The 57,671-nt window shown below is 44.1% G+C and carries 52 protein-coding genes and 1 pseudogene (2 of these 53 only partly in view); 33 read left to right on the forward strand and 20 right to left on the reverse strand.

From position 1 onward, the window contains the following. The 3 genes from QWZ17_RS13310 to QWZ17_RS13320 all read left to right on the forward strand — a co-directional run. Nucleotides 1–1,825 carry the 3' portion of an efflux RND transporter permease subunit gene (locus tag QWZ17_RS13310; protein WP_290305727.1) on the forward strand. 512 nt of this gene lie to the left of the window's left edge, so only the last 1,825 of its 2,337 coding nucleotides appear in the window; its start codon lies off the left edge, out of view; the stop codon is at nucleotides 1,823–1,825. Nucleotides 1,826–1,913: 88 nt separating this feature from the next. After that, nucleotides 1,914–2,507, forward strand: a complete 594-nt coding sequence (locus tag QWZ17_RS13315; protein ID WP_290305728.1) for a hypothetical protein — start codon at nucleotides 1,914–1,916, stop codon at nucleotides 2,505–2,507. A 286-nt stretch (nucleotides 2,508–2,793) separates the two neighbouring features. After that, nucleotides 2,794–3,570: an SDR family NAD(P)-dependent oxidoreductase gene (locus QWZ17_RS13320; protein ID WP_290305729.1), complete on the forward strand. Its 777-nt coding sequence runs from the start codon at nucleotides 2,794–2,796 to the stop codon at nucleotides 3,568–3,570. A 175-nt stretch (nucleotides 3,571–3,745) separates the two neighbouring features. Here the strand turns inward: QWZ17_RS13320 and QWZ17_RS13325 are convergent, their stop codons facing one another. Continuing rightward, a complete protein-coding gene (locus tag QWZ17_RS13325; protein ID WP_290305730.1) occupies nucleotides 3,746–3,946 on the reverse strand; it encodes a hypothetical protein in 201 nt (66 codons plus the stop codon). A gap of 192 nt (nucleotides 3,947–4,138) precedes the next feature. Here QWZ17_RS13325 and QWZ17_RS13330 point away from each other — a divergent pair, with 192 nt between their 5' ends. From QWZ17_RS13330 to QWZ17_RS13345, 4 genes are all read left to right on the forward strand, one after another. Then, nucleotides 4,139–4,621: a hypothetical protein gene (locus tag QWZ17_RS13330; protein WP_290305731.1), complete on the forward strand. Its 483-nt coding sequence runs from the start codon at nucleotides 4,139–4,141 to the stop codon at nucleotides 4,619–4,621. 149 nt (nucleotides 4,622–4,770) lie between these two features. Further along, nucleotides 4,771–8,175, forward strand: coding sequence for an isoleucine--tRNA ligase (gene ileS, locus QWZ17_RS13335; protein WP_290305732.1), 3,405 nt, complete (start codon nucleotides 4,771–4,773; stop codon nucleotides 8,173–8,175). Next, nucleotides 8,176–8,559 carry a TraR/DksA family transcriptional regulator gene (locus QWZ17_RS13340; RefSeq protein WP_090651575.1) on the forward strand — a complete coding sequence of 128 codons (384 nt, stop codon included), beginning with the start codon at nucleotides 8,176–8,178 and terminating at the stop codon, nucleotides 8,557–8,559. Then, on the forward strand, nucleotides 8,560–9,165 hold the full coding sequence (locus QWZ17_RS13345) for a lipoprotein signal peptidase (RefSeq protein ID WP_290305733.1): 606 nt from the start codon (nucleotides 8,560–8,562) through the stop codon (nucleotides 9,163–9,165). It abuts the gene before it with no gap. Between the two features lie 126 nt (nucleotides 9,166–9,291). On the opposite strand, the gene QWZ17_RS13350 is transcribed toward QWZ17_RS13345, so the two are convergent. Both QWZ17_RS13350 and QWZ17_RS13355 read right to left on the reverse strand, forming a co-directional pair. Further along, a complete protein-coding gene (locus QWZ17_RS13350) occupies nucleotides 9,292–9,720 on the reverse strand; it encodes a PepSY-like domain-containing protein (protein WP_290305734.1) in 429 nt (142 codons plus the stop codon). Between the two features lie 196 nt (nucleotides 9,721–9,916). After that, a complete protein-coding gene (locus QWZ17_RS13355; RefSeq protein WP_290305735.1) occupies nucleotides 9,917–11,035 on the reverse strand; it encodes a DUF4407 domain-containing protein in 1,119 nt (372 codons plus the stop codon). 208 nt (nucleotides 11,036–11,243) lie between these two features. Between QWZ17_RS13355 and QWZ17_RS13360 the strand changes: the two genes are divergently transcribed. From QWZ17_RS13360 to QWZ17_RS13370, 3 genes are read left to right on the forward strand one after another with little or no spacing between them, the layout of a single operon-like run. Beyond that, nucleotides 11,244–11,558 (forward strand): rhodanese-like domain-containing protein, encoded by a 315-nt coding sequence (locus QWZ17_RS13360; protein ID WP_259093590.1) that lies wholly within the window; start codon nucleotides 11,244–11,246, stop codon nucleotides 11,556–11,558. Between the two features lie 2 nt (nucleotides 11,559–11,560). Then, complete coding sequence (locus tag QWZ17_RS13365; RefSeq protein WP_290305736.1) at nucleotides 11,561–11,749, forward strand: DUF6358 family protein; 189 nt, start codon at nucleotides 11,561–11,563, stop codon at nucleotides 11,747–11,749. A 9-nt stretch (nucleotides 11,750–11,758) separates the two neighbouring features. Further along, nucleotides 11,759–12,664 (forward strand): prohibitin family protein, encoded by a 906-nt coding sequence (locus QWZ17_RS13370; RefSeq protein ID WP_290305737.1) that lies wholly within the window; start codon nucleotides 11,759–11,761, stop codon nucleotides 12,662–12,664. Nucleotides 12,665–13,111: 447 nt separating this feature from the next. Here QWZ17_RS13370 and QWZ17_RS13375 read toward each other — a convergent pair whose 3' ends face one another. From QWZ17_RS13375 to rplM, 7 genes are all read right to left on the reverse strand, one after another. Beyond that, on the reverse strand, nucleotides 13,112–13,636 hold the full coding sequence (locus QWZ17_RS13375; protein WP_290305738.1) for a lipocalin family protein: 525 nt from the start codon (nucleotides 13,634–13,636) through the stop codon (nucleotides 13,112–13,114). Nucleotides 13,637–13,847: 211 nt separating this feature from the next. Continuing rightward, the gene (pyrH, locus tag QWZ17_RS13380; RefSeq protein ID WP_290305739.1) at nucleotides 13,848–14,552 is read right to left on the reverse strand and encodes a UMP kinase; all 705 of its coding nucleotides are present in this window, start codon (nucleotides 14,550–14,552) and stop codon (nucleotides 13,848–13,850) included. Between the two features lie 126 nt (nucleotides 14,553–14,678). Beyond that, nucleotides 14,679–15,800 (reverse strand): N-acetylglucosamine-6-phosphate deacetylase, encoded by a 1,122-nt coding sequence (gene nagA / locus QWZ17_RS13385; protein WP_290305740.1) that lies wholly within the window; start codon nucleotides 15,798–15,800, stop codon nucleotides 14,679–14,681. Between the two features lie 232 nt (nucleotides 15,801–16,032). Continuing rightward, the gene (gene tsf / locus QWZ17_RS13390; RefSeq protein ID WP_290305741.1) at nucleotides 16,033–16,884 is read right to left on the reverse strand and encodes a translation elongation factor Ts; all 852 of its coding nucleotides are present in this window, start codon (nucleotides 16,882–16,884) and stop codon (nucleotides 16,033–16,035) included. A 198-nt stretch (nucleotides 16,885–17,082) separates the two neighbouring features. Beyond that, nucleotides 17,083–17,940 (reverse strand): 30S ribosomal protein S2, encoded by an 858-nt coding sequence (rpsB, locus tag QWZ17_RS13395; RefSeq protein WP_290305742.1) that lies wholly within the window; start codon nucleotides 17,938–17,940, stop codon nucleotides 17,083–17,085. 18 nt (nucleotides 17,941–17,958) lie between these two features. Beyond that, nucleotides 17,959–18,345: a 30S ribosomal protein S9 gene (gene rpsI, locus QWZ17_RS13400; protein ID WP_290305743.1), complete on the reverse strand. Its 387-nt coding sequence runs from the start codon at nucleotides 18,343–18,345 to the stop codon at nucleotides 17,959–17,961. A gap of 26 nt (nucleotides 18,346–18,371) precedes the next feature. Next, nucleotides 18,372–18,809 carry a 50S ribosomal protein L13 gene (gene rplM / locus QWZ17_RS13405; protein WP_290305744.1) on the reverse strand — a complete coding sequence of 146 codons (438 nt, stop codon included), beginning with the start codon at nucleotides 18,807–18,809 and terminating at the stop codon, nucleotides 18,372–18,374. Nucleotides 18,810–19,260: 451 nt separating this feature from the next. On the opposite strand from rplM, the gene QWZ17_RS13410 reads away from it, so the two are divergent. After that, nucleotides 19,261–20,550: a BamA/TamA family outer membrane protein gene (locus tag QWZ17_RS13410; RefSeq protein ID WP_290305745.1), complete on the forward strand. Its 1,290-nt coding sequence runs from the start codon at nucleotides 19,261–19,263 to the stop codon at nucleotides 20,548–20,550. Nucleotides 20,551–20,826: 276 nt separating this feature from the next. Here the strand turns inward: QWZ17_RS13410 and QWZ17_RS13415 are convergent, their stop codons facing one another. Beyond that, nucleotides 20,827–21,471 carry a hypothetical protein gene (locus tag QWZ17_RS13415; protein ID WP_290305746.1) on the reverse strand — a complete coding sequence of 215 codons (645 nt, stop codon included), beginning with the start codon at nucleotides 21,469–21,471 and terminating at the stop codon, nucleotides 20,827–20,829. A gap of 88 nt (nucleotides 21,472–21,559) precedes the next feature. Between QWZ17_RS13415 and QWZ17_RS13420 the strand changes: the two genes are divergently transcribed. The 4 genes from QWZ17_RS13420 (at nucleotide 21,560) to thrC (ending at nucleotide 29,458) form a co-directional block, all read left to right on the forward strand. Further along, complete coding sequence (locus QWZ17_RS13420) at nucleotides 21,560–24,229, forward strand: ligase-associated DNA damage response DEXH box helicase (RefSeq protein WP_290305747.1); 2,670 nt, start codon at nucleotides 21,560–21,562, stop codon at nucleotides 24,227–24,229. A 271-nt stretch (nucleotides 24,230–24,500) separates the two neighbouring features. Next, nucleotides 24,501–26,954 (forward strand): bifunctional aspartate kinase/homoserine dehydrogenase I, encoded by a 2,454-nt coding sequence (gene thrA, locus QWZ17_RS13425; protein WP_290305748.1) that lies wholly within the window; start codon nucleotides 24,501–24,503, stop codon nucleotides 26,952–26,954. A gap of 84 nt (nucleotides 26,955–27,038) precedes the next feature. After that, nucleotides 27,039–27,971, forward strand: a complete 933-nt coding sequence (locus tag QWZ17_RS13430; RefSeq protein ID WP_290305749.1) for a homoserine kinase — start codon at nucleotides 27,039–27,041, stop codon at nucleotides 27,969–27,971. A gap of 176 nt (nucleotides 27,972–28,147) precedes the next feature. Next, nucleotides 28,148–29,458: a threonine synthase gene (gene thrC, locus QWZ17_RS13435; RefSeq protein WP_290305750.1), complete on the forward strand. Its 1,311-nt coding sequence runs from the start codon at nucleotides 28,148–28,150 to the stop codon at nucleotides 29,456–29,458. A 112-nt stretch (nucleotides 29,459–29,570) separates the two neighbouring features. On the opposite strand, the gene QWZ17_RS13440 is transcribed toward thrC, so the two are convergent. Continuing rightward, complete coding sequence (locus tag QWZ17_RS13440; protein WP_290305751.1) at nucleotides 29,571–30,902, reverse strand: FAD-dependent oxidoreductase; 1,332 nt, start codon at nucleotides 30,900–30,902, stop codon at nucleotides 29,571–29,573. Nucleotides 30,903–30,990: 88 nt separating this feature from the next. Here QWZ17_RS13440 and QWZ17_RS13445 point away from each other — a divergent pair, with 88 nt between their 5' ends. The 6 genes and pseudogenes from QWZ17_RS13445 to QWZ17_RS13470 all read left to right on the forward strand — a co-directional run. Continuing rightward, nucleotides 30,991–31,524 carry a YfiT family bacillithiol transferase gene (locus QWZ17_RS13445; RefSeq protein WP_290305752.1) on the forward strand — a complete coding sequence of 178 codons (534 nt, stop codon included), beginning with the start codon at nucleotides 30,991–30,993 and terminating at the stop codon, nucleotides 31,522–31,524. 244 nt (nucleotides 31,525–31,768) lie between these two features. Next, complete coding sequence (locus QWZ17_RS13450; RefSeq protein WP_290305753.1) at nucleotides 31,769–33,361, forward strand: M1 family metallopeptidase; 1,593 nt, start codon at nucleotides 31,769–31,771, stop codon at nucleotides 33,359–33,361. A 184-nt stretch (nucleotides 33,362–33,545) separates the two neighbouring features. Next, complete coding sequence (locus QWZ17_RS13455; RefSeq protein WP_290305754.1) at nucleotides 33,546–35,180, forward strand: carboxylesterase/lipase family protein; 1,635 nt, start codon at nucleotides 33,546–33,548, stop codon at nucleotides 35,178–35,180. A 561-nt stretch (nucleotides 35,181–35,741) separates the two neighbouring features. Next, nucleotides 35,742–36,131 (forward strand): hypothetical protein, encoded by a 390-nt coding sequence (locus QWZ17_RS13460; protein ID WP_290305755.1) that lies wholly within the window; start codon nucleotides 35,742–35,744, stop codon nucleotides 36,129–36,131. A 151-nt stretch (nucleotides 36,132–36,282) separates the two neighbouring features. Further along, the gene (locus QWZ17_RS13465) at nucleotides 36,283–36,945 is read left to right on the forward strand and encodes a hypothetical protein (protein ID WP_290305756.1); all 663 of its coding nucleotides are present in this window, start codon (nucleotides 36,283–36,285) and stop codon (nucleotides 36,943–36,945) included. Nucleotides 36,946–37,081: 136 nt separating this feature from the next. Then, nucleotides 37,082–38,188, forward strand: a pseudogene (locus QWZ17_RS13470) (YifB family Mg chelatase-like AAA ATPase); the annotation flags it as partial. On the opposite strand, the gene QWZ17_RS13475 reads toward QWZ17_RS13470, so the two are convergent. Continuing rightward, complete coding sequence (locus QWZ17_RS13475; RefSeq protein ID WP_290305757.1) at nucleotides 38,109–39,605, reverse strand: recombinase family protein; 1,497 nt, start codon at nucleotides 39,603–39,605, stop codon at nucleotides 38,109–38,111. The pseudogene QWZ17_RS13470 and the gene QWZ17_RS13475 overlap by 80 nt on opposite strands. Before the next feature lie 370 nt (nucleotides 39,606–39,975). Here QWZ17_RS13475 and QWZ17_RS13480 point away from each other — a divergent pair, with 370 nt between their 5' ends. From QWZ17_RS13480 to QWZ17_RS13495, 4 genes are all read left to right on the forward strand, one after another. Next, a complete protein-coding gene (locus QWZ17_RS13480; RefSeq protein ID WP_290305758.1) occupies nucleotides 39,976–40,224 on the forward strand; it encodes a helix-turn-helix domain-containing protein in 249 nt (82 codons plus the stop codon). A gap of 412 nt (nucleotides 40,225–40,636) precedes the next feature. Next, nucleotides 40,637–41,122, forward strand: coding sequence for a RuvC family protein (locus tag QWZ17_RS13485; RefSeq protein WP_290305759.1), 486 nt, complete (start codon nucleotides 40,637–40,639; stop codon nucleotides 41,120–41,122). A gap of 416 nt (nucleotides 41,123–41,538) precedes the next feature. Next, nucleotides 41,539–41,676, forward strand: coding sequence for a hypothetical protein (locus QWZ17_RS13490; protein ID WP_290305760.1), 138 nt, complete (start codon nucleotides 41,539–41,541; stop codon nucleotides 41,674–41,676). 275 nt (nucleotides 41,677–41,951) lie between these two features. Continuing rightward, the gene (locus QWZ17_RS13495) at nucleotides 41,952–42,176 is read left to right on the forward strand and encodes a hypothetical protein (protein ID WP_290305761.1); all 225 of its coding nucleotides are present in this window, start codon (nucleotides 41,952–41,954) and stop codon (nucleotides 42,174–42,176) included. A gap of 23 nt (nucleotides 42,177–42,199) precedes the next feature. On the opposite strand, the gene QWZ17_RS13500 is transcribed toward QWZ17_RS13495, so the two are convergent. The 3 genes from QWZ17_RS13500 to QWZ17_RS13510 all read right to left on the reverse strand — a co-directional run bounded on the left by QWZ17_RS13500 (nucleotide 42,200) and on the right by QWZ17_RS13510 (nucleotide 44,721). Beyond that, the gene (locus tag QWZ17_RS13500; protein WP_290305762.1) at nucleotides 42,200–42,682 is read right to left on the reverse strand and encodes a hypothetical protein; all 483 of its coding nucleotides are present in this window, start codon (nucleotides 42,680–42,682) and stop codon (nucleotides 42,200–42,202) included. Nucleotides 42,683–42,765: 83 nt separating this feature from the next. Continuing rightward, a complete protein-coding gene (locus QWZ17_RS13505; protein ID WP_290305763.1) occupies nucleotides 42,766–44,448 on the reverse strand; it encodes a recombinase family protein in 1,683 nt (560 codons plus the stop codon). An 84-nt stretch (nucleotides 44,449–44,532) separates the two neighbouring features. After that, the gene (locus tag QWZ17_RS13510; protein ID WP_290305764.1) at nucleotides 44,533–44,721 is read right to left on the reverse strand and encodes a hypothetical protein; all 189 of its coding nucleotides are present in this window, start codon (nucleotides 44,719–44,721) and stop codon (nucleotides 44,533–44,535) included. Between the two features lie 108 nt (nucleotides 44,722–44,829). Between QWZ17_RS13510 and QWZ17_RS13515 the strand changes: the two genes are divergently transcribed. Next, the gene (locus QWZ17_RS13515) at nucleotides 44,830–46,005 is read left to right on the forward strand and encodes a type IV secretory system conjugative DNA transfer family protein (RefSeq protein WP_290305765.1); all 1,176 of its coding nucleotides are present in this window, start codon (nucleotides 44,830–44,832) and stop codon (nucleotides 46,003–46,005) included. Nucleotides 46,006–46,165: 160 nt separating this feature from the next. Here the strand turns inward: QWZ17_RS13515 and QWZ17_RS13520 are convergent, their stop codons facing one another. Next, nucleotides 46,166–47,107 (reverse strand): hypothetical protein, encoded by a 942-nt coding sequence (locus QWZ17_RS13520; protein WP_290305766.1) that lies wholly within the window; start codon nucleotides 47,105–47,107, stop codon nucleotides 46,166–46,168. 125 nt (nucleotides 47,108–47,232) lie between these two features. On the opposite strand from QWZ17_RS13520, the gene QWZ17_RS13525 reads away from it, so the two are divergent. Both QWZ17_RS13525 and QWZ17_RS13530 read left to right on the forward strand, forming a co-directional pair. Beyond that, the gene (locus QWZ17_RS13525) at nucleotides 47,233–47,688 is read left to right on the forward strand and encodes a hypothetical protein (protein ID WP_290305767.1); all 456 of its coding nucleotides are present in this window, start codon (nucleotides 47,233–47,235) and stop codon (nucleotides 47,686–47,688) included. Then, nucleotides 47,685–50,627, forward strand: a complete 2,943-nt coding sequence (locus QWZ17_RS13530) for a type IV secretory system conjugative DNA transfer family protein (protein WP_290305768.1) — start codon at nucleotides 47,685–47,687, stop codon at nucleotides 50,625–50,627. The genes QWZ17_RS13525 and QWZ17_RS13530 overlap by 4 nt, the downstream gene beginning before the upstream one ends. Before the next feature lie 2,349 nt (nucleotides 50,628–52,976). Here QWZ17_RS13530 and QWZ17_RS13535 read toward each other — a convergent pair. Beyond that, the gene (locus QWZ17_RS13535; protein ID WP_290305769.1) at nucleotides 52,977–53,225 is read right to left on the reverse strand and encodes a helix-turn-helix domain-containing protein; all 249 of its coding nucleotides are present in this window, start codon (nucleotides 53,223–53,225) and stop codon (nucleotides 52,977–52,979) included. 144 nt (nucleotides 53,226–53,369) lie between these two features. On the opposite strand from QWZ17_RS13535, the gene QWZ17_RS13540 reads away from it, so the two are divergent. The 3 genes from QWZ17_RS13540 to QWZ17_RS13550 all read left to right on the forward strand — a co-directional run bounded on the left by QWZ17_RS13540 (nucleotide 53,370) and on the right by QWZ17_RS13550 (nucleotide 54,923). Next, a complete protein-coding gene (locus tag QWZ17_RS13540; protein ID WP_290305770.1) occupies nucleotides 53,370–53,819 on the forward strand; it encodes a hypothetical protein in 450 nt (149 codons plus the stop codon). A 206-nt stretch (nucleotides 53,820–54,025) separates the two neighbouring features. After that, a complete protein-coding gene (locus tag QWZ17_RS13545) occupies nucleotides 54,026–54,385 on the forward strand; it encodes a hypothetical protein (RefSeq protein ID WP_290305772.1) in 360 nt (119 codons plus the stop codon). 301 nt (nucleotides 54,386–54,686) lie between these two features. Further along, a complete protein-coding gene (locus tag QWZ17_RS13550; protein WP_290305773.1) occupies nucleotides 54,687–54,923 on the forward strand; it encodes a hypothetical protein in 237 nt (78 codons plus the stop codon). Between the two features lie 160 nt (nucleotides 54,924–55,083). Here QWZ17_RS13550 and QWZ17_RS13555 read toward each other — a convergent pair whose 3' ends face one another. Beyond that, entirely contained in the window at nucleotides 55,084–55,704 is a 621-nt protein-coding gene (locus QWZ17_RS13555) for a hypothetical protein (protein WP_290305774.1), read from the reverse strand. A gap of 183 nt (nucleotides 55,705–55,887) precedes the next feature. Between QWZ17_RS13555 and QWZ17_RS13560 the strand changes: the two genes are divergently transcribed. Both QWZ17_RS13560 and QWZ17_RS13565 read left to right on the forward strand, forming a co-directional pair. Continuing rightward, nucleotides 55,888–56,136, forward strand: coding sequence for a hypothetical protein (locus QWZ17_RS13560; protein ID WP_290305775.1), 249 nt, complete (start codon nucleotides 55,888–55,890; stop codon nucleotides 56,134–56,136). Between the two features lie 54 nt (nucleotides 56,137–56,190). Next, nucleotides 56,191–56,436 carry a hypothetical protein gene (locus QWZ17_RS13565; protein ID WP_290305776.1) on the forward strand — a complete coding sequence of 82 codons (246 nt, stop codon included), beginning with the start codon at nucleotides 56,191–56,193 and terminating at the stop codon, nucleotides 56,434–56,436. A gap of 6 nt (nucleotides 56,437–56,442) precedes the next feature. Here QWZ17_RS13565 and QWZ17_RS13570 read toward each other — a convergent pair whose 3' ends face one another. Next, on the reverse strand, nucleotides 56,443–57,671 hold the 3' portion of the coding sequence (locus QWZ17_RS13570; RefSeq protein WP_290305777.1) for a DUF262 domain-containing protein. Its footprint extends 841 nt past the window's final position; the window shows 1,229 of its 2,070 coding nt (coding positions 842–2,070); its start codon lies off the right edge, out of view; it ends in the stop codon at nucleotides 56,443–56,445.

Genomic DNA, 57,671 nt, shown 5'->3' on the forward strand with positions numbered 1-57,671 from the left:
GATCATCAACACGCCGTTAAGGGTGCCCATTATTAAAGAGATTCAGCAGTTGGGCAGCGATTTTGAAAAGAAGCATAACATTAAGGTGCATTACTCGGGTTTGCCGCTCATCCGCACCGTGGTGGGCGATTTGGTGGCGCATGAATTTTCCATGTTCCTGAGCCTGTCTATCCTGGTAACCGCGTTAATTTTGCTCGCGTTTTTCCGCTCGTTTTTCCCTGTGATATTTCCCATTATTATTGTGGTTTTGGGGGTAGTATTTAGCCTGGGCACGCTGGTTTTAATGCATTACGAAATGACTATCCTTACCGGGATCATTCCGCCGCTGGTGGTGGTTATTGGTATCCCTAATACTATTTTTATTCTTAATAAGTATTACCACGAGTATGATTTAAGTGGCAATAAAATGCAAGCCTTGCAACTGGCCATTGAAAGGGCGGGTATCACCACGTTCATCGCCAATGTTACCACTGCCATAGGTTTTGGTGTTTTGTGCTTTACCAATAGCGAACTGTTAACCCAGTTTGGCTTGGTGGCTTCTATCAGCATTATGGCCACCTTTGCTTTGAGCCTTATTTTAGTACCTATTATTTTTAGCTACCTGCCATCGCCAAAAAAACAAAAAAGCGGTATTAAGGATAGCAAAGCGATGGCTAAATTATTAACCGGCCTGGATAACCTGGTGCATAAAAAACGCAAGGTTGTTTATATCACCACTATTGTTTTGGTTTTAATATCGGCTGTTGGCATTACCAAAATGAACATTAATGGTTACGTGGTTGATGATTTACCACAGCACAACAATACGTTGGAAGATTTGAAGTTTTTTGAATCGAACTTTAACGGTGTGTTGCCTTTAGAAGTAAGTGTAGATACCAAACGTAAGAACGGGGTAGTAAACCTGGGCGTTATCCGCAAGGTTGAAAAACTGGAAGCACTTATATCATCTTACCCGCAGTTTAGCCGTTCCATATCATTGATCCAGGCGCTTAAATTTAGTACGCAGGCATTTTATGGCGGCGCGCCGGAGTATTACCGCTTGCCCGACGGACTGGAGCAAAACTTTATCCTCAACTATGCCGGTAACTCGGGCAGTAAAGGCAGCAACGCGCTAAATAATTTTATCGACAGCAATAAACAGGTAACCCGCGTTACATTTGAAATGGTTGACGCCGGATCGAAAAAAATGAACGTGGTATTAGCTGAATTGCAACCCCGTATAGATTCTATTTTTAACCCTAAAAAATTCCATGTAGAGCTTACCGGCAGCAGTATCATTTTTATAAAGGGTACTAACTACCTGCTCAAAAACCTGTACGAAAGCCTGGCCTGGGCCATTTTTCTGATTGCTATTGTAATGTGGATATTGTTCCGTGGCGTAAAAATGATAGCAATATCGCTGTTGCCCAACCTGGTGCCATTGATTATAACGGCAGGCATTATGGGCTTTTTCGGCATCCCCCTTAAACCCTCAACCATATTGATTTTCAGCATAGCGATGGGTATCTCAAGCGATCAAACTATTTACTTTATTACCCGCTATCGTCACGAACTGCGGCATACCAACAAAAGTATTTCGCAAATAGTATCTGACAGTATTTTTGAAACCGGCGTAAGTATGATATTTATTGCCACGGTTTTGTTTTTCGGTTTTGGTGTTTTTGTGGTATCTAAATTTGGCGGTACGCAGGCATTGGGCATTTTGCTTTCAATTACACTATTGGTAGCCATGATTAGCAACCTTACTTTATTGCCCGCGTTTTTGCTAAGTTTGGAAGGCGGCGTTGACAGGAATAAGATTAAAGGACCGGATATAGAGGAATAATAGCCCCTCTTCGGCTTTCCCCAGAGGAGAGGAAGATGAAACCGATATACAGAGAATAACGAGCATTTACACTACTATAAATTTAATCATGATGGAACAATTTGAACATGAACAGGTATGGGCCGAATTTGAAGCTATTCTTGCCCAAAAGTTGCCTGCAGCACAATCATGGAACAAGCTGATTGATTTACTCGAAAATATTAAGGCCAAACCTTATTGGGGTCAAATTAAAAATATCGACATAGCCGCTGAGCGAAAGGAAATAAAAGACTGGTTTGAGTTAACCTTTTCTACAGACGAAGTTACAGAACAAACCAAATGTTTGTGGGTTGGCATCCAGGAGTATGCAGATGAGGACGATGCCAAGCTGTATGGCATTTATTTAAGCGGCTATGAGGTTAGTAGTCCGGATGATATAGATGGTAATGAACCATCATACCTGCCGGAAGAAAGTATGATCATTGTGGATAATTTATCTGCAATTGAAAAACTTATCAATAGCGATAGTGACGATTACGATTTTCTGGATTGGTTATTGCCGGTAGCCTATTGCTCATTGATTTTAGATGACATTATCCGGAATGACCTTTATAAGCTGCTTGTTTTAAGACACAACGATGAAATGGCTATAGCTGTTGGGTACGATGGTGGTGATTATATAGCGTTGACTACTATAGAATAGAGCCTCACCCCGGCCCTCTCCAAAAGAGAGGGAGGTAAAAGAACGCGGGTTTTGACTCACCCGTTCTACGCTTCGCTGGACCGCCCTCTCTCCGGCTAAAGCCGCAAAGAGGGTTGAGGAACAAACAACTAAATCTTCTCGCCCCTCTATGCGACGCAGTCGGAGAGAGGGGCAGACGAGCGCAGCGATGTCGGGGTGAGTCGTAACCGATATACAGAGCCATCATAAAGGTTCAACCCAATAGGTCGAAAGAAATTACATATACGGAACTCAAAAACCTGCTCATATGGATCTTAAACTAAACAATAAAGTAGCGGTGGTATTAGCCGCCAGCAAAGGCTTAGGCAAGGCCATAGCCACTGCATTAAGTGCCGAAGGCGCAAAGGTGATCATTGGCTCGCGCGATGAGGCAGAGCTTACCAAAACGGCAAAAGAGATCAGCAAATTTACCGGTAATGAAGTTGTAGCTATGCCGGTTGATGTTTCAAAGGCCGATGAACTTCATGAATTTATAGCCGAGGCTGCCGCTAAGTTTGGCCGGATAGATATTTTGCTGAACAATGCCGGTGGTCCGCCGTTTGATAAGTTTGAGAATTTTGACGATGAGCATTGGCAAAAAGCTTTTGAACTTAATCTGCTCAGCGTAGCCCGTTTAAGTAAACTGGTATTGCCCCACATGCAGAAAACCGGTAGCGGGCGCATTATCAATATCATCAGTGGTTCGGTAAAGGCGGTGTTGGGTAACTCGGTATTATCAACCAGTATGCGCATGGGCGTGGTTGGTATGGCCAAATTAATGGCCGATGAGTTTGGTCCTTACAATATCACGGTAAATAACGTAGCGCCTGGTTTAATCCTTACCGACCGCATCAAACATACCATGCCTAAAGATGTCGATCCTGAGCAAGCTATAAAAGATAAAGCTAAAAGTATTCCGTTGGGCCGCATTGGTAAACCCGAAGAGTTGGCCGCATTGGTTGCCTTCCTGGCATCAGAACAAGCGGCTTACATTACTGGAACTACCATACAGGTTGATGGAGGGGCAAACAGGGCGATTTTTTAGACAGGAGACTATTTTGTCTGAACCTGGATTCGTCGGATTAAAGGATTAAAGAGGATTTCTTTTTTTCTTAGCGTAAGTCAAAATCCAAAAAATCTGTTTAATCCCGGTTCAGAAACTTTTTGTCTGAACCGCGATAAAAGGATTCTGTTCATTCTTAAATTCTGATTCAGATAATTTACGCTTTCCCTTCCCTCAAATTATCAATAATAAGCGTAATAATGCTCACTATGCCGGCCATCAATAAACCGGTTGCAGCTCCCTGCAGGTATACCTTCCACTTCGATCCTTCAAAAGCAGGTATCACCATGGTTAATGAAAACAGGATCACTGATACCAATAACAGTAAGATAGTGCGCTTTACTTTATTATTTTTCACTCTTCTAAATTAAAAAAATCATTTATAATTTTCTCGCTTTATAACTGGCTGAAAAACAAAGATGTGGTTTTTAAAAAGCTTAATGTAGTTTTAGAATACACCTGTAGTTTATTCTAAAATTATACTTTATCGCTAAATTATTTCTTTATTGTCCTCTTAAATATGATATTGGCGACATAATTTCTAAACCTTATGGTAAAAAACAAAGTTATTGTTTCGCTTTTTGTGTGTCTGTTTTTTTTCGGATGTAAAAAGAATAGTACTCCGGCACCTGCTCAGATTAACGCCTGGACATTTGATAATTTAACCTATGTTGTAACATCTTCAGCCCGTGTAGATTTTTCTACAGGAGGCAAATCGATAGCATTTTATGCAAATGCACAAGGGAGCAAGGCAAAATTATATGTAATTTTCAAATCACTTCCAATCGCATCCGGTAACTACCAGCTTGTTGATGCTATAAATGCCATCGGGGATAATCAATGTTTTGTAGAGGGGACCGATAGTTCCGGTTTTATTTTTTATCCTTATATTTATAACACTCCCGAGCCTCCGGTTTTAGCTGTAACTTTAAACGCAAACAGTAAGATTTCGATATCAATACCGGAAATTACAATCTCGTATCAACAACCAAGCTCCACATATAAATTGAAAGGCACATTGTATGAGAAATAGGCACAAATACTTTAAACATGTTACATTCTTCAGGCTAAGAATAATGTAATTTCTGCTCCTCAATTTCAGATGGTGCTGCCTTTTTAAATATAAATTTCTGTATTTTTGCAACCTCTTAAAAAAGAGGTGATAAACGGTAGAATATATAGATGTACAAGGAATATAAGCAGTTAAACTTATCGCAAACAGGCAAAGAAGTACTGGAGTTTTGGAAACAGAACAACATATTTGAAAAAAGTATCAGTAGCAGGTCGGCAAATAACCCATATACTTTTTATGAGGGGCCGCCAAGTGCTAATGGCATGCCAGGTATTCACCACGTAATGGCACGTTCCATCAAGGATATTTTTTGCCGTTATAAAACCCTTAAAGGTTACCAGGTTAAGCGTAAAGGTGGCTGGGATACCCATGGCCTGCCTATTGAGCTTGCTGTTGAAAAAGCTTTAGGTATCACCAAAGATGATATTGGTAAAAAAATAACTGTTAAGGAGTATAACGATGCCTGTCGTAAGGAAGTAATGCGCTATACCGATGTATGGAACGACCTTACCGAAAAGATGGGTTATTGGGTTGATTTGAATGATCCGTACATCACCTACAAAAACGAATATATTGAAAGCCTTTGGTGGATACTGAAGCAACTTTATGATAAGGACCTTTTGTACAAAGGTTATACCGTACAGCCATATTCGCCAAAATCCGGTACCGGCTTAAGCTCGCATGAGCTAAACCAGCCTGGTACCTACAAAATGGTGAAGGATACCACCATAGTTGCCCAGTTTAAGGTAAAACGCGATGCCGATTCGGCCTTTTTGTTTGAAGGTGTAAGCAGCGATGTGTTTATCCTGGCCTGGACAACCACCCCGTGGACCCTGCCATCAAACTGCGCTCTTGCCGTTGGCGAAAACATTAACTACGTAAAAATAAGCACTTTTAACCCTTATACTTTTGAGCCGGTTTGCGTTGTATTGGCAAAAGACCTGGTAAAAAAATACTTTAAGGCCGAAGGTGAAAACGCCTCTTTTGAAGATTACAAAGGCGGCGATAAAATTATTCCGTGGAAGTTGGAAGCCGAATTTAAAGGCAGCCAGCTTTTGGGCGTCCACTATGAGCAGCTAATGCCATACGTTACCAACGCAGATTTAGAGCAAAACGCTTTCCGCGTAATCCCGGCCGATTTTGTTACCACCGAAGATGGTACCGGCATTGTGCACACCGCATCCATATTTGGCGCGGATGACTTTAGGGCCTGTAAAGAAAACAATGTACCATCGGTATTAGTAAAAGATGAAAACGGCAAGGATGTTCCCCTGGTGAACAAACAAGGCCGCTTTGTTGATGAGGTTACCGATTTTGCTGGTTACTACGTTAAAGAAGAATATTATACCGCCGAAGAGCGTGCCGCCGAAGGCTTTAAAGCCACCGACGTGCTGATCTCGATTAAACTTAAAACCGAGAACAGGGCCTTCGACGTAAAAAAATATGAGCACAGTTACCCGCACTCCTGGCGTTCAGACGAACCAATTTTATACTACCCGTTAGATAGCTGGTTTATCCGTACAACAGCGGTTAAGGATAAAATGGTTGCGCTCAACAAAACCATCAACTGGAAACCAGAATCGACCGGTACCGGCCGTTTTGGTAACTGGCTGGAAAACCTGGTTGACTGGAATCTTTCACGCTCACGTTACTGGGGTACCCCGCTGCCTATCTGGCGCGAGGAAAATGGCGGCGAGGAAAAATGTATTGGCTCGATAGCCGAGCTGAATGCCGAAATTGAAAAATCGATTGCCGCCGGCTTTATGCCCGAAGGTTTTACGTTAGAAGATATGCACCGCCCTTATGTTGATGATGTGATCTTAACCTCATCAACCGGTAATAAAATGTTCCGCGAACCGGATTTGATTGACGTTTGGTTTGATAGCGGTGCGATGCCTTACGCGCAATGGCATTTCCCTTTTGAAAACAAAGAAGAATTTGCCAAAGCCTACCCTGCCGATTTTATTGCCGAAGGTGTTGACCAAACCCGTGGCTGGTTTTTTACCCTGCATGCCATAGCCGTAATGCTTAGCGAATGCAGCGACGAGGTGAAAGCCGTAAACGAAAAAGTAGGCAACGGCGGCGTAGCTTTCAAAAACGTAATCTCGAACGGATTGGTGCTGGATAAAAACGGCAACAAAATGTCTAAACGTTTAGGTAATGGTGTTGATCCGTTTGAAACCATTGAGCAGTTTGGTGCCGATGCGCCACGCTGGTATATGATTAGCAATGCCGCCCCATGGGATAACCTAAAATTCAATACCGATGGTATTGATGAGGTTCGTCGTAAATTCTTTGGTACGCTTTACAACACCTATTCGTTTTTTGTGCTGTATGCCAACATTGACAAGTTCACTTACAGTGAGGCTGAAATAGAGATCAGCAAACGCCCGGAGATTGACCGTTGGATTATCTCGTTATTGAACACCCTTAGCCGCGAGGTGGATGGTTTTTATGCCGATTTTGAGCCAACCAAAGCCGCCCGTGCTATCCAGGAATTTGTGGACGCGCATTTCAGCAACTGGTTTATCCGCTTAAGTCGCCGCCGTTTTTGGAGATCAGATAACTCGGATGATAAGCTTTCGGCTTACCAAACGTTATATACCTGCCTAATTACCATCAGCAAACTCATGTCGCCGATAGCGCCTTTCTTTGCCGATAGGTTATATTGCGATTTAAACGCGGTTACCGGTAAAGAGGCGTTTGAATCTGTACACCTGGCCTACTTCCCTGAGTATCATGCCGAACTGGTGGATACCGACCTGGAAGAGCGTATGCAGCTGGCCCAGGATGTATCGTCGCTGGTATTATCGTTGCGTAAAAAGATAGGAATTAACGTAAGGCAGCCACTTAGTAAAATCCTTTTACCTATATTGGATAAGGATTTTAAGGCCCATGTGGAGCAGGTAAAAGAATTGATATTATCTGAAACCAACATCAAAGATATTGAGTATATTACCGACACGGCAGGCTTCATTAAAAAGAAGATAAAACCAAACTTTAAGGCCCTTGGTCAAAAAGTGGGTAAGGATATGAAAGCGGTAGCCGAGGTAATAAATAAATTTACAAATGAAGACATTGCTTCATTAGAAGCAAATGGCAGTATTGATATAGAAGTTGCTGGACCTGAACCACTCACCACTCACTACTCACTACTCACTTCAGACGTTGATATCATTGCTGAGGACGTTCCCGGCTGGCAAGTTGCAAATTTAGGCAAACTAACCGTGGCTTTGGATGTTACGATAACCAACGAATTAAAACAGGAGGGTATCTCAAGAGAGTTAATTAACCGGATTCAAAACCTGCGTAAGGCTAAGGAATTTGAAGTAACTGATAAGATCAGCGTACGGCTTAGCAACCACCCTTATGTGAAAGAAGCGGTGGAAAGTAATTTATCCTATATTTGCGCCGAAATTTTGGCGGATAGCTTAACGCTTGACAGTCAGTTAAATGAGGGCGACAAAGTAGAGATAGACGAAAATGAAATTTTGATTGTTATTAGTAAAATATAAATGAAAGTGGAAAACGAAAAAACCAGGTACTCTGAGTCAGACCTGCAGGAATTTAAAGCGCTCATCCTGGATAAACTGCGTATTGCTAAAGAAGAATTAAACTCACTTGCAACTTCATTAAGCTCGCCAAATGCGAACGGAACTGATGATACCGCAGGAACTTATAAAACATTAGAAGACGGATCGGCCACGCTGGAGAAGGAACAGATCAACCAGTTAGCTGCCCGTCAGAAAAAATTTATCGATCAGCTGGAAGCTGCTTTGGTACGTATTGAAAACAAAACTTACGGTATTTGCCGCGAAACCGGTAAACTGATCCCTAAGGAACGTTTGCGCGCAGTGCCGCATACTACCATGACCATGGAAGCAAAAATGAGGCAATAAATGAAGGCGGCTTATACCAAACCTTTTTTAACTGCTACCCTTATTATTGTTGCCGACCAGGTTATTAAAACCTGGGTACGCATACACATGTACATGGGCGAAGAAATTCGCTTTTTTGGCAGTCACGGCATGCTGCACTATACCGAAAACAACGGGATGGCGTTTGGCATGGAGTGGGGCGGTGATGTGGGCAAACTGGCATTAACCCTGTTTCGCATTTTTGCGGTTTGTGGTATTGTTTACAGTTTGATATATCTTATCAAACATAAATATAACCGTGGCCTCATCATGAATGTAGCGTTGATATTAGCAGGCGCGGTAGGCAACATCATTGATTCAACCTTTTATGGTATTATATATCAGCATGGCCCGCTATTCCATGGCCGGGTGGTTGATATGTTTTACTTCCCGCTGTTTAGGGGTACTTTCCCTTCGTGGGTGCCCATCTGGAGTAATGAGCCGTATGAATTTTTCAGGCCCGTATTTAACCTGGCCGACGCATCTATTTGTGTTGGTGTGATTGCGATATTGCTTTTTCAAAAACACTACTTTAAGCACGAGAAGCCCGAAGTAGCCAGTCCTAACAGTGAAATGGTTGAAGAGTAAGATTTTACTATATACATTAAAAAGGCCTTTGTGATTCACAGAGGCCTTTTTAATTGTATTAACAGCCCGTTATAACAATAACGGTTGTATAGGTATTTAACGGGACATATAACCTAAACCAAGCCCTCAATCTCTTTTTACAAAGTTCCCGCTTTCGTCAAAAATCAGGTCGCCCCCTTTAATTTCGGCCTCGTAAAATGTTTTGCCGGTGGCATCGGTTACCTTGCCCGCCTCCTTAATTTTTGCGCCTTTGTAGTTCGTGGTTACATATGGAGCTACAGACTTAGGCAAATCGCTTATTTTAATCGCATTTACAATCTCCACAAAAGCACCGGCAGGAGTAAACACGGCCGAATTGTCTTCGCCCGATTTACCGCCCCAGTTGGCTTCGTAATTACCCTTTTCTTTTTCCCAGCCTACTTTTGTTGCGGCGGGATATTTTGCGGTGAAAGCGGTTTTAACTGCTGCGGGTACATCTTTTAGTTTAAGATCCTGGGCCAAAACAGCGCCCGAAGCAAGGCCAAGCGCTATTAAAAATGATAATTTCCTTTTCATGATAAATTTAATTTACACAAGTATAAATTATCAATCTGGAGAAAGGCTGGCCACTTTTTGTAGAAATATTGGATAATGAGATAGTTATCTTAAGGAAGATAGAAGTAGAACAAATATCCAACACCGAACGATTCCTTCACTATTAGATATTGGAAACTCGGTGTTCGATATTAACAGCCATCACGCTGTTCTCTTCTTAATCGTACCGGTGACGCTCCAGGTCATAATCGGATTGATTGGATATGATCTTCTTTCGCCGCTGCACGTCGGCATCCAAATTATGCTCATACGTATTATCGGTAACTGTGATGTCCCGGTCTTTTTCTTTATCGGCCATGTATAAGTTGGCTTCTACTGTTTTGGCAATAGCGGTATCATACGGCCCCTTGGGCGACATCAGCTTTACAAACACGGGCAAACATTCAAACAATATAAAAAGATAGCCTATAAACGAGATAGCCATGTAAGTATCCAAATCGCGCGTGCCGTTTTCATTGTAGGATAGCTGCCCCAAAGCCCAGTTTCGGTCGGAGAAACCAGCCACGTTGGCCAGGCTATCCAACTGGTGATCTGTAAATAACCTCAGAGAGTTGAGTCCTTCATAATCTTTGCGGTTACTCAGGTACTGGTCCATTTGCCCCTGGCTTTCGGTAACCGTTTTTAGGCGGGCCTCCTTTTCTTCCAGTACAGATTGCTTTTGCTTTGCATACGTACCATAACCGGTAATGCCCGATGTTTGGTTGGTTTTATCGCCAAAAACTTCCTGGTTTAACTGGTAGCGTGAACGGTTGATATCCTTTTCGAGTGAGTCCTTTTCTTTTTTCAGATCGTTGTTTTTACCCAGTTCCATGGCATACTTTTCATTGTATGTTTTTTCGAGGGTGTCAATTTTGCGGTGCTGACCTTTTAAGTAAGATGATTTCAGTTTCTGGCGAATTTCTTTATCAAAGATTTTAAGTTCCAGCGGGCGCGAGATTACGATACCAATCATTATGGCCAGTAAAATACGTGGCGATGCCTGTAAAATCTGTTGATTGGTGCTGCCCTCCTTGTTAATGCTGGATACAATGTACCTGTCCATATTAAAAATAGCGGTGCCCCACAGCAGTCCAAATAAAATGGCAAAAAACACAGCGAAGGTATCGCCATTAAAAACAAAGTACATGGCATAGCCGCCCGATAATGAGGCAAACAAAGCGGTAAAAAATATGGTAGCCCCAATGCCCACGTATTTATTATGCTCTACGGGGTATTTTTTTAATGTATCTATATGCGCTCCTGAACAAAACCAGAAAAAGCGGGTAACTTTTTTCATCTACGTGATCTGTTTAAATGGTGCCGTTCAATATTTATGTCAAATTATTACAACGGCATCTGTGCTTTAAGGCGGCAAATTGCTGCAAAACAGCCTTGCGTGCGGTAAATCATATAATAAACGCACTTGGGCACTGATTGTTACAAAAAACAGGCGTAATTATTTGCAATGGAAAAAAAGCTACCTTTGGATTATAATTCTATTTAACATGAACGAGATAACCGTACAGGAACTAAAAGAGAAATTAGATAAAGGCGAAGACTTTCAACTAATTGACGTTAGGGAAGATTTTGAATACGAAACATCAAACCTTGGTGGCCAGTCAATTCCATTGGGTGGTATTTTAATTGAGGCTGATAAAATCAGCAAAGACAAACCCGTAGTGGTAATGTGCCGCAGTGGCAAACGCAGCGCGGCAGCTATTATGCAGTTAGAGCAGCAGGGCTACACCAACCTATCAAACCTGCGTGGCGGTATTTTGGCCTGGGCGGCAGAAATTGACCCCGAACTTTCTGTTTACTAAACATGGGCTTTAAATTAGTGCTAAATGTACTATACACTATAGGTATGGTACTTTGCGCCTTTGTGGCGTACCAGTATTTTCAGTCTAAAAACTATGTTGTAATGGCTGTAGCTTTAGTTGCCTGTGCAGCCGTTATTATATTAAAAGTAAGACTGTTAAAAGAAGTAAAGAACACGCAGAAAAAGGTGTAACTTCATTGCATGTTTATAGCAATATTAGGAGTTATCGTACTCGTGGTGGGTATAGTACTCAAACGGTCGCCCCAACCGGCAAGCCATTTTAGCAATACAGTTAGTATTGTAGGCGTAGCAATGGTGGCCCTTGGTTTAGTATTATCCATGTTTAAAACTATTGAACCCGGTAAGGTTGGTGTGCAGGTGCTTTTTGGCAAGGTACAAAACCAGGTTTTAGAAAGCGGCCTGCACATGGTTAATCCGCTTGTGGAGATCACCATTTTTGATACCCAAACCCAAACTTATACCATGAGCGCGGTTAGCAGCGAAGGCCAGAAAGAAGGCGACGATGCTATCCGCGTTTTATCATCAGATGGTTTGGAGGTTACTATCGATTTATCAGTACTTTATAAAGTAAATGCCGATAAAGCGCCGTACATTCTTCAAAACATTGGCGAAAACTATCTTGATAAAATAGTGCGCCCCGTATCCCGCACGGTAATAAGGGACAACGCCGTAAACTACGCGGCCGTTGACCTGTACTCTACCAAACGCCAGGAGTTTCAGGATAAAATAAACCGCACCATTACCGAAAACTTTGCAAAACGGGGTCTGGAGTTGCAGCAGATCCTTGTGCGCAACATCACGCTGCCGGCATCGGTTCGTGCCAGCATCGAATCAAAGATCAATGCCGAGCAGGACGCCCAGAAAATGCAGTTTGTGCTACAGAAAGAAAAGCAGGAAGCGGAACGCAAACGCGTAGAAGCCCAGGGCATTGCCGATTACCAAAAGATTCTATCAACCGGTTTATCTGACAAACAACTGCAATACGAGGCTATTAAAGCGCAAATGGCCATCGCCACATCGCAAAATGCCAAGGTAATTATTATTGGCGGCGGTAAGGGGAACCCGATAATGTTGAGTGATAAATAGACACTAATTTCACTGATTAGGGCGAATTTCACGAATTGAAATAGAGGCGAATTTTCTATAAATAACAAAGGCCACCTTTTAACGGGTGGCCTTACTGTAATCAGGGGGTAGTTAGAATATCTGTAAAGACTCCTTGCATTTGATAAAACAGAAGCCTTCGTCATTGCGAAGCGCAACGGCAAAGCCATTTAAAACAACTTTAAGAGGGCTGTCGGTCTGAGCCTGTCGAAGACTCGTGTGCAGAGGCCCTCACCCGCGTGCTTCGACAGGCTACCCATGACAAGTTATGTTTTAAAGTGTGGCGGCCTGTCACCCTGAGCCTGTCGAAGGGTCGCGCGCAGAGGCCTTCGCCCGCGTGCTTCGACAGGCTCAGCATGACCCCATTTTTTTGATGTTGTCATTTCACTTTCAGAGTCCCTGGATTTACAAACTCAGCATGACCCATTTTTAGTTTTGTTTGTCTTCGCTGGCTTTATGCTGCTGCGATACCAGTTTTTCTACCGGGTATCCCATTGCTTTACATTTTGCTACTATTTTATTGTATTCATCAGCCGGCATGCTGGGTTTGCGGCTCATGATAAATAGAAACTTATAATCCGGGTGACCAACAACCGCATAAGAGTAATCGTCGGCAATATCTATCACCCAGTAATCAACTTTAATAGGCCAAACAAACTGAGCGCGCATATCGGCGGCATTGTTATCCTTTTCGGGGAAGAGTTTTGATTTATAGGTTTTCACCTCGTTATCCTCTCCCTTTTTGGCTACGGTGAGTACGTTATAGTAGCCTTCCTTATTTAAGGTATAAGTAGTGGTAGTTTCTTTAGTGCCCTTATCAAACATGGTAGGGATGGAGTATAAAGAATACCATTTACCCGAAAATTTATTCAGATCAACTTTGGTTACAGGCTTGTTTACTGGTGCGGTAAGCGTGGTAAACAATAATATTATAGCTGTGCAAATCGCTTTCATAATCAAAAAATTAAAGCCCCGTTACATCCAATTACGGAATAACGGGGCTTTAAGATTTTTTGAAAGTATAGCGATCGGTTGTGAAGCTTTTCATCACCTGTCATGCTGAGGAACGAAGCATCTATTGACAAACTTTGCAGGGCGAACAAGTATGGTGTAGAATAGATCCTTCGCGATGCTCAGGATGACAAAATAAAGAGATTTCCCCCTTTTACTTCACCAATGTACCAATGGCTTCGCCTTTGGCAATTTTCATAAAGTTACCTTCTTTGTTCATATCAAAAACGATGATAGGCAGTTTGTTTTCCTGGCAAAGGGTAATGGCGGTCATGTCCATTACGTTTAGTCCTTTGTCATATACTTCCTGGAAAGTGATCTCGTCGTAACGGGTTGCAGATGGATCTTTCTCCGGGTCGGCGGTGTAAATACCGTCAACACGGGTGCCTTTTAATACTACATCGGCTTTAATTTCGATGGCGCGTAATGAAGCGGCGGTATCAGTAGTAAAATATGGGTTACCGGTACCGGCGCCAAAAATTACTATTTTACCAACTTCTAAATGGTGCATAGCACGCCTGCGGATATAAGGCTCGCAGATCTGCTCCATTTTAATGGCCGATTGCAGACGGGTTGCCACGCCAATGCTTTCTAAAGCGTTTTGTAAAGCCATACAGTTAATCACTGTAGCCAGCATGCCCATATAATCGGCCTGCGCGCGTTCCATGCCCGATTTTTCGGCACTAAGACCTCTAAAAATGTTACCGCCACCAACAACTATCGCAATTTCCATTCCTGTGTCGTACACATTTTTAATGTCATGCGCGTATTGCAATACCTGGTTGTTATCAATACCATATTGCCTGCCGCCCATAAGCGATTCGCCTGAAAGTTTCAGTAAAATTCTTTTGTATTTCATGAGATGAGATTTGTTAAAAACGAAAATAAAGGGAACTTGCTTTTGTAGATATCATGAATTGATAAAGCTTTGTTCATATGAGGTGTCGTTCGCCAAAAATAGCGAATAAAAATCAGTGTTAAAATTTTATGTTGTCTTTGTTAATAAATGACCGTTGAGGTAAGTTCCCTCCACCTCAAAATCAGCATTAAAAACAATCAAATCGGCATCAAAACCTTTTTCAATTTTGCCTTTTTTGGTTTGCTTAGCCAATTGAGCCGGGTATAACGAAGCCATATTTACTGCTTCAACCAAATCAATACCCACTTGTTTTACGCAGTTTTCAACAGCCTTAAGCATCGTAAGGCTCGATCCGCTTAGCGTACCATCCGGCATTACATATTTATTTCCTACCAATTGATGCTGGTAAGCCCCCTCGGTAGTTGAGGTAACAGCATCGGTAATTAAAAATAGCTTATCGCCAAGCTCACGTTTAGCCAGCCTGATCATGGCCCAATCCACGTGGTTACCATCGGCTACAATACTGGTATAAGGTTTTTCTTCAAAAATAGCGGGGATATAGCCAGGCTCGCGGTGATGCATTTGTGGCATGGCGTTAAACAAATGCGTTACCGCCGGGATAGGTTTATTTAGAAACGCTTTCCCCTCGGCATAAGTAGCGTTGCTATGCCCCGAGGATATGATTATACCTGCATTGTGCAGGTAATCAATCACCTCCTGATCCTGCAATTCAGGCGCAATGGTAATCATTTTTATTTCGCCTTCGGCCTGCTCCACCCAACCTTTAACTTCGGCAAGGGTGGCTTTTTTGATATACTTTTCGGGGTGCGCGCCTTTTTTGGCTGGATTTAAATACGGTCCTTCCAGGTGCAAGCCCCAGAAAGCTCCACGGGCCTTTTTGCGGAACGCTTTAGCCGCTTCAATACCTTTTTCAACAATTTCATTGGTATTGGTACCAATGGTAGCAAAAACGCCTGTGGTGCCCTGGTTTAGCAAATCATTTTCCAACCACTCCAAAGCCTCAACGGTTGGTGTACCGGCAAAAAGCAAACCTCCACTACCGTAAATCTGCAGATCGATAAAACCGGGCGCGAGGTATGAGCCATTGAGATCTTTCTTTTCGACACCGGCCGGGGTGGCGGTATCGTCAATAACATCAATGATAGTTCCGTTTTCGATTAAAACAGCTTTGCCTGTGGCTATTTGCCCGTTTGAAATGAGTTGGAGGTTGTGGAGTGCAGTTATCATGTAAGCTTGGAATTTGTTTAGATAGTTGATCTTACTAACATTATGTCATTGCGAGGCACGAAGCAATCTCGTCGCTTTGCGTATTCGCCCTGTATAGCCGCGAGATTGCCGCGCTTCGCTCGCAATGACATAATTGATATTCACACGCCTGACTGTTGAGCACTAACCAAGCGCTTTACAAAACAATATTGCAAAAAAAATCCCCCTCGTTTTAACGAGGGGGGTAAAATATTTAAGCTCCTAAAGCTACCCGCTTAAATGCGGTTACTGTAAGGCCTTTTTCAACGGTGGCCAGGAACTGGGCAACGCTTTTTGATGAATCTTTCACAAACTCCTGGTTTAACAGGGTTGAGTCTTTGTAAAACTTGTTCAGTTTACCTAAGCTGATTTTTTCAACCATTTCTTCTGGTTTACCTTCAGCACGGATCACGTCTTTAGCAATCTCTAACTCACGCTCAATTACAGAAGCATCAACGCCGTCTTTATCAACCGCGATAGGGTTCATAGCAGCAATTTGCATTGCAACGTCTTTACCAGCTTCTTCGGCACCTTCAGGGTTTGAGTTTAAAGCTACCAATACACCTAAACGGAAGTTACCGTGTACGTAAGCGATAACTTTTTCGCCGGTGATGATCTCTAATTTAGATACACCAATTTTTTCGCCGATTTTACCGGTTTTGTCGATAATAGCTTCACCAATAGTAGTAGTGGTGTTTTCAGTATCGATAGAAAGAGCGTAAAGCTCTTCGATTGTTTTTGGTTGATTTTCAACTGCTTTGTTAGCGATTTCATTTGCGAAAGCAACAAACTCAGCGTTTTTAGCCACGAAATCAGTTTCGCAGTTAAGTTCAATAACTACACCGGTTTTGCCATCAGCACTTGTACGTGAAATAACAACACCTTCGTTTGATTCGCGATCCTGACGGCTTGCGGCAACTTTAGCGCCTTTTTTCCTTAAAAAATCGATAGCTGCTTCAAAATCACCGTTAGTTTCGGTTAATGCTTTTTTGCAATCCATCATACCGGCACCAGTTTGCTGGCGCAGTTTATTTACGTCGGCTGCAGATATTTGTACTGTAGACATCTTTTTGTGTTTTAAGTTGTATGTTATGAGTTGTAGGCTAATGGCAAATTTAATATACCGTTGTAACCCCCAACTGTATTTACTATTAAAAAATATAGGTTATATAAAAACAACCTATAAGTTAAAAGTCGTAAGTACTAAGAACTAAGCCCGGGATTAATTCCAGGCTTAGCACTTAGTGCTTACGACTAAAATTAATTACTCTTCTGTTTCAGCAGGTGCTTCGGCATCAGCCTCGGCTACTACGTCTGCAACTTCAGCAGTTTTTCTTGCTCTTTTACCGTCTTCGCTACGATCTTTAACTTCAGGAGCATCAGCTTTTGATTTAGCAGCAACTGCTTCTTTCTCAGCTTCGTCTTCTTTATCGCGTTTGCGTTCTTCTAAACCTTCTTCAATCGCTTTGATGATGATGCTGGTAATCAATGAAATTGATTTGGTAGCGTCGTCATTCGCAGGGATAGGGAAATCGATGTTTGAAGGATCAGAGTTGGTATCAACCATAGCAAATGTAGGGATGTTCAACTTCAAAGCTTCAGATACAGCGATATGCTCTTTCTTAACGTCGATTAAAAATAATGCTGCAGGTAAACGGTTCAAATCAGCTATACCGCCTAAAAGGGTTTCCAATTTGATACGCTCACGTTGTATCATCAGTCTTTCTTTTTTAGAAAGGTTGCTGTAAGTACCGTCTTTAGTCAATTTATCGATGTTTGACATCTTTTTGATCGACTTACGTACAGTTGCAAAGTTGGTTAACATACCACCTAACCAACGCTCGGTGATGTATGGCATGTTTACGCTTTTTGCATAATCAGCAACGATATCTTTCGCTTGTTTCTTTGTAGCTACGAATAATACCTTACGGCCCGATTTTACAATTTGTTTGATAGCTGCAGCAGCTTCTTCAACCTTGGTTAAGGTTTTATTTAAATCTATAATGTGGATACCATTACGCTCCATGAAAATGTACTGTGACATTTTCGGGTCCCATTTGCGGGTAAGGTGACCAAAGTGTACACCAGCGTCCAGTAAATCCTGATAAGTTGTTCTTGCCATTTTGTTGTCCTCCTGTGATTAACGTTTACTGAATTGGAATCTCTTACGTGCTTTCCTGCGTCCTGGTTTTTTACGCTCAACCATACGGTCATCACGTGTCATTAAGCCTTTAGCGCGTAATGCAGGTTTCTTATCAGCATCCAGTTCAACAATGGCTTTCGCGATAGCTAAACGAACAGCTTCTGCCTGTCCTTTTACACCACCACCTGCAACGTTTACTTTAACATCGTATTTTCCGGTGCTACCAGAAACTTCGGTGCTTTGAGTAACAATGTACTGCAATGGCAATGTTGGGAAATACTCTTTGTAATCTTTACCGTTAACCACGATAGCACCATTTCCTTCTGAAAGGTAGATGCGGGCAACGGCTGTTTTTCTTCTGCCTGAAGTGTTAGTTGTTGGCATTTCTTTTCTCCTTTAAAATTAAAAAGTTAAATGGTTGTTGGGTTTTGTGCTGCATGAGGATGCTCAGAACCTGCATATACATACAGATTACCAAATAATGCTTTGCCCAAACGACTTTTAGGTAACATACCACGAACCGCTTTTTCAATTACGCGATTTGGATGTTTCGCCATTAACTCCTTAGGAGAAATGAAACGCTGACCACCTGGGTAACCAGTGTAAGAAACATATTGCTTAGCGCTAAATTTGTTTCCGGTCAACTTTACCTTGTCTGCATTGATAACTATCACATTATCACCGCAGTCTACGTTCGGGGTGAAATCTGGCTTGGTTTTTCCACGAATGATCATTGCGATCTTTGTAGACAAGCGCCCCAAAATCTCGCCTTGTGCGTCAACAACAACCCATTGTTTGTTAACGGTTTTTTTGTTGGCTGAGACAGTTTTGTAACTTAACGTATTCACTTGCTTTAAATTAAATTGTTTAAACGTTTATTATACCCCGCATTTTCGGGACTGCAAAGATACAGCTATTTATTTTATTAACAAATAGTTTTGCACTAATTTTCAATTTGTTATTGTTACTGGTGCTGAGGCGGTTAATGAGTGGTGTTTTTGTTGACAAGTTATTGGCAGTGTAGCCGCTTAACGCTACATGTTGAATCCTTAAAAAATACAAAATTACGCACCTCAGTCTATATCTTTTGGTGTCACAACATTACCACTACTGAAAATCAGCCCTCAAAAGCGCTTTGATGGATTTTCCGGTGTTTCGTTTTCTGTGTGTTGCTGTTGCGTTTTTGTTGCACTTGTTGCGAACGCAACACTTTTGAAAAACATTTAAAAAGTGTTAATTCTTTATTCTGATACTTTGTTTCGCTTATATTAGCAACAAACTATTGTAAGCCCCTAAATAATGACACTTACACGCAGGTTTACGCTTGCCTTATCTTTTCTTGTGCTATCTTCAACCGTATTATTTGCCCAAAATAAGGTAAGTATAGAGGATTCATTGAAAAACCAGGTAGACGCCAGCAGCCTGCTAAATTCTCTTTTCAGCAAAAAAAGGCTAACCGAAAAAAAGGATACTACACAGTCCGAAAAAAAGTTTTTTTTTGCTGTGTTACCGTCAGCCGCTTATAATCCCAGTGTGGGCTTTGCCATCGGGGCTACCTCCGCGGCGGGCATGTACTTTGGCGATAGGCATAACACCATCTTATCGGTAATGAACGCGGGAGCCTATGTATCTACCAACGGCTTGTCCACCCTCGAAATTAAACACAACGCTTTTACCTCCAAAAACATCTGGAATTTACAGGGCACTTTACAGGTTGGCAAAACCATAGCCAAAGATAATGGCCTGGGTACCGGGCACCGCAGCATAGGCGATGGACCTTTTCACATGGGCGATCAGCATTTTGATGACAACCCCGACGAGTTCCCTATTAAATACACTTACCTTAAAATCAACGAACGTGTTTACCGTAAGGTATCTGATCATATTTATATAGGGGCCGGCCTAAGCTTCAATTTTTATGATAACATTACCGACGATCGTAAAAATATTCCCGTAACATCAACTCACAATTATCGCTATAGCATTCGCAAGGGGTACTCACCTTATAGCTATAATGCCAACGGTATTTTGGTAAACTTTCAGTACAACAGCCGCGACCAGCCCAACCGGGCTTTTAAAGGAATTTACGCCGATTTTATTTTCCGAGCCAACCAGGGTTGGCTGGGCAGTAACCGTAACGCCATACAGTTAAAAACAGAATTAAGGAAATACTGGAGCCTAAGCACTACCGACCCCGAACATGTGCTGGCTTTTTGGCACTGGGCCACCTATACGGTTTCTGGGTCGGTACCTTACCTGGAGTTGCCGGGTACCGCGAGTGATGCCTACGGCCGCATTGGCCGGGCCTTTGTTATAGGCCGGTTTAAAGGGCCATCATTTGTTTATAACGAAGCCGAGTACCGGTTTCCGATAACCGCCAACAAGTTGTTGAGCGGCGTTGCCTTTGTTAACGTAGAATCGGCCAATAACCAGCGTGATATTAAATTGTTCAGGTATTGGGAGCCGGGAGCCGGTGCCGGGCTACGCCTGCTATTCAATAAGTTTACCCGCTCAAACATGTGCTTTGATTACGCCCGCGGCGCTTACGGCTCAAGCGGTTTCTTTTTAGGGCTAAACGAGGTTTTTTAACGTGCTGGACTTAGAAGCTGTTTAAAAACGGTTGTGAAAAGATATTATGGTCAAAAAAATGTCATTGCTTCGCTAATCCTTCTATTCATGGAATATTCGTTAACATGCTGGCTACGACTCACCCGGTCTACGCTTCGCTGGACCACCCTCTCTCCGGCAAGCCGCAAAGAGGGTTGAAAAATAGAAACTTCTTACCCCTCTATGCGACGCAGTCGGAGAGAGGGGGAGACGGGCGTAGCCTCGTCGGGGTGAGTCGTCTNATTTTTAAATAGCTTCTTAGTGCATATTGATATACGTTACTGCCGTATCATGCGCTTTATGTACTACCACGCCTACGCATTTACCACTTGCGGCGCTTATCTCAAATGAGATACCTTTATCCAAATCGGTATACACCTCAACTTCGCCGGCTTTACTATTATAGCTCGACGTAGACTTTAAAGTATAAGTCTTCTTTATCGCATCCAATGTTGAACCTACGCCAACACCGTCGGCAGTTTTAAACCATGGCGATGTTACCAGTATTTTTTGAATATGGCTGATGGCTTCATCTTTACCACCCATATTATGGCGGGCAAAGATACTGGTACGATAACCGCTGGCATCGTGCCTGGCAAACCAAACCATCAGCGAACTACCCATGGCCGCGTCTGAGCTATCGGGCTTGCCCAATATTTTAATACTATTTTGCACATCGTCATCAATCATAATATGACCAATACCTTTGCCAGGGGTAATCAACTGATTGGCGGGTACCGGTTTGGTGGTTGCAGTATCCGGGGCGATGAGCTTATTGGCTTCCGAATCCCGCACAACAGCGCTCGCGGGTAATGAGGTATCGGCCGTGGTTTCTTTTGAGGTTGATGAATTACAGGCAAATAAGCCCGCGATCAATAATATTAAAACACTATTCTTTATCATACATTAGCTAACAGTAATTATCCCCATTTTGTTGGTCCGGTAATATAACATGTGGCTAACTAAACGTAATTCTTTTTGTTATTGAGGCATGACAGATAAAGGGCCACAGGTAATACAACAATGGTACAGGCAAAAAAACTGGCAGCAGTTTCCGTTTCAAAAAGAGATGGAAAATACTTACCTGGCCGGATACTCGGGTCTGCTTAACGCGCCTACAGGCAGCGGAAAAACCTATGCCTTGTTTTTGCCTTTTTTAGCCGGTTTTATTAACCAACACCCAGATACTTATACCACCCAACAAAACAACGGACTGTTAATGTTGTGGATAACTCCGCTACGCGCCCTTACCAACGATATCCGCAAAGCCATGCAGGAGGCCTGTGACGAAATGGGCCTACCCTGGCGCATAGCCACTCGCACCGGCGATACATCTGCCGCCGAAAAAGCCGCCCTCAAAAGAAAACTGCCCGAAGTACTCCTTACCACCCCCGAAAGCCTGCACCTGATGCTGGCCCAAAAAGAATATCCCAAACTATTCAACAACCTGCAGGTAGTGGTAATTGACGAATGGCACGAGTTGTTAGGAACCAAGCGGGGCGTACAGGTAGAGTTGGGACTATCGCGGTTAAAGGCACTTGCGGCAGTGGGCAGTTCCCAGTTAGCAGTAGGCAGTGGGCGGTTGGCAGATGGCAGTGGGCAGCATATATCTGATAAAGCGATGTTACCAACAGATGTAAAGCAAATAAACAAAAAAGGTAATACCCGATCAGAAACTGAAAACTGCCAACTGAAAATCTGGGGCATCAGCGCAACCATTGGTAACCTGGAGCAGGCGGCGGAAGTTTTGTTGGGTAATGATTTCCCCCCGGAGCATATTAAAATGGTGAGGGCCAATCTGGAGAAAAAATTGGAGATCAAATCCATCATTCCCGATAACGTAGAAAACTACTCCTGGGCAGGGCATATCGGGTTAAAACTGCTACCCAAAGTGATGGAGATTGTGGCAAAAAGCAAAACCACGCTGATATTTACCAATACCCGCTCTCAGTCTGAAATCTGGTACCATGCTATATTGGATAACTATCCAGAGTATGCCGGTATTATGGCCATGCACCATGGCTCTTTGGACAACGAACTGCGCAACTGGGTTGAACAAGCACTGCATGCTGAAGCACTTAAACTGGTGGTTTGTACGTCAAGCCTCGATCTCGGGGTAGATTTTCGTCCGGTTGATTGCGTGATCCAGGTGGGCAGCCCTAAGGGGGTAGCCCGTTTTATGCAGCGGGCCGGCCGCAGCGGCCATCACCCGGGCGCGGTATCCCGAGCATATTTTGTACCCACTCACTCATTAGAATTGTTAGAAGGTGCAGCCCTTAAGGAAGCCATAAAACGCGGCATTTTTGAAAGCCGCGACCCAATGCTACTTACTATGGATGTGCTGATTCAGTACATGGTTACCCTGGCCGTATCAGACGGTTTCAGGGCCGATGAATTGTTTAAAGAAGTACGCGGCACTTATGCCTTTGCCGATATTACCTCAAAGGAGTTTGGCGAACTACTGGAGTTTATAACCACAGGTGGCAAAACGCTGGCACAATATGACGAGTTTTTAAAGGTAGAGGTGGAGAATGGCCTTTACAAAGTAAACAGCCGCCGGGTGGCCATGCGTCACCGCCTTAGCATAGGCACCATAACCAGCGAACTAAGCATCCGGGTAAAATGGCTTAGCGGCGGCAGCCTGGGCACTATCGAAGAATCCTTTGTATCCAAACTAAAACCGGGCAATACATTTTGGTTTGCCGGCCGCAGCCTCGAATTTATCAGGGTAAAAGAGATGACGGCTTTTGTAAAAAAATCAAATTCAACCAAGGGCTTAATCCCCAGTTGGAATGGCGGGCGGATGCCTTTATCATCACAACTGGCCGCTGTATTTAGGGATAAGCTGGACGAGGTAGCACACGGTATTGAAAAAGATATCGAAGTTATAGCGCTTAAACCTTTGTTTAAATTACAGCAGGAGTTATCCCATTTGCCACAGAGCCACGAGTTTTTAATTGAGTCGTTTAAATCCAAACAGGGGCATCATTTGTTATTTTACCCTTTTGAGGGGAGGTTGGTGCACGAGGGGATGGCATCTTTATTGGCTTTCCGTATCAGTAAGATCAGGAATGCCAGTTTTTCTATCGCCATGAACGATTATGGTTTTGAACTGCTTACGGATGAAGACGTACCGATAGAAGATGTTTTGGAGAATACCGGTTTCTTTTCGTTAGATAACCTGATTGATGATATCCAGCACAGTTTAAACGCCAACGAAATGGCCCGCAGGCGTTTCAGGGATATCGCCCACATTGGGGGGTTGGTATTTACCGGCTACCCCGGCGCGCAGGTAAAAAACAAACACCTGCAAGCCTCAACTTCGTTGCTGTTTGAAGTATTTACCGAGTATGAGCCGGATAACCTGCTGGTACGCCAGGCCTATAACGAAGCGCTGGCTTTCCAGTTAGAGGAATTTAGGTTAAGGTCGGCTTTGCAACGCATCCAAACGCAAACCATCATTCTTAAAAATATTGAACGGCCAACACCTTTTGCTTTCCCGATAATGGTAGATAGCCTTGGTCGTGAAAAACTTACCACCGAAACTATGGAAGAACGCATTGCCAAAATGGCCCGTAGCTACGGTGCCGAAGGTACATGGGATGCTGCCGACAACAAAAAAAACCGCCGACCGGGGATTAGCCGAAAGAAAGGGTTTTAAGGAATATCAATAGACTTTGACGAATCTTACTCAGCAGACCGTTTTCAAAAAAGGTAAAATAAAGCTTGTTTATTAAAAAATAATCTATTTACTTTGTCGACATTATAAGTATGACAACTAACAACACCATTATTACCACAATTATTACCACCGGTATAAACCCTGGAGGAAGATAATCGTATGGTGTAAAAACATAAAAAGAAACCAAATGAAAGCCTTCCTCCACAACGGGGAAGGCTTTTTTATTATTTATATTGCTTAAAAACAAACAATGAAAGTTTTAAAATTCGGCGGCACATCCGTAGGTTCCGCCGCAAGTATCCAAACGCTTTTAACCATATTAAAAGACGAAGTAAAAAATGAAACCGCCAAACCGGTAGTTGTATTATCGGCAATGGGCGGGGTAACCAATCTGCTGGCTTCCATGGCCGAAGATGCTGCCAATGGTAAAGAATTTACTGCCCAACTGGCCGAGCTGGAAAAACGCCACTTTGATGTGGTAAAAACCCTGCTTGATGTGCAAAACCAAAATCCGGCTTTTACCCGTTTAAAAATCCATTTTAACCAGTTAGAGGAATTGTTGCAAGGCGTGCTAACCCTGCGCGAACTTACCCCCAAAACCCGCGACCAGGTACTGAGCTTTGGTGAACGCTGCTCAACCATTATGGTAAGCAAAATTGCCGCCCAGCATTTTAAAGAAGTATTATACGTTGATGCTGCAGACGTTATTAAAACCGACAGCGCTTTTGGCAACGCCAAGGTAAACACCGAGCTTACCGAGTTACTGATTAAAACTTTACAGCAAGAGAATAAAGACAAAATATTATTTGTTACCGGCTTTATTGCAGGTAACGATGCCGGCCAAACCACTACTTTAGGTCGTGGAGGATCGGATTATACAGCGGCCATATTTGGTGCAGCGCTTAACGCCAAAGAAGTTCAGATATGGACGGATGTTAATGGTATGATGACTGCCGACCCACGGATGGTAAAAAAAGCATTCTCGTTAACCGAGCTTACTTATACCGAGGCGATGGAGCTATCGTACTTTGGGGCCAAGGTGATCTATCCGCCAACCATGATCCCGGCATTTTTAAAGAAAATCCCTATCGTAATCAAAAACACCTTCGAGCCGGAGTTTGAAGGAACCGTGATCCGTCATGATTGTAAAGCTTCAACATTGCCTATCAAAGGGATCTCGTCAATCAACAATATCAGCATCCTTAATTTAGAGGGTAGCGGCATGGTTGGTAAATCCGGCTTTAGCGGCAGGTTGTTCTCGCTGCTGGCCAGGGAGCAAATCAACATCATCCTGATTACGCAATCATCATCAGAGCATAGCATTACTTTCGCTGTATCTCCACAAGATACCGAGCGTGCCAAACAGGTTATTGAGCAGGAGTTTGAGCTGGAACTTTTAGCCAAAAAGTTAGAGCACCTCACCATCGAGAAAAACCTGGCCATATTAGCTGTAGTTGGCGAAAATATGAAACAAACGCCGGGCATGTCGGGCAAGTTATTCCATGCTTTAGGTCGTAACGGTGTAAACGTAAGGGCTATCGCGCAGGGATCGTCGGAATATAATATCTCGGTGATCATTTCGGCACAGGATCTTTCAAAAGCATTGAACGCCGTGCATGATGCCTTCTTTGTTCAGCTTACCAAAACATTGCATGCGTTTTGCTTAGGCACCGGTAACATTGGCAAAACCCTGTTTGCCCAGCTTAACGCCCATAGCGACTACTTGAAAGAGCATAACGGCATCCAGGTGAAAGTTGCCGGTATCAGCAATACCCGCAAAATGACTTTTAACAGCGATGGCATTTCTTTAGATACCTGGCAGGAAGATATCGAAGCCTCACCATATACTGCCGATTTAAAAGAGTTCATCGCCAAAATGAAAGACATGAACTTGCCTAACTGCGTATTTATTGACAACACTGCCAGCCCAAAACCTATTGAGTTTTATGAGGATGTGTTTAAAGCCAATATCTCGGTTATCACCTGTAATAAAATAGGCAACTCGGGCAGTTACAAACAGTACCGTACTTTTAAAGATACCGCCCGTCGCCACGGAGTTGATTTCTTTTACGAAACCAACGTAGGTGCTGGCTTGCCGATCATCAACACCTTAAAAAACCTGATGAACAGTGGCGATAGGGTGCAGCGCATTGAGGCTATTCTATCGGGCACTATATCTTTTATCTTCAATAATTTTAAAGGTGATGCCAATTTTCACGATGTGGTAAAAGAGGCCCAGGAAAAAGGCTACACCGAACCAGATCCGCGTGATGATTTGAGCGGTAAGGATTTTATGCGCAAAATGCTCATCCTTGCCCGCGATGCAGGTTACGCTATGGAAGAAGCCGACGTAGAAATACAAAGCGTACTGCCCCAAGCCAGCCTGGAAGCAAAATCTGTTGAAGATTTTTACGCCACCCTTAAAACCGAAGACGCCCATTTTGCCAAACTGAAAGACCAGGCTGAAAAAGACGGTAAAGTACTCCGTTACATAGGCAAATTAGAAGATGGTAAAGTAACCATCACCCTGCAAATGGTTGATGAAAACCATCCGTTCTACATGTTATCAGGCAGTGATAACATTATATCTTTCACCACCGACAGGTACAAAGAACGCCCATTGGTAGTAAAAGGCCCTGGTGCCGGTGCCGAGGTTACTGCAGCAGGTGTGTTTGCAGACCTTATAAACTTAGGTGCTAATTAATTGATAACATGCCCTTCTGTTAAAGAAGGGTTTATATAAGGACTATAACTTACGGAACCGAATTTTCGGCTCCGAACCAAACAAATGGAAAAAGAAATACATGTTTTTGCCCCGGCTACTGTAGCCAATGTGGTATGCGGGTTCGACGTGCTGGGTTTCGCGGTTAACGCGCCGGGCGACGAGGTAATTATGCGTGTTACCGATAAACCGGGCATCACCATCAGCAAAATTACCGGCGATGATGGCCGCTTGCCAATGGACCCAGCTAAAAATACAGTGAGCGTGAGCGTTCAGCATTATTTGCAAAGCGTAGGGCGTATCGATATTGGTTTGGATATTGAGCTGCACAAAAAAATGCCGATTGGCAGCGGGCTGGGGTCAAGTTCGGCCAGTACGGTTGCAGGTTTGTTTGCCATCAAAACCCTTTTGGGCGATGAAAGCGACGCAGCTAAATTGTTGCCTTTTGCCATGAAAGGCGAAGAAATGGCTTGCGGTCACGGTCATGCTGATAACGTAGCACCTGCCTTGTTAGGTGGTTTTGTGCTCATCCGTAGTTACGAGCCTTTAGATGTGGTACGTTTGCCACATCCGGCGGGCTTATGGTGCGCTATCGTATTTCCCGATGTTGATGTACCAACCAGGGAGGCACGTCAGATCATCCGCAAAAACATCCAGATGAAGGATGCCGTAACCCAGTGGGGTAATATTGCTGGCCTGGTAAGCGGTTTGTTTATGAATGATATTGACCTGATTGGCCGCAGTATGAAAGATGTACTGGTTGAGCCTGTACGCTCCATGCTGATCCCTGATTTTTACAAAATGCGCGAAATGGCAATGGAATTAGGCGCGGTAAGCTTCGGCATTTCCGGCTCTGGTCCGTCTGTTTTTGCGTTTACTAAAGATGAGGAAACCGCCAACCGCATCACTCAAAAATTGCAACAACACTTAACCGGCTTAAAGATAGGTTCCAATGGTTACGTATCAACTATAAATGACGCGGGACCAAGAGTTCTGTAAAGTCAAAATTAAAAATTCAAAAGTCAAAAATCCACGCGTCATTGCGAGGTACGAAGCAATCCCAAACTATACAGAGAAACTTGCATGGTTGATCTGCTCATCGGGGATTGCTTCGTACCTCGCAATGACGGAAAAAATAAATCCGAAATCGAAATTCCGAAATCCGAAATCAAAAAATGAAACTCTACAGCACCAACAATACCTTATCAGAAGTATCTTTTAAAGACGCGGTTTTTAACAGCATGCCGCAGGATAAGGGTTTATATATGCCCATCAGCATTCCGCGTTTAAGTGATGATTTTATCAACAACCTGGATAAGTATACCTTGCCCGAGATTGCTTTTGAAGTGGCTAAAACCCTTTTGGGCGATGCCATGCCTGTTGATGATTTGAAAGCCTTGATCGACGACGCCATCAACTTCGACGCTCCGGTTGTAAAGCTGGATGATAACGTACACGTGCTGGAACTTTTCCACGGACCATCGCTTGCATTTAAGGACTTTGGTGCCCGTTTCATGAGCCGGGTAATGAGCTACTTTTTAGAGGAAGGCGAAAAACAGTTGGATGTATTGGTTGCTACCAGCGGCGATACCGGCGGCGCGGTTGCTTTAGGCTTTTTGGGCGTGCCTAACACCCGCGTTACTATATTATATCCTAAAGGTAAAGTAAGTGGCGTACAGGAGCAGCAATTAACCACCAACGGCCAAAACATCCGTGCGCTGGAGGTTGATGGCACATTTGATGATTGCCAGGCATTGGTTAAACAAGCTTTTACTGATCCTGAGCTAAACGATCAGTATCGTCTTACATCGGCAAACTCTATCAACATAGCCCGTTTGGTGCCACAAACATTTTATTACTTTAATGCCTACGCCCAGTTATTGAGGCAGGGTCTTAAAAAAGTAGTCTTCTCCGTACCCAGCGGTAACTTTGGCAACATAGGTGCCGGCTTATTGGCCTGGAAAATGGGCTTACCGGTTGAGAAATTTATAGCGGCTACCAATGCCAATGATACTGTGCCCGAGTTTTTAAAAACCGGTGTTTATCAACCTAAGCCATCGGTAGCAACTTTATCAAATGCCATGGATGTAGGCAATCCAAGTAACTGGGTACGTATTGCCGATATGTTTAAGGCAGATATGGAAGAATTGAAAAATTTAGTAATTGGTTTTAAATACAATGATGAGGAAACTGTAAAAGCCATCAACTGGGTATTTGATACTTATGGCTATGTGGTTTGCCCGCATACCGCCATCGCATGGCAGGCCTTAACCGATTATCAGCAAGATCATCCTGCTGTTGATACCGCCGGCGTTTTCTTATCAACCGCCCATCCCTGCAAATTCCCGGATGTTTTCAGTGCTGAGATAACCGCCAAAATTGATGTGCCAGCCCAGGTAAAAGAACTGGAATCAAAAACCAAACTGGCTATTGCCATCAGTAAGGATTTTGAAGATTTTAAAGGTTATTTATTGAACGCGAAGTAGACCTTCAGGCCCTACACCTATCTATAATATCCCAGACTTACGAAGTTTTTAAAACTTTGTAAGTCTTTCGTCGCTTTGCCTCGCCCTCTAAAAAACGGTGGATTTTCCCGCTCTAATTGATCAGCCTTCCCCCTAAATCAACCGTTCTGCTAAAAGGGTTCAAAAACTTGTTGATCAATATCGCAAACTCCCGGCGGGTGATGGCACGTTTCAAATCAAAATCGCTGGTAAACTTGTATTGGGTTTTCCAGGCTTTGGCCATATCTATCTGTAACGATTTTGGCTCGGCCAGGGTAATCTCGCTGATTAATGATAAGGTGTTACCTATGGTGAATTTGGCCGCTGGTTTTTCGCGGTTAAACCATAAAAAGGTGCGGGTATAAATATCGTTCAATACCGGTTCAATTTCGGCTGTGTTAACTGTAGAATCAGGCATAAAAAATACTTGTTTACTCGCCGCATCCTGCACTCCTTTTAATAAGCCGGTTGCTCCCACCTGCTGTATCGCCCTAAAATACCTGTCATTTGATTTTACATCTGTAAAAGGCATTAGGTAGCCTTTAAAATCGAGCAGCTCTCCTTGTATCAACCGTACGTTTAATTTTGTTGTATTGGTTTTAAAAAAAGCGACGAAGGCGGCGGTAGCGCCTACACCCTGCCCTAAAGTAAGCTGGTTAGCCAGGTATTGTATATCATCTTCGGGCAAAAGTTTAGCGGTTATTAGCAAGTTGGTTGTGCCTTTAGCTACTACAGCATTAAGCGGAATACAGTACGAAGGCCATTGCGGATAGTTGTTTTTAGGCGATATGGTATCACTTAACTGCCCCTGAAAACCAACGCCCGTAGCTATACTTGTACGGTAAGCTTCTGATTGATGATTATCGGCAAGAAAATTAAACGGCTTAAAATCTTTACTGAATTTTTCGGTCGCCACAGCGTTAGGCGTGGCGTCAATTAATACTTTAGCTTTTACCAGTTGGTTTTTGCCATCCTTGGTAATGGTAGCTGTCCAGCCGTCATCATCTTTTTTGATATTACTGACGGGGGCGTTTAGTTTAAGTGTGAGGTTTTTTACCGTATCGGCTATTTTTTTGATGATGGCAGCGCCGGTATAGGGTTCAAATTTTAAAGGAGCATTATAGGTAGTATCGTAGTCTGCTGTGCTTTTATAAAACTCCCTTACACGCCTGCGAAACTCGCCCCAGGTGCCAGATGATAATTCCTTGCCCGGCGTTACGGTAATCATTGCCTGAGAAGTCATACCGGGGCATAGTTGCGAGCCCGGTTCAACCAATAGCGTTTTTAATTTGCTGCGTGCGCCCTGTATGGCAGCCGCGGTTCCGCTGGGGCCGCCGCCTATTACCAGAATATCGGTTTTTATGGTTTGGGCATAGGTTAATGAAAAGTTGAACAGCAGCAGTACTAAAAATAGCTTTTTTATCATCGGTTTGTATAACACGTACAGAACGCTAATTTAAGTTAAAGCTTGTGGTACAATAAAATTATCCCTAATTTAATTTTTTTATATGCTTATGACAGACGAACAAATGAAATACCCGATAGGGAAATTTGCGCCACCGGCATCCTATACCGATGAAGATATCCTGATTTGGATAGATGATTTGCGCACCCTGCCGGGCAAGTTAAGAAGCGCCATCACCGGTTTAAACTACCAGGAACTGGATACACCGTACCGTACAGGAGGGTGGACGCTAAGGCAGGTGATTCACCATTTGGCAGATAGCCACATGAACTCCATTACCCGTTTTAAGCTGGCCCTTACCGAGAATAACCCCATCATAAAACCATATGAGGAAGCCGATTGGGCCTTGCTGCCAGATTATCGTTTACCGGTTGAGTCATCTTTAAAAATGTTAGAAGGCATCCACATTCATATGGTAGCGCTGTTTGAAAGCTTTACCGAAAATGAATGGGCGCGCAGCTTTATACACCCCGCATCGGGCGAGACGGTATCGCTCAAAAAAGGCCTGGCCCTATACTCATGGCACAGCAAACACCATTTAGCACACGTTACCGAAACGGTGAAGAAATTTGTTAAAGTTTGAGGGAAAAAGGATGAGGTTATGGGGTTTTAGCGCAAGTAAAATAATGAAAATCAGAGGCAAAAAGGCGGATCAAAAAAACAGCATCAGCTACCAGGCTGATAAATTTATTTTTTAGCTGTTGCACTTTTACCCCGGTAACCGGTATTTATATTTTAATATAATAATTTTACTTCTGTTGTAAAAACATTAACATATTCGTTAAATACCCCTATTTTTTATAAACTTCGCATTTAAACTGACTGTTATGCGTTTTTATACTTCTTTTAAGACACTCTTAGGTGTTTCATTGCTGTTTGCAGCTGTAACCGCCAAAGCCCAGGTACCTGGTTCGGCCATCGATGTGCAGCACTATACCTTCTCGCTGCAACTTAATGATAGTAATAACAATATTAAAGGCGAGGCTACGGTAGCTATAAAATACCTGAAGGATGCATCTTCATTTGCTTTAAACCTGGTTAAAAAAAATAATAAAGGACTGGGCATGACGGTATCGGCCGTTACCGAAAATGGTAAAAACCTAAAATTTGATCAGGATAGCGACGCGATTAAAATATACACCACCATAAAGGCGCCAAGCCGCCATACCTATGTAATTACTTATGAAGGCATCCCGGCCGACGGATTGATCATATCTACCAATAAATTTGGACATCGTACTTTTTTTGGCGATAACTGGCCAAACCGGGCGCATAACTGGATTCCTTGTGTTGATTTGCCCGCCGATAAAGCAACCGTTGATTTTATTGTAACCGCGCCCGATCATTACCAGGTAGTATCAAATGGTTTAAAACTGGAAGAGCAATCTTTACCCAACCGTTTAAAACTTACACACTGGCAGGAAAATGTTGCCCTGCCAACCAAAGTAATGGTTATTGGCGTAGCCGATTTTGCTGTAAATAATGTGGGTGATGTTGCCGGCATCCCTATTTATACTTATGTGTTTCCCGAAAACAAAGAGGATGGGTTTAAAAACTATGCTATAGCGAAAGAGATTTTGCCATATTTTATTAAAATGGTTGGTCCGTACAGTTATGAAAAGCTGGCCAACGTGCAATCAAAAACCATTTTTGGTGGTATGGAGAATGCCAGCGCTATCTTTTACTTCGAGGAATCGGTAACCACTAAAGGGATAGAGGAATTGATGGCGCATGAAATTGCCCACCAATGGTTTGGCGATGGTGCAAGTGAAAAAAACTTTGAACACATATGGCTAAGCGAGGGCTTTGCTACTTATATGACCAACCTGTACCTCGAAAATAAATATGGAGCCGATACGCTTAAGAAGCGTTTAATTGCCGATAGAAAATTGGTACTCAATTTTGAAAAGTCGCGCTTTACACCTGTGGTTGATACCACTGTTAAAGGCGATTTTATGCAATTGCTTAATGGTAACAGTTACCAAAAAGGCGGATGGGCTTTACATATGCTAAGACGCAAACTTGGCGATGCCATTTTTTGGAAAGGTGTAAGCAGTTACTACAACAGATACAATGGCCGTAACGCCAATACAGATGATTTGCGCCTGGTGATGGAACAAACCAGCGGTCAAAACCTGAAGCCATTTTTTAAACAATGGCTAAAAACTGCCGGGCATCCGGATCTGGCTATCTCCTGGCAATTTGATGAGGCTAAAGGCGCGGTTAATATCAACATAGATCAAAAACAAAGCTATGTTTATGATTTCCCGTTAGAGGTTGATATCGACGGGCAATTATACACTGTGAATGTTAAAGGCAAAACCGCTACAGCACAGATCCCGGTAAAAGCTAAGCCGCAGACAATAACTATCGACCCTAATGTTAATTTACTGGCTACTTTTGAGGTGGCTGCTAAATAACTGAAGCGCAATAAAATAGATTGTAATAAAATTGTTTCAGCCCTTGTAGTTTTGATTTTTATAATTATCATTGTGTAATACCTACACAATGATAATTATTGGCCTATTCCTCTAATTTCATGGTTTTGGTATTGTTATTCAGCCCGCGAATAATTGTAAACCAACTATAATAAACCAATAGATCATGAAAAAAAGCTCAATTTTTTTGAGGTTGTTAGCCCTGTGCCTGTGGCCTGTGTTTGGCTACAGCCAAAGTAAAAGCAGCGATGCCGTTGTTGCCGGCGATGGCATAGCGGTAACCAGTACCGATAACGGGCAGGTACGAGGCTATATTCACAACGGTACCTTTAATTACAAAGGCATCCCTTACGCTACAGCCAAACGCTTTATGGCACCAGAGAAACCTGCCGCGTGGCAAGGCGTTCGCCAATCGCTGGTGTATGGGGCGGTTTGCCCTATTGATCCAACCACATCAGTTAATGACCCTATTGAATTTGCCTTTCAGCATAACTGGGGATACATGAGCGAAGATTGTTTAAAACTTAATGTTTGGACGCCGGGCATTAACGATCAAAAAAAACGCCCGGTGATGGTGTGGCTGCATGGCGGCGGTTTCGCGGCCGGATCGGCAATTGAATTACCCTCATATGATGGCGAAAATCTGAGTAAAAAGGGAGATGTGGTAGTGGTATCTATCAATCACCGCTTAAACCTGCTGGGCTTTCTGAATTTATCTGCTTATGGCGATAAATATAAATCATCGGCCAATGTGGGGATGATGGATATTGTAGCTGCCCTGCAATGGGTTAAACAAAACATTGCCAGCTTTGGCGGCGACCCGGATAATGTGACCATTTTTGGCCAATCGGGCGGTGGCGGTAAGGTTACCACTTTAATGGCCGCGCCATCGGCAAAGGGCTTATTCCAAAAAGCTATTGTGCAAAGCGGAAGCTATCAAACCAAATTTATGGATAACGAGGTATCCAAAAGAATTGGTGCCGCCATGCTGGAAGTATTAAACCTGCAAGCATCACAGGTCGACTCGTTACAAACTATTTCATACGAACGCTTAAGTGCAGCCGTCAAAAAGGCCTTACCTAAAGTTGCCGCTCAATTAAAAGCTGAGGGTAAACCGGTAGCCGGTTTTGGCTTAGGCTGGGAGCCGGTTAACGACGGCGTGTTTTTGCCTTACCAGCTTAATGATGCGGCCGCGCAGGAACTATCTAAAAATGTCCCGTTACTGGTGGGTTCAACCAAAACTGAATTTATGGCATCGCTCATTAATCCGGCTATTCGTGCTTATAGTTTAGATGACGTTAAAAACGCCCTAAAAAAACGCTATGCAGATAAAACCGATACCTACATGGCCGAAATTTTAAAAGCCTACCCCAATACCGTTAAACCATCCGATTATATGGATATTGATTTAGCAACCTTCCGCCCGGGAGTAATCCGCCAGGCAAATGCCAAGGCTGTTGCAGGTGCCGCGCCGGTTTACATGTACCAGTTTGCCTGGGCATCGCCGGTTAACGATGGCATGTACAAATCTGTACACTGTATTGATATATGCTTTGAGTTTAACAACATTGCCCGCTGCGAAGAAATGACCGGCGGCAGCAAAGAAGCTTACGCCCTTGCCGGCAAAATGAGCCAGGCCTGGGTTAACTTTGCCCGTACCGGCAACCCCAATGCTAAAGGCTTACCAAACTGGCCCGCCTACACGGCAGATAATGGAGCCGCTATGATTTTTGACAACCAGAGCGAAGTGAAATACCATAACGATGCGGCATTACTGAAACTGGCAGCCGAGAATAAGTAAATAAAACGAATATTATAACAGCAGGGCCGCTTCACAGTGGCCTTTTTTATTGGCGCAATTAAGAGTTTGTTTAAATCTATTTGAAAGTTTTATTTTTCCTGTTGAGAATCTATACAACGGCAATTGCCTTTGGTAAAATTTTCGATATCTGAAGAACAGTATAACGTGAACAAGGCGCAGACGACTCACCCCGACGAGGCTACGCCCGTCTTCCCCTCTCTCCGACTGCGTCGCATAGAGGGGCTAAAAAGGTTTTGTTTTCCCTACCCTCTATGCGGCTTTAGCCGGAGAGAGGGTGGTCCAGCGAAGCGTAGACCGGGTGAGTCGTTACCAGCGTGCAAACGAATATGCTGTCACTACACGAAGCATTAAGTTTTTTGACTATTGCATTTTTCAGGAACCGTTTTTACACAGGCTCTTATATTTTCAAATTTTTATTTGGCAATTCTGATTTTTTAATACCATATTACACAACAATATTTTGCAAATGGCGTTATTAACCAAATAACCAATAGCAAAACAGCAGTTGTTTTAATTTTTAAACCTATAAACCCAAACACCATGAATTCAGCAGCAATGAAATCCATTTATGTGACAGCTTACAGGTGGAGTGCAAAAAATTTCGGACAAGGTGGCTTACCAAAATTCAACTCGCTTTTTGGCGTGAGTTTTCTTCTTATCTTATTATTAACCAACATGATGGTGTTTGTGCAATTGTGTTTAAATCAAAAATGGTTTAACATCAATGAAGTTTCGGCCACTATAATCTTGTTAGGTGCCACCGGCGCTTTGCTGCTTAACTACTTTATACTGCTTAATAACGGTCGTTTCAAAAAATGGAACATCGCTTTTGAAAAACTGAGCAAAAACAATCAAAAAGTATGGTCGTTTATGCTTATGGCCTACGCAGTAGCTTCGTGTATTGGTTTTATGTGCGTAAATGCAATCTAACTTAAATGAGCGCTCGTGCTTTGCCATTAAGCGGCAATAAATTGAATATTAAGTTATCTTCAACGTATGCTAATTACATGAATTCTGCGTTATTTTGCAATTGTACCGGCTTTTATGTGCCGGTGCAGTTTTAAGCACAAAAACCATGATCATGAAAACCTTCACAAAATTTAGCTGGCTCATCGCCTTTATTATTTGCATTGTTACAAAAACAGCATCGGCACAAACCAAAGCGGATGTTTTTAACCCTAAAGTACCTGTTACCTGGCTGGGGATTGATTTTACACAAATGAAGTTTCTGGGTGTTGAATCGGAATACAAGCTGAAAGGCGAAGTACTTAACTCCGATTTTGTTGGCCGATACATCCCGGCCTGGGCAAATCTTTTCATAACCGAACCTAAAACTTACGACGTTGCCAAGGCTATACATCGCGACAGCGTTCACTTTGCCTTTAAAGTAACAGAGAAAGTCAATAACGCTATTACCAAAAACTTTTTTACCGAGAAACGTGCCGACCTGAACACGCTAAAGGAAAAAGACATCCAGGAGCTTGTTAAAAACTACGATTTTCAGGGGCAAAAAGGCATAGGCATGATGTTTTTTGTTGAAAGTATGGATAAGTCGGCACACTCGGCCGGTGCCTGGGTAACTTTTATAAACATGAACGATAAAACCGTAATATTTACGGTGTACAAAGCCGGCGATAGCAGGGGCTTCGGCTTCCGTAATTATTGGGCGCATTCCTGGTATAATATCCTGAAAGATTTCAGAAGCGATTTCAGTAGTTATAAGAATAGCTTTACCAAAAACTAATTGATAAAGGCGCCCTGATGGCGCCTTTGCTTTTAAATAGCACTGCTCTCTATCCTAGTAATGAATATTAAATACCTGTTACCATTTCGGGGATTAAAAAAATATTTATCTTTCGCTTTGATTAAACTTTATCACAGTGTTGGTTAAAACTTTTGGCAGTGCGGTTTACGGAATCCAGGCAATTACGATTACAGTTGAGGTTAATATAGCTCCCGGAACAAAATATTTTATTGTAGGTCTGCCCGATGTGGCTATTAAGGAAAGCTATTTCAGGATAGATTCGGCTTTAAAAAACTGCAATTTCAGGATGCCACGTCAGCAGGTGGTGGTAAATATGGCCCCTGCCGATATTAAAAAAGAAGGATCATCATACGATCTTACCATCGCTACCGCTGTTTTAGCCGCGTCTGGCCAGTTAGAAACCGAAAATCTGGATAAGTACATCATCATGGGCGAGCTTTCGCTCGACGGCAGCTTACAGCCCATTAAAGGCGCCTTGCCCATTGCTGTACAGGCACGCAAAGATGGCTTTAAAGGATTCATACTGCCCAAACAAAATGCCCGTGAAGCCGCCATTGTGAATGACCTCGAAGTTTATGGGGTCGAGAACATCACCGAAGTTGTTGGCTTTTTTAACGGCAACATGAAGCTTGAACAGGTAATAGTAAATACCCGCGAAGAATTTTACGACAGCCTTTGCAATTACGATAGCGATTTTAGCGATGTACGTGGCCAGGAAAATATTAAACGGGCTTTGGAAATTGCCGCCGCAGGTGGCCATAATGTGATATTGATCGGTCCGCCGGGGGCGGGTAAAACCATGCTGGCCCGCAGGCTGCCATCTATTTTGCCGCCATTGAGCCTGCACGAATCCTTAGAGACTACCAAAATCCACTCCGTAGCGGGTAAGCTTGCAGCGGCCGACGCCCTGGTTACCATCAGGCCGTTCAGAAGCCCCCATCATACCATTTCGGATGTCGCCCTCGTGGGCGGAGGAAGTAATCCCGCGCCCGGCGAAATTTCACTGGCTCATAACGGCGTGTTGTTTTTGGATGAATTACCCGAGTTTAAGCGCAGCGCGCTGGAAGTAATGCGCCAGCCGTTAGAAGAACGCCGGGTTACAATATCAAGGGCTAAGTTCACGGTTGATTATCCATCGAGTTTTATGCTGGTGGCAAGTATGAATCCTTGTTCGTCCGTACACTATTCTCCGCATTTAGGGGAATCGACGGGGTGTATGCCAGCGTAATCGTGATGTCCTCCTTGTCGATTTCAATTGCTTTGGTGATAGTTTCCACAATGCCACGCTTTTGTTCAAATGGTAATTCTGCCCATTGGTCGTACAGCGTTTTGATTTCTGAAACGACAATTTCACTCGACATCATGTGAATGGTGCGAACATCAATTTCAGCCTCCAGTTCCGGCCGCCTCGCGTCCATTTGCAAAATACGCTCTTCAACCGGCCTGAACTTCTCGGCGAACAGCTCCTTGCTCATCTCGCCGTTCAGGCGCATCGACAGCATGTCGTCGGCCTGCCTGGAGAGCTTCGCCCTGTCTTTCTTCAAACTTTCAAGCAGCGACTTCTTTTCCCGCAGTTCGTGGTCGGTCGCCTCAACGTAGGTTGCGTGGTTGATGGTGCTTAGGTATTCACGCAAATAGCTTTGGTATATCTCGTCAAGATCGGCAACCGTGATGCGGTTCTTGCACTTCTTGCAGACATACGTTTTAGAGTTGTGGTACACATACATCGTATTACCACATACACAATGAACATAGCCCGAAAGCAGATAGACCGCTTTAGGGCCTTTAGGTTTCTGCAATCCCTCTTGCATATCAAGGATAGCATTACACTCATCCCATAATTCAGTGGAGACAATTGCAGGGCAGGGCATGATAATCCATTCAGACTGCGGCTTGACTGACCAGGCCTTGCCGTCGCCCCGGCTCTTGGTGTAGTTGGCGCGGCGCTCGCCCTTGGCTGCACTGTCACGTAGTAGTCTCGATACTGTTTGAGGAGTGAACTTTGAGCCGTTGCGAGTTCGGTAACTTAAACTGTTGAGGGCTTTGGCTGTGGTGAGTTTGCGCTGATATTTCACAAACAATTCATACATCAATTTTCTAATTGGGGCCTCTGCTTCATCAACGACTAATTCGTTTTCTATCCAGCGATAGCCAAAAGATGCTTGACCGCCTAATGATTTGCCCATCCGTGCACGTATTGGCACAGATGCTGCCACACGACTGGCGATCTCTTCACGCTCCCACTGTGCCATGGCGGCAATCATGGTATAGAAGAGCCGCCCGGCGGGAGTACTGGTGTCGATACTTTCGGATAGCGATATCAGATCAGCACCACACGCCCGGAAGATCTCGGCAAATTCTAATAACTCTTTTGTGTTTCGAGCGAGGCGAGCAAGTTTAGAAAATATCAATCCGGTGATGTGGCCGCTTTTAATATCGGCCAGCATCCGTTTCGTTTCCGGCTGCTGCATGACAGACTTGCCACTCACGGCATCAAGGCGGTACACCTCAATGACTTGCCAGCCCTCTTTTGCATTGACGTACCAACGGGCGCGTTGTTCGTGGTGCTCGGGACTCTCGTCCTGCACCTGCATGTCGGTGCTTACGCGGATGAAGATGCCAACACGTTTAGATTCCATTTTTGGAGAAGTTTGATTGTGAAAGACTTGGGTTAGCTAAAGTTAGGAAAAGAAATGGACCGCAGCAACGCGATGAGCGCCACAATTGCGGTTATTATTCCGTTAATCACCACATACGCGATTGCGAGCATGAGGGATGCGCCAAAGACGAACTTTGCAAGATGGTCTGTTTTTTTAAAAGGAACATTCATGGTTATGATTTTTCCTTTTATTGTATTCAAGCAGATACGGCTGTGATAGTCCCATAAATTTCCGAAAAGCAGGAACCTCCTAATAAAAAACACAATAGCCACAACAACTTTCTTGATTTCCGATTTATAGGAAATTTAGGGTACTTACATTATAATTGCGTCGATTGTATCTTATGTATGTGAACCACCAACAACGAAAATATCCAAACAGGTTGCGAGTGGTTCGACAGAGTAAAGGATATTCACAAAAGAAAGTGGCGAAGATGCTCGGCTACAAGAAAACCGGCTTGCTGTCAGATTGGGAAAATGAGAAATCAATGCCCAATGCAACCAACCTCTTCAAGCTCTGCATCATTTACAACAAAGCAACACGGGAGTTATATCCCGAGTACTACCAAAGGGTGGCGCAGGACATAGAATCTTTATAAACAATTCCGACGGGAGTTAACAATTAAATAGCTCTTCAATGAGCCTGTAACGGTACTTGTTCTTTTGTGGTGCCTTTATTTTAAAATCGCCAACGTACGGTACCGTAATTTTAAAAAATTGCGAACGAACGACTGTAGTTGGCCTACTTAATAGATAGGAGCGTGTTCTTTAAAGTGAAAAAGAAAAAAAGCAATCTGTATTCTCCAAAACAGTTACAGATTGCACATGAGTTGGCAGATGCATTAAGCGACAAAAAGTCGCTTGCGTTCTACCTCTCGTGTGCACAGAAATATCCATCGGAATTTCTCATGGCCACCCTTGCACATGTAATGAGCAAGCCGGCTCACCATATTCGTACTACCCGTGCTCGATTGTTTACAAGCATTGTCACTAAGTCCGTATACAACACCAATGACTACATTTGGGATTAGTCTCGGAACGAGGCAGACAGGGGTATGTATCATAAAAGACGAGGTGCTGTATATAGCGCAAGTTCACAATTTTATCGATCCCTGGTCGAGAACAAAGCTAACGAAGATCATCAACCGCTATCGGGAGTACATCAAAAAATATAATGTTACTGACATAATGGTTAAAGTTCCACATTCAAGTCAGCAGAAAGGCTCAATAAAGGAATTGATGGATAAAGTTGTCGCTTTGGCAAAAGAATATGGCTGCGACATAGACTTTATTACCAAAGATGAGTTGAAAGGCTTTACCCGAATCAAGAAAACAGCGGAATTACTGGATTGGACGCGGCGACAGTATCCTGATCTTAATGCGTATTATGAGCGAGCATTAACAAAATCCAAGTACTATTATGAGTGGTCATTTGAGGCGGTGTTAGCGGCACATGTGTATCAAAAAAAGAAAGTTCTTAGGGTGAACAAAACGTAGAATAACTATTAAAGCAGGGCTTAGGCTCTGCTTTTTTAATTGAAAAGTCTTTTTTGAGAACAAAAAGTTTGTATGTATTCATTTCGGAAGGCTTCAATGCTAAGTTTGTCACTTTATGGCAATTTGGCAGCTTTCCTTTTACCGAAAATTTTCAAATCGCCTTTTTTAAAGTTCTAATAAAGCTGAAATAACTATTGGTTAATGCCGGTGTCGTTATGTCAGAGGATCTTGAAGATGATAAAAAAAATAAAGTCGAAGGCCAATTTGGAACGCTGTTGGATAGGTATGGGTCGCGCCTGAACAGGTGAACAGGCGCAAACCCAAAGATTAGCTTGGCGGCACAAATATAATATCTTCGGGAAAATACAAAGAACTTGAAGTTCCACCTTTTGTGGTAAAACGTAAATTCTTTAAAAATGGCAAAGAAAGTTACAAGAGAAGTAGGAAGAGATTCAGAAAATGGACAATTCATTCCTCTTAGGGAAACTGAAAAACGCCCTTCGACAACCGAAAGGGAAAAAATAAAGTATCCAGCAGGTCCTAAGAAAAAGTAAAGTTTCAATTGAGAACCCTCCCTTAATTAAGGAGGGTTCTTTTTTTAAACCGCCAGAATATTATCTGATAGTGTAACGTCTTTAATTCTTAATTATGGCCTGCTTATTCATTTTCTCCTTTATGGTAGAAATACTAGCTTATGAGCCTATAGGAATATAAGCCATCCTTTATGCTATTGGCACCTTAGTCCATTGGTGATATAGTTCGCGAAAGCTTGGTTGAAGGGTGAAATGAGAAGGTAAGGCCTCCTTATTTCACCCTTCAATTTTGTATAATGAAAAATCCATACCGCTCAAACTATCAATGCTCCGCCACGGGGCGCGGGTATACCTATGCGCTCGGAACCGCCTTGGCTATTGCCACCGCTCTTTTTATGGCTTCCTCCGTCCTGATTCCTGCCTGTGTCCTGACAAGGCTGCTGGCGTGGGCGGAGCTTCTCCTGATATTCCTCGGCCCCTGTGTTGTTGGAATCCTGGAAATCCGCAGAAAATACCTTTGAATCCCAAGCCCCTGAAGGGGCTTTTATTCTGTCTTTTCGGAATCAAAGAATCTTATAGCGCTGTAAAACGCGCAGCCCGTGAAGATGGACAGCACATAATACCCGCCGCACCCCTTGCTCTCTATATCAAACCAAGAGAAAAAGAGGAAAGGGAGAACCGTAAGTACGAAAACGCTCCACATGTTCTTCGACAGGGACTTTTCCCGCAATAGCGCTGCTATTCCGAAGCACAGCACCAGCGAAAGGAGTGCCGCGAAAGCGCATGTAATCATTAGCACGAACCAAAACGGCGGACAGATTTCAATAGGGCCCTCGGGCAGGGACTTTCGCAGGAAATAGGCGACGGGCAAAGACCCCAATAGCACGAACACCCTCGCCGGGTTGTTGTCGAACTTTTGGCCATACCCGTCTGTGTCCCTAAAGACCGCGACGCCAAGGGAAACGAGCATAAAGGCCACTAATGCGATATAGGCTGGAAAAAGCATGAACTGTGAAACTGGAGGCATAAGGCTGGCTTTGCAGTCCAATATCGGGTTATTTTTTGTAGAAAAACAACCTAGCTGAAATTATTTATCCTGCCCAAGGCATATTAAGGATGCAATCCCATATTTTTCCTGCTAGTCGGAAAATTGAGGGTACTTTTCTGTTTAAAAGTTGCTATCTGTTCTCTCAACCTCCGCAACATGAGAATACCGACATTAAAACCGGTACTTTGCCTATAGTCTGCATAACTTTTTATCGGTTGTGACCCGGTGGTTTCTTCATCAAAGTGGGTTATGAGAGATTCAACGGTATCGAACCATTCAAGCCTTGAAAACATTAGCTTTTTCCCTTTGAGAATCCAGTTCGAACCTAACGTGTCACAAAGCTCCTTTTGAATGTGAACATCACCTAAGTTGAACTTTTCTATTGCTGTTTTCGAAAACTCAATTAGATCATTAAACTGCGTTTCCCAGTCGTCAATTTGATTTTGAAGCCTATTCTTGCGCTCTTGGACACGAAGAGACATTTGTTCCCGTTCATTTTTTTTATGCGAATATGTTTCTTCACTAATTTCACCGGAAATGCGTAGATCAAGAAGCCGTTCTACTTCATTATTTATTTTGCGCAAGTATTGGGTAGTGCTTTCTAAAAGCTTTTGACGAAGTTCGATCTCATGCTGGCTGTCCTCCTTAATTGCATTAATTGCCCATTCGGCGAATAATGGCTTAAGGGTGATTTTTGCTAACTCCGCTGAAATCATTGCTTCCATATCTTCTTCCTTTGTATAATGTTTTTCAGCGCAATTTTGACGGCCTCGCTTCTTTGTACAGTGGTAGAAAACGTATGTCTTATATTGGTCAAGTGCTTTAATGTGCTTCAATACTTTCGTTGCCGTAATAAAGCATCCGCATGAGGCACAGGTAATAAATCCTGTAAATGCGTAATCATGTTTGTGATGCTTCGGTTTTCCTTTTCTTCCTAAAAAGAATTGAATTTTATCAAATTCATCAAGGGTAATCATCGGTGTGTAGCATCCCTTATAAGTGGTTCCGTTCCTTGTAAAATAGCCAGCATAAAATTGATCAGTAAATACCTTGTACATTGTACTTATAGGAATCGGAGCGCTTTTATAGCGCTTGGTGCCACGAGAACGAAGCCCCATTTCTTGTAACGTTGCTACCACTTGCATAATGTTATAGCGCCCTGTAAGCAGCATGCGAAATCCCTTTTGTATTAAATGAAATCGCTCAGGATCGTTTATTAAATAATTGGTTCCGTGATTTTGAAATTTGGTATTTAAATAGCCAAGCCGTGCAGGCCCAAGCGGATGCCCTAATTCGTATTTTTGTTTATTGCCTCGTTTGACCTTAGCAGATAAATCACGGCTATATTGTGCGGCCATGCTTGCTTCGATACTTATTAAAAGCGCGTTGTCATGACTTCGATATTCACGGTTTGGTGTCCAAACAGATTTTATGATTCCTGTTTGTAGCATCCATCGCAGTTCGCCATCTTCCAACTCATTTCGAATAAGTCGATCCACATGCCAAACTATAATGCCAGTAGCTTTGCCTTTTTTGATCTGCCGGATCATTTCTGTATAGCCTGGGCGATTATAAGGAATAGCGGCAGATGCAATATCGGTAATGGTGTCGATTACTGTAAGGTTTTCTCGTTTAACAATTTGTTGTATATCATTCAACTGACCATCAATAGATAAAGACTGCCGTTCTTCTCCCTCGGTAGACTTGCGCGCATATATAAAATAATTGATGTGTTCTTTAGTCATAATCGCAAAAAGGGACAACGGACTTACTTTTGTCGCCAAACGTAAGCGGTCCGTTGCCCCTTGCTGGGTACAAAAGGATATTAATTACTCACTTACGTTTGGCATATCTGTTATATCATCTTCACTCACTTTGGCAAGCGGCTTTAAACACATATATACATATTGTAATAATCGGGTTGCCTTTTCTGTCGCCTCACTAATGCTCAATTGAACGCCAAACTCGCGCTCATATAGTTCAATAAATTGCTGTAGCCGATCCTCCTTAATTTGCATCGTTATATCTTCTCATTGTTCGACATAATCTGATAGTCCCGTAATTATCCTATTATTGGGATATTTATAGGACTATCGGACATGACCTGTTCTCAATAAGATATAGGCATGTACGACTTCAAACCATTCACCCCGATAGGAACGACCAACTGGCGCAACCACAACCGCGTCTTCGGCATCAAGCCCGCAGACCGCCTCCATCACATATTCTGCCTGGGCAAGACCGGCATGGGCAAGTCGCACCTGCTCATAAGCCTGGCCGTAGATGACATGCTTAAAGGATATGGTATTTGTGTCCTTGACCCGCATGGCGATACAGTACGATTGGTAGCAGGTCGAGTGCCGGAACATCGCAAAAAGGATGTTATACATTTTGACGCGACCAACCTCAACAGCCTGCCTGCCTTTAATCCGTTGGCCGATGTTCCGGAACATCAACGGCAATTGGTTGCCTCTGAAATGATAACAACGTTTAAACGGCTCTTTAGTGACGCATGGGGGAGTAAGCTTGAATATGTTCTACGTTTTGCAATAACTACACTATTAGAATACCCCGGTGCTACGTTGCTCGACATCACCACCCTGCTGACAGACAACGCCTTTCGCTCAAAAGTACTATCCCATGTACAAAACCCTTATAACAAGTTGTTTTGGCTCAATGAATACAACCTATATTCAGCAAGCACACTTGCCAGTACCATTCAGCCCATTTTAAATAAGGTAGGCGTATTGCTTGCTAATGACACCTTGCGTGGCATTTTCGGACTGCAACAAGGTATTTCATTTGAACAGTGCATGAACGAACAAAAGATTGTGCTGGTGAATCTCTCTAAGGGGGAGATTGGGGAAGACGTGGCAACGGTGCTGGGGAGCTTTGTAATCACCGCTATTCAAAATGCAGCCATGCGTCGGGCATCAATACCAATAACGGAGCGCAAGCGCTTCTACGTGTTTATAGACGAAGCACAGCACTTTGTCTCAACCTCCTTTGCTGCCATGCTGCCACAAGTACGAAAGTTTGGCCTGGGCTTGTTTTTAGCCAATCAGCAGCTTGACCAATTAGAGGCAGACACCCGAAGTGCAGTGCTTGCTAACTTCGGTACATTGATTGTGTTTAGGGTGGGATTAGATGATGCAAAGGTGATGGAGAAGCAGTTTTATCCGGTCTTTACCTATGACGATTTTATCAACCTGCCTAAGTATCATATTTATTTAAAGTTGTTGATTGATGGTGCAGAGAGCAGGGCGTTCAGTGCGGTGACATTAGATTTTCACATTAATTAATTAGATAAAATTAAAGGCCGCCAAAGGGCGGCCAGTTTTCGCTATTATCCAACTATAGTGACTTCGCCACCAGGAGATAATAAAGGAAGATTTGTTCTTTTCATGGATGTATATTTTTTTGTGTTTATATAATAATACACTTATTAATTATCTTTGCAACCTACTTTTTTTCCAAAGATAGGGTAAAACCCTGACCTTTATACATTAATCCCACAAACTCCTTTTCGATATAGGTCTTAGTTTGATAATTGGTTACAAACTTCGCTAAAATTCCCGCCTCATCAAAGTGAACATTAATTTCCGTGAAAAAGACCTGTATTCTCAAATTTCGATGTATGTGGTTCATTTTGAATAAAACAATGCTAAACCTATCAAGAGGAAAAGTTCTAGTAACTTGGTACTCTATAAAATAAGAATGCTGACCTCCAGATATATTAGCATTAAATCCAAAGGCCAAATTGTCTCCGCTCATAGTTTTAGATGATTGGGAGGTTTCTGCCTCAATCCCGTTAATCTTAAAATAATCTAAGTTAACAGTGGGCCGCACAATGGCATTGCCCTTTATCTCTATTTTGTAAGGATAGTCGTAACTATAGGGCTGCTTACTTGGAATCATAGTAAGAGATCTACGCTCTATGACCTTAATGATATTCAAATTTTTGTCTATTAATTCTATTTCAAAAATTTGTAGACTGTCCTCATAATAATGGGTGTCTTTAGTCGGTAAATATGTTCTTTTTATGTCTTTAATAATCAAATCATTAATCGCTGGAAATTTATTCTCAAACAGAGCACAGGTAACAGTGTCCCAATATTGCTCTAAATCATATCTCTTTTTTATGAATTCAGGATCGGAAATAATTTTTGAAAGTTCCTCTTTTATTACACCTAAAAACTGTATGCTCTTTAGTAAGGTGGAAAGGACTCCACCGGCAATCATCGTTTTTCCTAATGCGGTGAAAAATTCGTTCCAATTCAGACATGGAAATTCGATAAAGATACCGATTGCCAGTATGCCTGTTCCTCCTATAAGGTATATCCAGGGGAGGGCTATAAGAAAGTTTCTTAAATAAACGCGATTGAAGAGTCGTTCGAGTTCCATTTGACTTAGTTTAGGTATGCTATAAAATTAACTATTTTTTTATTTTAGGCCTAACTTATTTTGATTTCGTAATAAATTTTCGATATTCATACAACCCAAAGTTGTCAAACTAAACCTATACCGCCATGCCAAAGCCAGTGATCCACGGCCACTCGTACCGCCACTTCGGCGACCTCCAGCTGTCATCGAAGGAATTCTACGCCGACCTTGAGAAGACCATCAGCGAATACCAGTTTCCGAACGTCGAGTGCAAGCCCGTCGAGTTCTGGGAGGGCGGACTGCTCTCCGACCAGCGCGAGTACCTGCGGATAAGCCACCGCGACCTGCGGTACTACGTGTGCGCGGCGCCGTTCGGCCGCAGCTTCTTCGTCAGCTGGTGGCTTGAGGAGACGGAGGACTGGGTGCTTGCCCTCCTCGGGCGAATCCCGCTCGTAGGCCGAATCTTCCGGCCCGGAAAGAAGACCTACTACGAGATCGACGCGGAGCTGATCTTCACAGCGAGTATAGAGGCGCTGGTGGTCGAGGCGGTAAGCCGGGTGGCCGCGGAGCACGGGTACCGTATGGAGAGCCTGCCAGAATGAGCGGCATGTCGGCCTCGGCGCGCCTCACCACCCAATTTTACGAATGGGAGCAGCGCGGCAGGGGATGGCAGATAGCAGGCGAAATCGTCGAGCTTGAGCCTCCCTTTATACCGTTCTTTGCCCATACCATTGACGCGCCATACATTGACGACGGCAAACGCCATACGGCCTTGAGTACCATTGCCAAATGGTTCAGGACCGAGCACGTGGTATCGGTGCCCGAACCGGTAAAGGACACCGTTGTCGCGTACAGCGATACCGATGAAGACCCGGAACTGGTGGTCTACGCGATAGCGCTTGCCAGGCACTTCGCGCTAAAACCCGAAGCGATGGAGCACTGCCTAACGATGCTCTCAACATGCAATTTGCCAATCTCATTTGAACTCATAGCGCAATCAGAGGCTATCGCCATTCAAATCGTCTGCCGGGAGGCCAATGCTGCGTTTGTATACGCGCAGCTCACCGGCTATTTTCCCGAGGTGGCCGTCCGCCGCACCAAAACAGATGCGCTGCTGGACTGCGCCATGCTTGCCAGCACCGCGTACATGCTTGACGTGGGACTGGAGGACGAGTTTGTGCGGCCGATCAGCACGTTCGGCAAGGGAGGGCCTGACCCGCACACGGCGCTGTTTGGCACCCTCAACCAGCTGCAGGATACCGAAACGGTTGTTGTGCAGGTGCTTTTTTGCAGCGTGCAGAATGCCTGGGCTGACAGCATCGTTGCGTCCGTGAGCGACGGGCGGGGAGGGTCGTTCTTTGCCGACGCGCCCGAGATGCCCGGGCTTGCAAGGGAAAAGGTATCCCGGCCGCTGTTTGGGGCAGCGCTGCGCATAGCCGCCTTTGCCGACTGCATCGACGATGCACAGGAATTATTGCACCATGCAGCCAACGCAATCGTCGTCGCCTCGCGGTCGCCGTTTAATGCGTTAATCCCACTGAACACGCCGACGTACACCATAGAGCGGCGGCTGCGCGACCTGGTGATGCGGCAGACGCACCGCGTCGGCATGCTGCTCAACACGAGGGAGCTGGCAACCTTCGTGCACTTTCCGCCGGTACAGCTCTCAAGGAAGCTGCTGCCGAACCATACCGCCACCAAGCGCGCCCCCGCATACCTTTTCAACCAGCCATATGCATTAGGGATTAACGAGCACCAAGGCCAGCGGATTGAAGTCGGCATTGATGCCACCCAGCGCCTGAAGCACCTGCATATTATTGGCGGTACCGGCATGGGCAAGTCGACACTGCTTCACAGCTTGATAGCTCAAGATATCACACAGGGAATAGGCTGCTGCGTGCTGGACCCGCATGGAGACCTAATAGACTTGGTACTCAAATCCATTCCGCAAGAGCGCATAGACGACGTGGTTTTGATTGACCCGTCCGACAGCGAGTATCCGGTCGGGCTGAACATCCTGCAGGCCCACAGCGACATCGAGCGGGAACTGCTGGCCTCTGATCTGGTCGCCCTGTTTAAGCGCTTCAGTACCTCATGGGGCGACCAGCTTCATAGCGTGCTCGCCAACGCCATCATGGCGTTCCTGTACAATACGAAGCCGGGGCACATTGGGGACCTGCGCAAGTTCCTCATCGAGCCCTCGTTTCGATCAGCGATCCTCTCCACCTGCACCGATGAAGAACTAGTGTACTACTGGCAAAAGGAATACCCGCTATTAAAAACCTCTTCCATTGGTTCAATCCTTACACGGCTTGATAGTTTTCTGCGACCAAAAAGCATTCGTTCCATGGTTGCGCAGCATCAGGGGTTAGACTTTCACGATCTCATGAATAGCAACAAGATCGTGCTGGTAAAGCTTGCGCAGGGGCTGATCGGGAGCGAAAACAGCTACCTATTGGGCGCGCTCATCGTCGCCAAGCTCCAGCAGGCCGCCCTTGCCAGGCAGCAACAAGAGGCAAGTACCCGCACACCCTTTTTCTGCTACATCGACGAGTTCCACCACTTCGTCACGCCATCTCTTAATACTATTTTAAGCGGGGCCAGAAAATTTTTTTTAGGATTAGTGTGTGTCCATCAGGACATGCAGCAACTGCAACGGGTCGATAACGATATTGCAAGTTCCCTGATGTCCAACGTTGGAACCCGCATTTGTTTCAGATTAGGGGATACCGATGCCAAGCGGATGCAGGAGGGGTTCAGCGGCTTCGGCGCGGACGATTTTCAGAACCTCCCCGTTGGCAATGCCATTGCGCGGGTCAACACGGCCGACGCCGATTTCAGCCTCACAGTTGCCCCCACAGCCCTGCAACTGCATGACTACAGCACGAATATCATTGACGCATCACGCAACCGCCACAGCGTGCCTGTAGCCCCAATTAATATTATCCCGCCACCAATAGAAACACCCGAACCAACACTTGATACAACTCCATCTACACCACCAACGCCTATTGCCCCAACAACCAAGAGACTTGTTGTTGAAGCAAAGCAAGATACCGAACACCGGTACCTGCAGAACGTCATCAAGACGATGGGGGAACAACATGGATATAAATCAAATATTGAAGTACCGACCAAAGACGGCAACGGCAAAATTGATGTGCTACTCACAAAGGACACCGAAGTGGTTGCCTTTGAGGTATCCAGCACCACCGATGCCGGTTGGGAACTGCACAATATTATCAAGTGCTTAAACGATGGTTGCACCAAGGTCGTATGCTGTTCTCCTCATGCAAAGAAACTTACTCAGATGAGGCATAAGATACAGGTATCGTTTTCAGTACATGAACAATCAAAAATTTACTTGTTGAGTCCACATGAATTGCCACAATTCTTTACTCTAACTTGTATATCAAAAGAAGCATCGCCGACGGTATCAACCATGAAGGGGTATCGGGTGAAGGTAAAATACGATGAGAGCAAAGCAAGTTCGGATGCGAACGGCATAATCAGCCGAATCATGAAAAATGGAAAACCATAGGGAGTGGCTGTTATTTTTATTAGCGCGTAGACATATTCGACAAAAAAGGGCACATGGGGCGTTATTTTTTTATTTGAAATCCACTATTTTAGCTAAACCTTATAGAAGAAGCATGTATACCCTAACCACAACCTGCTTCATTGCCGCGTATTTTCTTCTTTTTAGAAAGATATTCATTACTTACCCCAACAAGGTTCCGGCCCCTCAAGGAGGGCAATCTAAGGGCAAAGTCAGGCCTTGTACTGTTGTTGGGGGGGCAATCGTCTCGTGGATGGTCGCGGAGGTCATCATGCTCGATTATTACCTCTTAAGCCATAATGAGTTCGCTGCAAAGACAAGTGCATCGACAGCGTTTGACCAGAAATACTCACTGAATCGCACTGCGATCACCGTTGTGATTCTTCTAATCTATATAAACTCATACGATTTTTTTTGTGCTGAGAAAATACCGTAACAACTCGATAAGCAAAAGTTGCGCGCCAGCCGGAGAAGCAAAGGAAGAATCAGAAAAGAGGACAATCACAATCCTCATTTCTTTTGGGGCATTCATTTTGATCTTCGTAAGTCAGAGTTTCTTTGCTTTTATTGTTGTGCAAAAGGCCAATACTATAGTGGCAGGCTGACGATCGCCTTAAAGAATATTGAAAAATTCTATATTGAACACACCCGGCCGGTAATGAAAAGCTAATAAAGGGATGGAATTAGGGCCGTATATAATACGTGAGATTAGAAGACTGTCAGATAACATCTTTGATGATTTTATTGATTCCCAAATTAAAAAGCCTTGGTGACACCGTTTAACACTCTGCTTCGACTGTTATCTTTTACAAATAACAATAGCTTGCAAGGATTTTCCAAGCCCCAGTCGATTACTGAGATGCGACGACAATCGGAAATAGGAAAGGGCCGCCCGACTTCGGGCAGCCCTTTTAGCATGATTGCCCGGCCTATTCCCGATATATTATGGGGAGGCTTGATCCCAGGGAGTTCAGCTGTATCAGCCTTCGCAGGTCCTTGGCGTACAGGTTGAATTCGTCCTCAACGTAGAAGCCGTACGGCTCACAGGACAGGAGCATACGGTCGACCCGGTACGCCTGAAAGAGCCGAGGAAGGGCATAAAGAACCTCCGGCCAATGCGAGCCCCGCCTCGCGAGCGACCGTACATCTTCAGCAAGACGGTGAAAGACGTCGGCCGTGCAGTCGTCAGCAGGGGCCGAAAACGCGAGCTTGGCGACCCGTCTTCCAATTTTAATGTCTATTTCGTGCCGCTTTGCCATCAGGTACCTTACCTGATAGGCGTCCGAGCTGCTGAGAAACGGCGGCGGATGGCTGGTGCCACAGTTCGGGCACTCTATGGGGAATTGTTGTTTTTCAATCGATTGCGTGCTATCTTGATTCATGGGATTGTTTGATTTGAGGACTGTTGTTCTCGGTTTCGCGTGCGTGCGAAACTTCAAAGAATCTGTTCGTTTGCAGCCCTTGGCGCCTTGCGCCTCGGGTTTTTTTGTTGGCTTGGAGCCGATGGGTCTCTAGGTGTTCATGGCATTTCCTTTTAGTTCGTGGCCGCCCGGACGACGCGTCGTCCAGGCGTAAAATCGAAGGAAAAAAGCTGAGAAGATCGCTGGATAATATGACACAGCGATGACAATTATCGGGGTGCTAACTTTCGTTTAGTCCCTATCTTTATCGCTAACAAATATACGGTAACTGTGTCTTCGATGTCTCGGTTACCCTTCTTTTTGGCACCCTCGCGGTGCCTCAGTTAAAGGGTCCTGGATGCCTTCGAACTCAGCCAGGTGCCCTTTAGCACTCCTTCTGCGAATCGTCAGGAGGCTTCTATCCACAAGGTACGCAGTTTATTCATCATTTGCACCAACTTTTTTCACTTTTAACTCCCGGTTCATCTTTTAAACCTATCGATAACTTTTCTTTCCATTTTGTTACAGAAAGCGGCATTTCACATTGTCTAATGGACTGAATACCAGTGCTCGCATCCATTCATTTTGCTGTCCATAAGTCAGAGTTTTTTGAGGACATGCTGTACAGGCCCCTGAAATTGTTTCTTTGCTCTCACTTTCACTTTTTGTGCGACTAAGCCGTGCGAAAAGCGGGAGCTTACCTCGCCGGCGCTCTCGAAGACAGTGAAAGGATTGGACGTGCCGGGCAGCAAGTGTTACGGAGCTCTCACCCGAGATATTGCAACTGAAACAGAGAGGCGCTGTAGAAGAGCGCAATTGGGGCAGGCATATGGCACACCCCTGCCGCCTTTTTGTCATAGCGGCGGGGCTGACATGCCGGTTAGTAGATGGCTTCAGTGACTTGCCCAGCCCGCCTTTCCTCCAAAAAAAGCTACCTCGTGGCAATCGGCGCCTCCGGCAGGAAGTCCCTCGGACTGCATTCAAAAATCACTGCAAGCCTGTTGAGCTGGTCCAAGCTGTACTTGCTGACGTGCCTCGGGCTCTCGATCTGGCCGACGAAAGCGTCGGACACCTCCAGCCTAAGGGCGAGCGCGGCCTGACTGATCCCGCGCTCCGTCCGGAGCGCCTTGATCCGGGCAATCACGTATAGATCGATGTCGCTTTTTTGCTGTCCCCGCATGCCGCTAATAAAGCGCAGTTATTCAAGAATTCCACCAAGCATTACTTGGTATTTTGAAACTACCTTTGTACCTTGCGCAACCCGCAATCCCGCGGGTTTCCAAGCCTTACGAAAATGAAAAGAACCATTCCTAATCCAAAAACAATGCTTATCGCCGCAGTGGTCCTCCTTGCCGCGTGCGGCAAGAAGTCCGACAGCGGAAGCGGTCCAACACTCAGCGCGGCGGCCAAGCTGCTCACCGCGTCGCCGTGGAACGGCTCCAAGAACGAGTGGCGCACCACCGCCGGCGCCTGGGTTGCCCCTCCGTCCTTCGCCACCTTTCCGTACTATCCGGGCGCGACCGTCACATTCCTTTCCAGCGGCGCTTACTCGACGAACGGCGGCGCGGCGGGCACGTGGCAGCTTTCCAGCGGGGACGCGACGCTGACGATATTCCTCGGCACCGGAAGCAGCAGGACGCTCACCATCGGGACGCTCACCTCGGCCACGCTCCAGTTCACCCAGGCGCTCAATCCCGACGACAGCTATACCGTAAACGCGAACGGCAGCGGCTATACCCACTACGACATGTCCCGCACGACGCTCACGCGATAGGTCGCAATGGGAGGACCGCGTGGCTGCCGACCCCGGCCGCGCTTCCGCAGTGGTGACGCCCTTTTGTCACCACTTCCTTTTTTCATGCCGCAGCTCCGTTCGGCCTGCCGGTAAGATATTTAGTATCAAAAAGTTGCAACCCTGGCAAATACCGTTACTTTTGCCAAGCCAACAAGCCAATCTAAAACCAAAATCTTGCCAACGACATGAAAAGAGCCCCCCTTTTTGCAGTCGCCCTGCCAGTCTGCCTCATTTTTTGCCTCGCCGCACGGCGGGACCTGCCCGGCAGGTGGACCGGCTCGCTGCGGTGGGACGACAGCACCCGCTATCAGCTGGCCTACAGGTTCACCCTCATCGGCGACTCAGTCGCCGGGACGGCCAGCAGCCCGCTGGGGGACTTTCCCATCGACCAGGGCAGGCTGGATACCGCCGGGCTGCACTTCAAGGTGACCGTGAACGGGCTTGACGTGTACCACGAGGGAACGGTCTACCCCGACTCGATCGGCATGAACATCACGCTCACCGGCTCGATGGTGCACTGCACGCTTGTCCGCGCGCCCAACTGACAGCCCAGCCTTTTCATGCCCTGCTCCCAAGAGCACGTGCGCCTGAGAAATCCGGCCTTTCCCTTTCCGCGCATCCTCTTTGTCGCCGGCTTTTCGAGGATGCCTTTCCGCTACCCCGAGCTGCCTTTTTGAAGCCCGCGGGCCGCCGGTTCAGCAAGCGTTGAAAGCCCGCCAATCTTTTCCGACAAACCACTGTTATTATGTTCCAATTTTTGACTATGAAAACAAAGACGGCTCAAAGGCTGCTTAAACACTCACCGCTATACAAAAGAACGCCACCTACACCTTCAAACCAGACGGTATGCTTACCATCACTGGCAACGCTGATGGTTCAACCACTATCGGCACATGGAAACTTACCGATACCACGCTTACGAATTCCGTTAAAAATGATGATGGCGACACGGTGAGCCAGGCATTTGTTATTGCCGTCACTGACACCATCCTTGCCATGGCAATCACGCATAAATTTACGGTAACTGCAGAGGGTGGATCACTTGCTACTTATTATGGACGAATAGATTCGTTTAAGCTTTAATACTGTATATTTGAAATTCACGCAGGTATCTTGCCTGCATTGTGATAAGGTTTAGGTTACAAAAGTCGGGCGCGAGGTTCCGACTTTTGTTGTTTAATACGCTTTGTAAACAATGAAAATATCTTCTTACCCTGATTATTTGTTAGACGCTAATCTAAAATTAAAACCCTTTTGTCCCTGATTTACGGGGTGTTAACGGCTTAATCGTTCGTTGGATAGTAATTTTATATGATTTAGGGGATTGAACAGTGAATATTTCTCCGACATTAGGGCTACTCAAAGTCTTTCTTGTTGAAACCAATTCTAACGATACGTAATATTCTTCTTGTCTATCATTTTTATGAAATAGGGTTAATAATGGGTTTTGTTGGTCTATATTGTAGTCGATCATTGCTTTAGCGTCGGTTAACCATGTACCGTATTGCGAAAAATTATCGGATATCAGAGTTAGAGTTAAGGTGTAATACCCACCCGCTCCTGCGGGTTCTTCCGTGCTTATTGATAGATTTTCTTGAATTGCATTCCCATCTCTGTCGTCAAAAACAAGTTTATTTAAAAAATTTCCTTTTCCATTAACATCTTGTTCCCAACTAAAGGTAGCCAATACGAACCCTTTTGATAACAATTCATTACTAACATCGGTAACTAATTTGGCATTAGATGGATAGCTACTCCCTCTATTGAATTCGCCTATAAAATGATATAAGTCGCTCACTTTAAACTGTGCATGTGCGACATTGAAGGTTACGGATAATAGCGTGGCTAATATGGCGGATCTCATTCGATAAGAGTTTAGTTAATACAAATAAAATTACTCTTTTAGAACCGAATTAATTAAATATTTGAAATCTATTTTTTCAATTGTTTATGGGAAAACAAAGTGACAACCATTTAATAATAAATTGGTTAGGCATGATAATTGTAAGATTTACGTGGCGCGAATAATCGCCGAAAGGAGACAGCAATGGGACTAATTGATGATTTAACAAATGCAATCAAAAATGATGATGGGGCCAGTAAAGTTTCTACTGACCCAAAGGCGACAACCAACACAGTAAATGATGACGGCGGTACTCAAATTAGAAATTCCAACGTCGCTATCAATCACGATAATGGCGAACACGACACAATGTTTTCAAAGACTACCGTTAGCGGACAGACTGGTGAAGCCAAATACGAAGAAGGCGGCCACGGCCCGAAATTTGAGAAATAAGTGATTTACAGAAAGCCCCAATAACGTTATCATGAGATATCATTATTGGGGCTTATGAAATCTTTAGACTTTATACAGAAATTATCCCACACACTGACGCTTGTATCTAATAATCATATGGCAGAAGCGGAGCGGGAGTTCAGATCGCTCAACATTGTCGGAACCCCAGACCATTTGGCGCAAATTCAAAGAATTCGGCACTTAGTGTGGGATTTAAACGAATTACTAGTAGTTCGCAATGTTAAAAACATAAACAGAGATGAATTAATTAATGAATATTCGGAATATTTTATTAGCTAAATTGCTTTAGGCCCCCTCGGCATATTTTATAAACAGCTCATCAGTAATATCCATCGACGATAATATTAGCTTAATCCTTTCGAATTTCATTTTAGAGCTTAAATTACCTTCAATGTAGTAGGTTTCGTTTAATGATATCGCCTTAACACATTCGATAGGACTTTTCGTTAGCCCAATTTTTTCTTCTAAGTCTTGAGTAAAAAAGATGGTGGGAGTTAAGTCGAATAACACCCTCATTACGTGTTCGTACAATTGTGACACGGTATTAAATTCAAATTTTTGATCGAAGAAAATCACATAATCCAGCTTTTTGTGCGACGGATCTTCAGCCTCAAATACGTTGATTTCTTCGTTCGCAAAAGCCTCATCTATAACGATGTCTGGAAACTTCCAAATGTTCAAAAATCTGCTACTAATTAGATCGTAGCGTTTGAGAAGTTCTGTTACGTTCCATGCACTTAATGTAGCTAGATGGCGATTTAGCCAAAGTCTGCTGTATCTATATCCTTGCTCTTTATTGTCGATGTTCATATCCCGCTTGTCGGAGAAATACTTATTACTCAACTTTCCATTGTTACCAGACAGTGTCAAGTTTGCGATCGTGTTTAAATATTTTTCTTTCAGCAAGACAAACTCGTCTTCATTTAGCTCCAATTTCCAGCGAGGGTCAGGGTTTTGCGGGAAAATGTGTTCGATAGTGATATCGGAATTACCTTCAATATAAACAGGCTCTCTATTGTCTAGATTTTCTAATCTATCCAAAAAATAGCTTCTATTCTTGGACTGGATGCCATACATGTCGCGATCCTTCAGTATCGTGACAATTTCCTGGTTTCGGGGGAAGCGCTGTATCGACTTTTTCTTTAACAGAGCAAGCTGAAGCGAGTACAAGTATTTCGTTTTGTCGACATCTTCGTACAGTCTCATAAAGATCTTGTTGAGAGCATTCGTCGGTAGGCTCACAATAAATCTTCTCCAGGTAAACGATTGAATGAGTTCGAGTACTTCAATAAATACTTTTTTATCGATCATTTCCGAAGCGTAGTCACTGTATACTTCCAACAGGAATGGAAACGATACGTTAATTTCTAATTTATTAATGAAGCTTAACTGTTTTCTGATTTCTACATCGGGCTCAGCGGAAGGGTTTATGAGTCGGTGGTAGTAAGTAGAGTAGCGTTTTACTTTTGATAAAACCCCTTCTAATTCCTCAATACTTTCAAATGCGAATTTGT

Source organism: Mucilaginibacter flavus (genome assembly GCF_030409315.1).
In the GTDB taxonomy this organism is placed as follows: Bacteria; Bacteroidota; Bacteroidia; order Sphingobacteriales; family Sphingobacteriaceae; genus Mucilaginibacter; species Mucilaginibacter flavus.

What these genes read in the sequence shown, in the direction of transcription:
- QWZ17_RS13315 (WP_290305728.1), top strand. Translation starts at nt 1,914, where the DNA reads ATGATGGAACAATTTGAACATGAACAGGTATGGGCCGAATTTGAAGCT.
- QWZ17_RS13320 (WP_290305729.1), top strand. Translation starts at nt 2,794, where the DNA reads ATGGATCTTAAACTAAACAATAAAGTAGCGGTGGTATTAGCCGCCAGC.
- QWZ17_RS13330 (WP_290305731.1), top strand. Translation starts at nt 4,139, where the DNA reads ATGGTAAAAAACAAAGTTATTGTTTCGCTTTTTGTGTGTCTGTTTTTT.
- ileS (WP_290305732.1), top strand. Translation starts at nt 4,771, where the DNA reads ATGTACAAGGAATATAAGCAGTTAAACTTATCGCAAACAGGCAAAGAA.
- QWZ17_RS13340 (WP_090651575.1), top strand. Translation starts at nt 8,176, where the DNA reads ATGAAAGTGGAAAACGAAAAAACCAGGTACTCTGAGTCAGACCTGCAG.
- QWZ17_RS13345 (WP_290305733.1), top strand. Translation starts at nt 8,560, where the DNA reads ATGAAGGCGGCTTATACCAAACCTTTTTTAACTGCTACCCTTATTATT.
- QWZ17_RS13350 (WP_290305734.1), bottom strand. Translation starts at nt 9,720, where the DNA reads ATGAAAAGGAAATTATCATTTTTAATAGCGCTTGGCCTTGCTTCGGGC.
- QWZ17_RS13355 (WP_290305735.1), bottom strand. Translation starts at nt 11,035, where the DNA reads ATGAAAAAAGTTACCCGCTTTTTCTGGTTTTGTTCAGGAGCGCATATA.
- QWZ17_RS13360 (WP_259093590.1), top strand. Translation starts at nt 11,244, where the DNA reads ATGAACGAGATAACCGTACAGGAACTAAAAGAGAAATTAGATAAAGGC.
- QWZ17_RS13365 (WP_290305736.1), top strand. Translation starts at nt 11,561, where the DNA reads ATGGGCTTTAAATTAGTGCTAAATGTACTATACACTATAGGTATGGTA.
- QWZ17_RS13370 (WP_290305737.1), top strand. Translation starts at nt 11,759, where the DNA reads ATGTTTATAGCAATATTAGGAGTTATCGTACTCGTGGTGGGTATAGTA.
- QWZ17_RS13375 (WP_290305738.1), bottom strand. Translation starts at nt 13,636, where the DNA reads ATGAAAGCGATTTGCACAGCTATAATATTATTGTTTACCACGCTTACC.
- pyrH (WP_290305739.1), bottom strand. Translation starts at nt 14,552, where the DNA reads ATGAAATACAAAAGAATTTTACTGAAACTTTCAGGCGAATCGCTTATG.
- nagA (WP_290305740.1), bottom strand. Translation starts at nt 15,800, where the DNA reads ATGATAACTGCACTCCACAACCTCCAACTCATTTCAAACGGGCAAATA.
- tsf (WP_290305741.1), bottom strand. Translation starts at nt 16,884, where the DNA reads ATGTCTACAGTACAAATATCTGCAGCCGACGTAAATAAACTGCGCCAG.
- rpsB (WP_290305742.1), bottom strand. Translation starts at nt 17,940, where the DNA reads ATGGCAAGAACAACTTATCAGGATTTACTGGACGCTGGTGTACACTTT.
- rpsI (WP_290305743.1), bottom strand. Translation starts at nt 18,345, where the DNA reads ATGCCAACAACTAACACTTCAGGCAGAAGAAAAACAGCCGTTGCCCGC.
- QWZ17_RS13410 (WP_290305745.1), top strand. Translation starts at nt 19,261, where the DNA reads ATGACACTTACACGCAGGTTTACGCTTGCCTTATCTTTTCTTGTGCTA.
- QWZ17_RS13415 (WP_290305746.1), bottom strand. Translation starts at nt 21,471, where the DNA reads ATGATAAAGAATAGTGTTTTAATATTATTGATCGCGGGCTTATTTGCC.
- QWZ17_RS13420 (WP_290305747.1), top strand. Translation starts at nt 21,560, where the DNA reads ATGACAGATAAAGGGCCACAGGTAATACAACAATGGTACAGGCAAAAA.
- thrA (WP_290305748.1), top strand. Translation starts at nt 24,501, where the DNA reads ATGAAAGTTTTAAAATTCGGCGGCACATCCGTAGGTTCCGCCGCAAGT.
- QWZ17_RS13430 (WP_290305749.1), top strand. Translation starts at nt 27,039, where the DNA reads ATGGAAAAAGAAATACATGTTTTTGCCCCGGCTACTGTAGCCAATGTG.
- thrC (WP_290305750.1), top strand. Translation starts at nt 28,148, where the DNA reads ATGAAACTCTACAGCACCAACAATACCTTATCAGAAGTATCTTTTAAA.
- QWZ17_RS13440 (WP_290305751.1), bottom strand. Translation starts at nt 30,902, where the DNA reads ATGATAAAAAAGCTATTTTTAGTACTGCTGCTGTTCAACTTTTCATTA.
- QWZ17_RS13445 (WP_290305752.1), top strand. Translation starts at nt 30,991, where the DNA reads ATGACAGACGAACAAATGAAATACCCGATAGGGAAATTTGCGCCACCG.
- QWZ17_RS13450 (WP_290305753.1), top strand. Translation starts at nt 31,769, where the DNA reads ATGCGTTTTTATACTTCTTTTAAGACACTCTTAGGTGTTTCATTGCTG.
- QWZ17_RS13455 (WP_290305754.1), top strand. Translation starts at nt 33,546, where the DNA reads ATGAAAAAAAGCTCAATTTTTTTGAGGTTGTTAGCCCTGTGCCTGTGG.
- QWZ17_RS13460 (WP_290305755.1), top strand. Translation starts at nt 35,742, where the DNA reads ATGAATTCAGCAGCAATGAAATCCATTTATGTGACAGCTTACAGGTGG.
- QWZ17_RS13465 (WP_290305756.1), top strand. Translation starts at nt 36,283, where the DNA reads ATGAAAACCTTCACAAAATTTAGCTGGCTCATCGCCTTTATTATTTGC.
- QWZ17_RS13475 (WP_290305757.1), bottom strand. Translation starts at nt 39,605, where the DNA reads ATGGAATCTAAACGTGTTGGCATCTTCATCCGCGTAAGCACCGACATG.
- QWZ17_RS13485 (WP_290305759.1), top strand. Translation starts at nt 40,637, where the DNA reads ATGACTACATTTGGGATTAGTCTCGGAACGAGGCAGACAGGGGTATGT.
- QWZ17_RS13490 (WP_290305760.1), top strand. Translation starts at nt 41,539, where the DNA reads ATGGCAAAGAAAGTTACAAGAGAAGTAGGAAGAGATTCAGAAAATGGA.
- QWZ17_RS13495 (WP_290305761.1), top strand. Translation starts at nt 41,952, where the DNA reads ATGAAAAATCCATACCGCTCAAACTATCAATGCTCCGCCACGGGGCGC.
- QWZ17_RS13500 (WP_290305762.1), bottom strand. Translation starts at nt 42,682, where the DNA reads ATGCCTCCAGTTTCACAGTTCATGCTTTTTCCAGCCTATATCGCATTA.
- QWZ17_RS13505 (WP_290305763.1), bottom strand. Translation starts at nt 44,448, where the DNA reads ATGACTAAAGAACACATCAATTATTTTATATATGCGCGCAAGTCTACC.
- QWZ17_RS13510 (WP_290305764.1), bottom strand. Translation starts at nt 44,721, where the DNA reads ATGCAAATTAAGGAGGATCGGCTACAGCAATTTATTGAACTATATGAG.
- QWZ17_RS13515 (WP_290305765.1), top strand. Translation starts at nt 44,830, where the DNA reads ATGTACGACTTCAAACCATTCACCCCGATAGGAACGACCAACTGGCGC.
- QWZ17_RS13520 (WP_290305766.1), bottom strand. Translation starts at nt 47,107, where the DNA reads ATGGAACTCGAACGACTCTTCAATCGCGTTTATTTAAGAAACTTTCTT.
- QWZ17_RS13525 (WP_290305767.1), top strand. Translation starts at nt 47,233, where the DNA reads ATGCCAAAGCCAGTGATCCACGGCCACTCGTACCGCCACTTCGGCGAC.
- QWZ17_RS13530 (WP_290305768.1), top strand. Translation starts at nt 47,685, where the DNA reads ATGAGCGGCATGTCGGCCTCGGCGCGCCTCACCACCCAATTTTACGAA.
- QWZ17_RS13535 (WP_290305769.1), bottom strand. Translation starts at nt 53,225, where the DNA reads ATGCGGGGACAGCAAAAAAGCGACATCGATCTATACGTGATTGCCCGG.
- QWZ17_RS13540 (WP_290305770.1), top strand. Translation starts at nt 53,370, where the DNA reads ATGCTTATCGCCGCAGTGGTCCTCCTTGCCGCGTGCGGCAAGAAGTCC.
- QWZ17_RS13545 (WP_290305772.1), top strand. Translation starts at nt 54,026, where the DNA reads ATGAAAAGAGCCCCCCTTTTTGCAGTCGCCCTGCCAGTCTGCCTCATT.
- QWZ17_RS13550 (WP_290305773.1), top strand. Translation starts at nt 54,687, where the DNA reads ATGCTTACCATCACTGGCAACGCTGATGGTTCAACCACTATCGGCACA.
- QWZ17_RS13555 (WP_290305774.1), bottom strand. Translation starts at nt 55,704, where the DNA reads ATGAGATCCGCCATATTAGCCACGCTATTATCCGTAACCTTCAATGTC.
- QWZ17_RS13560 (WP_290305775.1), top strand. Translation starts at nt 55,888, where the DNA reads ATGGGACTAATTGATGATTTAACAAATGCAATCAAAAATGATGATGGG.
- QWZ17_RS13565 (WP_290305776.1), top strand. Translation starts at nt 56,191, where the DNA reads ATGAAATCTTTAGACTTTATACAGAAATTATCCCACACACTGACGCTT.